General features: G+C 38.0%; 51 protein-coding genes (2 of these 51 cut by a window edge). 20 read left to right on the top strand and 31 right to left on the bottom strand.

Annotated features, from left to right (window positions below; genetic code table 11):
• From CH364_RS17895 to CH364_RS17885, 3 genes are all read right to left on the bottom strand, one after another.
• A protein-coding gene (locus tag CH364_RS17895; protein ID WP_125178696.1) for an acyl carrier protein crosses the window boundary here: on the bottom strand, nt 1-251 show its 5' portion. Its footprint begins 118 nt before the window's first position; only the first 251 of its 369 coding nucleotides appear in the window; its start codon is at nt 249-251; its stop codon lies beyond the left edge, outside the window.
• A gap of 192 nt (nt 252-443) precedes the next feature.
• Nucleotides 444-959 carry an SRPBCC family protein gene (locus CH364_RS17890; RefSeq protein WP_100744157.1) on the bottom strand — a complete coding sequence of 172 codons (516 nt, stop codon included), beginning with the start codon at nt 957-959 and terminating at the stop codon, nt 444-446.
• On the bottom strand, nt 956-1,300 hold the full coding sequence (locus CH364_RS17885) for an ArsR/SmtB family transcription factor (protein ID WP_100744762.1): 345 nt from the start codon (nt 1,298-1,300) through the stop codon (nt 956-958). The genes CH364_RS17890 and CH364_RS17885 overlap by 4 nt, the downstream gene beginning before the upstream one ends.
• A 218-nt stretch (nt 1,301-1,518) precedes the next feature.
• On the opposite strand from CH364_RS17885, the gene CH364_RS17880 reads away from it, so the two are divergent.
• Nucleotides 1,519-1,884: a DUF4180 domain-containing protein gene (locus CH364_RS17880; protein ID WP_100744156.1), complete on the top strand. Its 366-nt coding sequence runs from the start codon at nt 1,519-1,521 to the stop codon at nt 1,882-1,884.
• Between the two features lie 71 nt (nt 1,885-1,955).
• On the opposite strand, the gene CH364_RS17875 is transcribed toward CH364_RS17880, so the two are convergent.
• The 3 genes from CH364_RS17875 to CH364_RS17865 all read right to left on the bottom strand — a co-directional run bounded on the left by CH364_RS17875 (nt 1,956) and on the right by CH364_RS17865 (nt 5,297).
• Nucleotides 1,956-3,050, bottom strand: a complete 1,095-nt coding sequence (locus CH364_RS17875) for a GAF domain-containing protein (RefSeq protein WP_100744155.1) — start codon at nt 3,048-3,050, stop codon at nt 1,956-1,958.
• Between the two features lie 181 nt (nt 3,051-3,231).
• Nucleotides 3,232-4,137, bottom strand: a complete 906-nt coding sequence (locus CH364_RS17870) for an aldo/keto reductase (RefSeq protein ID WP_100744154.1) — start codon at nt 4,135-4,137, stop codon at nt 3,232-3,234.
• Nucleotides 4,134-5,297: an LLM class flavin-dependent oxidoreductase gene (locus CH364_RS17865; RefSeq protein WP_100744761.1), complete on the bottom strand. Its 1,164-nt coding sequence runs from the start codon at nt 5,295-5,297 to the stop codon at nt 4,134-4,136. The genes CH364_RS17870 and CH364_RS17865 overlap by 4 nt, the downstream gene beginning before the upstream one ends.
• Before the next feature lie 90 nt (nt 5,298-5,387).
• Here CH364_RS17865 and CH364_RS17860 point away from each other — a divergent pair, with 90 nt between their 5' ends.
• From CH364_RS17860 to CH364_RS17840, 5 genes are all read left to right on the top strand, one after another.
• The gene (locus CH364_RS17860) at nt 5,388-7,259 is read left to right on the top strand and encodes an SLC5 family protein (RefSeq protein ID WP_100744153.1); all 1,872 of its coding nucleotides are present in this window, start codon (nt 5,388-5,390) and stop codon (nt 7,257-7,259) included.
• Between the two features lie 40 nt (nt 7,260-7,299).
• Nucleotides 7,300-7,779 (top strand): putative immunity protein, encoded by a 480-nt coding sequence (locus CH364_RS17855; protein WP_100744152.1) that lies wholly within the window; start codon nt 7,300-7,302, stop codon nt 7,777-7,779.
• Entirely contained in the window at nt 7,728-8,534 is an 807-nt protein-coding gene (locus CH364_RS17850) for a rhomboid family intramembrane serine protease (RefSeq protein ID WP_243401373.1), read from the top strand. Before CH364_RS17855 ends, CH364_RS17850 begins: the two co-directional genes overlap by 52 nt.
• Before the next feature lie 125 nt (nt 8,535-8,659).
• On the top strand, nt 8,660-9,493 hold the full coding sequence (locus CH364_RS17845) for a hypothetical protein (RefSeq protein WP_100744150.1): 834 nt from the start codon (nt 8,660-8,662) through the stop codon (nt 9,491-9,493).
• Nucleotides 9,494-9,597: 104 nt separating this feature from the next.
• The gene (locus CH364_RS17840) at nt 9,598-10,317 is read left to right on the top strand and encodes a glycosyltransferase (protein ID WP_100744149.1); all 720 of its coding nucleotides are present in this window, start codon (nt 9,598-9,600) and stop codon (nt 10,315-10,317) included.
• Between the two features lie 13 nt (nt 10,318-10,330).
• On the opposite strand, the gene CH364_RS17835 is transcribed toward CH364_RS17840, so the two are convergent.
• The 3 genes from CH364_RS17835 to CH364_RS17825 all read right to left on the bottom strand — a co-directional run bounded on the left by CH364_RS17835 (nt 10,331) and on the right by CH364_RS17825 (nt 13,589).
• A complete protein-coding gene (locus tag CH364_RS17835; protein ID WP_100744148.1) occupies nt 10,331-11,581 on the bottom strand; it encodes an adenylate/guanylate cyclase domain-containing protein in 1,251 nt (416 codons plus the stop codon).
• A gap of 184 nt (nt 11,582-11,765) precedes the next feature.
• Nucleotides 11,766-12,977, bottom strand: coding sequence for an NADP-dependent isocitrate dehydrogenase (locus CH364_RS17830; RefSeq protein WP_100744147.1), 1,212 nt, complete (start codon nt 12,975-12,977; stop codon nt 11,766-11,768).
• Nucleotides 12,978-13,022: 45 nt separating this feature from the next.
• Nucleotides 13,023-13,589 (bottom strand): hypothetical protein, encoded by a 567-nt coding sequence (locus CH364_RS17825; RefSeq protein ID WP_207762291.1) that lies wholly within the window; start codon nt 13,587-13,589, stop codon nt 13,023-13,025.
• 78 nt (nt 13,590-13,667) lie between these two features.
• On the opposite strand from CH364_RS17825, the gene CH364_RS17820 reads away from it, so the two are divergent.
• Together CH364_RS17820 and CH364_RS17815 are read left to right on the top strand one after the other, a co-directional pair.
• Nucleotides 13,668-14,042, top strand: coding sequence for an LIC_13246 family protein (locus CH364_RS17820; protein ID WP_100744145.1), 375 nt, complete (start codon nt 13,668-13,670; stop codon nt 14,040-14,042).
• Nucleotides 14,043-14,098: 56 nt separating this feature from the next.
• Entirely contained in the window at nt 14,099-15,133 is a 1,035-nt protein-coding gene (locus CH364_RS17815; RefSeq protein ID WP_100744144.1) for a hypothetical protein, read from the top strand.
• A 61-nt stretch (nt 15,134-15,194) separates the two neighbouring features.
• Here CH364_RS17815 and CH364_RS17810 read toward each other — a convergent pair whose 3' ends face one another.
• Nucleotides 15,195-16,142, bottom strand: coding sequence for an MBL fold metallo-hydrolase (locus CH364_RS17810; protein ID WP_100744143.1), 948 nt, complete (start codon nt 16,140-16,142; stop codon nt 15,195-15,197).
• 48 nt (nt 16,143-16,190) lie between these two features.
• On the opposite strand from CH364_RS17810, the gene trmB reads away from it, so the two are divergent.
• Entirely contained in the window at nt 16,191-16,850 is a 660-nt protein-coding gene (gene trmB / locus CH364_RS17805) for a tRNA (guanine(46)-N(7))-methyltransferase TrmB (RefSeq protein WP_100744760.1), read from the top strand.
• Between the two features lie 48 nt (nt 16,851-16,898).
• Here trmB and CH364_RS17800 read toward each other — a convergent pair whose 3' ends face one another.
• From CH364_RS17800 to rsgA, 4 genes are all read right to left on the bottom strand, one after another.
• Nucleotides 16,899-20,492, bottom strand: a complete 3,594-nt coding sequence (locus CH364_RS17800; RefSeq protein WP_100744142.1) for a tetratricopeptide repeat protein — start codon at nt 20,490-20,492, stop codon at nt 16,899-16,901.
• Complete coding sequence (locus CH364_RS17795; RefSeq protein ID WP_100744141.1) at nt 20,489-22,102, bottom strand: LIC10124 family lipoprotein; 1,614 nt, start codon at nt 22,100-22,102, stop codon at nt 20,489-20,491. Before CH364_RS17795 ends, CH364_RS17800 begins: the two co-directional genes overlap by 4 nt.
• A complete protein-coding gene (locus CH364_RS17790; RefSeq protein WP_100744140.1) occupies nt 22,099-23,070 on the bottom strand; it encodes a FecR family protein in 972 nt (323 codons plus the stop codon). The genes CH364_RS17795 and CH364_RS17790 overlap by 4 nt, the downstream gene beginning before the upstream one ends.
• A gap of 65 nt (nt 23,071-23,135) precedes the next feature.
• A complete protein-coding gene (gene rsgA / locus CH364_RS17785; protein ID WP_100744139.1) occupies nt 23,136-24,089 on the bottom strand; it encodes a ribosome small subunit-dependent GTPase A in 954 nt (317 codons plus the stop codon).
• Nucleotides 24,090-24,138: 49 nt separating this feature from the next.
• Between rsgA and CH364_RS17780 the strand changes: the two genes are divergently transcribed.
• Nucleotides 24,139-25,965, top strand: a complete 1,827-nt coding sequence (locus CH364_RS17780) for a sensor histidine kinase (RefSeq protein WP_100744138.1) — start codon at nt 24,139-24,141, stop codon at nt 25,963-25,965.
• On the opposite strand, the gene CH364_RS17775 is transcribed toward CH364_RS17780, so the two are convergent.
• On the bottom strand, nt 25,962-27,059 hold the full coding sequence (locus tag CH364_RS17775) for an acyl-CoA desaturase (RefSeq protein ID WP_100744137.1): 1,098 nt from the start codon (nt 27,057-27,059) through the stop codon (nt 25,962-25,964). The genes CH364_RS17780 and CH364_RS17775 overlap by 4 nt on opposite strands.
• Nucleotides 27,060-27,117: 58 nt before the next feature.
• Here CH364_RS17775 and CH364_RS17770 point away from each other — a divergent pair, with 58 nt between their 5' ends.
• Nucleotides 27,118-28,251: an LBF_2804 family protein gene (locus CH364_RS17770; RefSeq protein WP_100744136.1), complete on the top strand. Its 1,134-nt coding sequence runs from the start codon at nt 27,118-27,120 to the stop codon at nt 28,249-28,251.
• Between the two features lie 36 nt (nt 28,252-28,287).
• Nucleotides 28,288-28,803 carry a thiol peroxidase gene (tpx, locus tag CH364_RS17765; protein WP_100744135.1) on the top strand — a complete coding sequence of 172 codons (516 nt, stop codon included), beginning with the start codon at nt 28,288-28,290 and terminating at the stop codon, nt 28,801-28,803.
• Here tpx and CH364_RS17760 read toward each other — a convergent pair.
• From CH364_RS17760 to CH364_RS17750, 3 genes are all read right to left on the bottom strand, one after another.
• Complete coding sequence (locus tag CH364_RS17760) at nt 28,787-31,096, bottom strand: ATP-binding protein (protein ID WP_100744134.1); 2,310 nt, start codon at nt 31,094-31,096, stop codon at nt 28,787-28,789. The two genes, tpx and CH364_RS17760, sit on opposite strands and share 17 nt — an antisense overlap.
• A complete protein-coding gene (locus tag CH364_RS17755) occupies nt 31,093-32,184 on the bottom strand; it encodes a metallophosphoesterase family protein (RefSeq protein WP_100744133.1) in 1,092 nt (363 codons plus the stop codon). The genes CH364_RS17760 and CH364_RS17755 overlap by 4 nt, the downstream gene beginning before the upstream one ends.
• A gap of 76 nt (nt 32,185-32,260) precedes the next feature.
• The gene (locus CH364_RS17750; RefSeq protein ID WP_100744132.1) at nt 32,261-33,454 is read right to left on the bottom strand and encodes a CaiB/BaiF CoA transferase family protein; all 1,194 of its coding nucleotides are present in this window, start codon (nt 33,452-33,454) and stop codon (nt 32,261-32,263) included.
• 78 nt (nt 33,455-33,532) lie between these two features.
• Between CH364_RS17750 and CH364_RS17745 the strand changes: the two genes are divergently transcribed.
• Nucleotides 33,533-37,792 (top strand): beta strand repeat-containing protein, encoded by a 4,260-nt coding sequence (locus CH364_RS17745; RefSeq protein WP_100744131.1) that lies wholly within the window; start codon nt 33,533-33,535, stop codon nt 37,790-37,792.
• A gap of 41 nt (nt 37,793-37,833) precedes the next feature.
• Here the strand turns inward: CH364_RS17745 and CH364_RS17740 are convergent, their stop codons facing one another.
• A complete protein-coding gene (locus CH364_RS17740) occupies nt 37,834-39,633 on the bottom strand; it encodes a sulfatase (RefSeq protein ID WP_100744130.1) in 1,800 nt (599 codons plus the stop codon).
• A complete protein-coding gene (locus CH364_RS17735) occupies nt 39,630-40,019 on the bottom strand; it encodes a DMT family transporter (RefSeq protein WP_100744129.1) in 390 nt (129 codons plus the stop codon). Before CH364_RS17735 ends, CH364_RS17740 begins: the two co-directional genes overlap by 4 nt.
• Between CH364_RS17735 and CH364_RS17730 the strand changes: the two genes are divergently transcribed.
• Nucleotides 40,014-40,913, top strand: coding sequence for an alpha/beta fold hydrolase (locus CH364_RS17730; RefSeq protein WP_100744128.1), 900 nt, complete (start codon nt 40,014-40,016; stop codon nt 40,911-40,913). The two genes, CH364_RS17735 and CH364_RS17730, sit on opposite strands and share 6 nt — an antisense overlap.
• Before the next feature lie 141 nt (nt 40,914-41,054).
• On the opposite strand, the gene CH364_RS17725 is transcribed toward CH364_RS17730, so the two are convergent.
• Genes CH364_RS17725 through CH364_RS17715 form a run of 3 tightly spaced genes read right to left on the bottom strand, consistent with a single transcriptional unit; the run spans nt 41,055 to nt 43,582 of the window.
• Complete coding sequence (locus CH364_RS17725; protein WP_243401372.1) at nt 41,055-41,357, bottom strand: hypothetical protein; 303 nt, start codon at nt 41,355-41,357, stop codon at nt 41,055-41,057.
• A gap of 13 nt (nt 41,358-41,370) precedes the next feature.
• A complete protein-coding gene (lpdA, locus tag CH364_RS17720) occupies nt 41,371-42,798 on the bottom strand; it encodes a dihydrolipoyl dehydrogenase (protein WP_100744127.1) in 1,428 nt (475 codons plus the stop codon).
• A gap of 43 nt (nt 42,799-42,841) precedes the next feature.
• Nucleotides 42,842-43,582, bottom strand: coding sequence for a class I SAM-dependent DNA methyltransferase (locus CH364_RS17715; protein WP_100720525.1), 741 nt, complete (start codon nt 43,580-43,582; stop codon nt 42,842-42,844).
• Nucleotides 43,583-43,659: 77 nt separating this feature from the next.
• On the opposite strand from CH364_RS17715, the gene CH364_RS17710 reads away from it, so the two are divergent.
• From CH364_RS17710 to CH364_RS17695, 4 genes are read left to right on the top strand one after another with little or no spacing between them, the layout of a single operon-like run.
• Entirely contained in the window at nt 43,660-44,793 is a 1,134-nt protein-coding gene (locus CH364_RS17710) for a hypothetical protein (RefSeq protein WP_100744126.1), read from the top strand.
• Complete coding sequence (locus CH364_RS17705) at nt 44,794-45,309, top strand: chemotaxis protein CheX (protein WP_100744125.1); 516 nt, start codon at nt 44,794-44,796, stop codon at nt 45,307-45,309.
• Between the two features lie 6 nt (nt 45,310-45,315).
• Nucleotides 45,316-46,353 carry an alpha/beta hydrolase gene (locus CH364_RS17700; protein ID WP_100744124.1) on the top strand — a complete coding sequence of 346 codons (1,038 nt, stop codon included), beginning with the start codon at nt 45,316-45,318 and terminating at the stop codon, nt 46,351-46,353.
• A gap of 44 nt (nt 46,354-46,397) precedes the next feature.
• Complete coding sequence (locus CH364_RS17695) at nt 46,398-47,879, top strand: DUF342 domain-containing protein (protein ID WP_100744758.1); 1,482 nt, start codon at nt 46,398-46,400, stop codon at nt 47,877-47,879.
• Nucleotides 47,880-47,890: 11 nt separating this feature from the next.
• On the opposite strand, the gene msrA is transcribed toward CH364_RS17695, so the two are convergent.
• Both msrA and mtnA read right to left on the bottom strand, forming a co-directional pair.
• Nucleotides 47,891-48,400, bottom strand: coding sequence for a peptide-methionine (S)-S-oxide reductase MsrA (gene msrA, locus CH364_RS17690; protein ID WP_100744123.1), 510 nt, complete (start codon nt 48,398-48,400; stop codon nt 47,891-47,893).
• Nucleotides 48,397-49,470: an S-methyl-5-thioribose-1-phosphate isomerase gene (gene mtnA, locus CH364_RS17685; RefSeq protein ID WP_100744757.1), complete on the bottom strand. Its 1,074-nt coding sequence runs from the start codon at nt 49,468-49,470 to the stop codon at nt 48,397-48,399. The genes msrA and mtnA overlap by 4 nt, the downstream gene beginning before the upstream one ends.
• A gap of 121 nt (nt 49,471-49,591) precedes the next feature.
• Here mtnA and CH364_RS17680 point away from each other — a divergent pair, with 121 nt between their 5' ends.
• A complete protein-coding gene (locus CH364_RS17680; RefSeq protein WP_035983335.1) occupies nt 49,592-49,858 on the top strand; it encodes a sigma-54 down-regulated protein in 267 nt (88 codons plus the stop codon).
• Nucleotides 49,859-49,874: 16 nt separating this feature from the next.
• Here CH364_RS17680 and CH364_RS17675 read toward each other — a convergent pair whose 3' ends face one another.
• From CH364_RS17675 to CH364_RS17660, 4 genes are read right to left on the bottom strand one after another with little or no spacing between them, the layout of a single operon-like run.
• Entirely contained in the window at nt 49,875-50,606 is a 732-nt protein-coding gene (locus CH364_RS17675; protein WP_100744122.1) for a hypothetical protein, read from the bottom strand.
• Nucleotides 50,603-52,420, bottom strand: coding sequence for a CHAT domain-containing protein (locus CH364_RS17670; protein WP_100744121.1), 1,818 nt, complete (start codon nt 52,418-52,420; stop codon nt 50,603-50,605). Before CH364_RS17670 ends, CH364_RS17675 begins: the two co-directional genes overlap by 4 nt.
• A 12-nt stretch (nt 52,421-52,432) precedes the next feature.
• A complete protein-coding gene (locus CH364_RS17665) occupies nt 52,433-53,143 on the bottom strand; it encodes a hypothetical protein (RefSeq protein WP_100744120.1) in 711 nt (236 codons plus the stop codon).
• Nucleotides 53,144-53,179: 36 nt separating this feature from the next.
• Nucleotides 53,180-54,097: a sigma-70 family RNA polymerase sigma factor gene (locus CH364_RS17660; protein ID WP_100744119.1), complete on the bottom strand. Its 918-nt coding sequence runs from the start codon at nt 54,095-54,097 to the stop codon at nt 53,180-53,182.
• Nucleotides 54,098-54,142: 45 nt separating this feature from the next.
• On the opposite strand from CH364_RS17660, the gene CH364_RS17655 reads away from it, so the two are divergent.
• Entirely contained in the window at nt 54,143-55,057 is a 915-nt protein-coding gene (locus CH364_RS17655) for a M23 family metallopeptidase (RefSeq protein ID WP_100744118.1), read from the top strand.
• 43 nt (nt 55,058-55,100) lie between these two features.
• Here the strand turns inward: CH364_RS17655 and CH364_RS17650 are convergent, their stop codons facing one another.
• Both CH364_RS17650 and CH364_RS17645 read right to left on the bottom strand, forming a co-directional pair.
• Nucleotides 55,101-56,999, bottom strand: a complete 1,899-nt coding sequence (locus CH364_RS17650; protein ID WP_100744117.1) for an AMP-dependent synthetase/ligase — start codon at nt 56,997-56,999, stop codon at nt 55,101-55,103.
• Nucleotides 57,000-57,088: 89 nt separating this feature from the next.
• Nucleotides 57,089-57,671 carry the 3' portion of a helix-turn-helix domain-containing protein gene (locus tag CH364_RS17645; protein WP_100744116.1) on the bottom strand. 518 nt of this gene lie beyond the right edge of the window, so the window shows 583 of its 1,101 coding nt (coding positions 519-1,101); its start codon lies off the right edge, out of view; it ends in the stop codon at nt 57,089-57,091.

The following is a 57,671-nucleotide window of genomic DNA, read 5'->3' as shown; positions in this document are numbered from 1 at the left end:
TCAATATCAGTAAATTCATCTGTATATTTCCATAAAAAATTTAGATTCCCTTTGAAAGAATCATCCGGATAAAGTTTACTTGTATCAAACGGCAACAATTCCTCCAAAATACTTAAAGTTTCAATCACTATAAATTCAGGAATTTTGTCATCGTAAAATGTTTGGAAAAATTGATTCTTAGTAAGTGTTACTCTTTCCTTAAAAACAAGATTAAATGAGGAATCATAGCGACGTTTCTTGAAAAGAAACATACCAATAAAGTAAAAAACTACAATTAGAATTGTTACATAAATTATCATTTTAATTTATAAACTTATTTTGTTTTTTAGTTATTTCATTTACTTTTAGAAAATAGTAGTTTTTGAATGATTGAAATATTTTTTTATGAAGAACGAAACAAGGTCTTGCAAACACCTTGTTTTTCGGTAACTAAACTCTGGTTCTTACCCAATCTTTCCGAGTAACTTATCTAACTCCAAATAACATTCTGCCATTCCATCTGCGGCACCGGATTCCACCATCATCTTACAAATATCAGGTGACGCATAACGGCAGAGATGAGTCATCAGTGTCCTAGCGCCTTCTTTTGTAAATGTTCGCGATTCGAATGTGGCATTAGGATCTTCAGGAGCCTTCGGGTCGAAGGTTGCCATTTCCATAATATAATTTTCGGTATTGGCTAACTTTTCAGGAACTACTACCTCTCGAAAGGTTCCGTATACACCTGATTTGTTTCCTTTTTGGTCCGAATAGAGATACAAATATTTGCCACCTACTTTCAAATCTTGTTCACAGGTTTCTAGCACCATACCTTCAGGCCCAATCAGCCACTTTTTCATTAACTCAGGTTTGGTATGACAGTCAAAAACCAATTCTCGTGGTGCGTCGAAGTATCGTGTAAACACAACCTCTGTTTCTCCTCGACGTTCTAACTTTACTTCATTTTTGTTTGTTGTCATTTTTTCTTATCTCCTTTGGTTTGTATTGTTTGTAATTCTAAAAGTAGTCCATCTAACGCTTGATATCTTTTTTCCCACATTTGCCGATATTTTTCGATCCAATCAATTGCCGTTTTTAACGGCGCTGTTTCCAACCTACGGGGCCTCTCTTGGGCTCGGATGGTCGTAGAAACAAGTCCTGCCTCTTCCAGAACTTTAAGGTGTTTGGAAATGGCGGGTTGGCTCATTCGAAAGGGTTTGGCAAGTTCCATGACCGTTAGATCACCTTTCGCGAGGCGCATGAGAATGGCCCTACGAGTGGGGTCAGCGAGGGCTGAAAATGTGGCATCAAGTGTTTGCATAACTAATTGGTTATATAAAAAACTAGCTATATATACAATAAAAGTCAAATCTATTTTTGAAAAGAAATCAAAAAGTACGGCCATACTAAGGTGTTTTTTTGGATTTCAGGATTACTGCGGTGAGGATTTGGTTGAAATCTAATTTCCAATCTGTCTAAAAAAAGAATTCTTATTAAATGAAATAAAAAAGTCTCGAATAATAACCGGCAAAGTAACCAATGAACGTTCGTAAATTTAATAAAAACAATATAGAAATCGCCATTGTTGATTCAGAAGAAACGCTGATCAAAGACGGTTCTTCAGCACTAGACTTTTTTGCCACCATCCAATATGATTCGGGATGTGATCGTTTTGTAATGAAACAATCACATTTTGTTTCGGACTTCTTTGAACTAAAAACAGGAATTGCTGGTGAAGTATTACAAAAAATAGTCAACTATCGGATGAAACTGGCAATCGTAGGTGATTTTTCTATCTATGCTAGCAAAAGCCTAAGTGATTTTATCTATGAAATGAATTCAGGGACAGATGTTTTTTTTCTGAATTCAGAAGAGGAAGCAATCGAACGTTTAGTCAATATTTAATAGGAATGAATTCTAACCAGGTTTTGTTTGATTGTCTTTTACCAAAACAAAACTGGGTTTTAAAACCAAATCTATGCTGTTGGATTTTCCTTTTCCAAAAAAACAATCTTCGATAATAAATCGATATTATGTTTTTCGATTGTATTGGAAAGACCTATCCCCATCAGTTCAAAAACTCTTTGGGTTAATTCTATTGATTCAATTTTTTGATCCTTAAATCCATAAAAACCCAAAACCCCGATGGTTTGGTTATGCACTATAAGCGGAAACTCCATAAGACAAGAAACACCGAGTTCCAGTAAATGATCTCTTACTCTTGGAACTGAATTCTCTGAAATTTCATTTTCAATTTTGGCCGAGCCAGAAAAGTTCTGGGCCGAGAATTGGGATTCTTCTTTGGAAAACCTTTGTCCCTCGAAAATCCCATGTACATTTCCTTCTACAAGGCTATATTCCCAATTTTCTCCAATTTTGGATGTTATGAGTCCCAGCGGTAACCCAAAAAGTTTAATTCCCGTTTGTAAATAATTTCGGCAAATTGTTGTTAGGTCACTAGATTTAGTAGAGAGAAGTCGAAACAATTCTGCCAATGAATGTTTCACAAAGGAAGCAGTATTTAGGGTTTGTGAAATCAAATTTTCATTTTTGAATCGAATCAATTCTTGGCTCAATTGGTCTGCAATCACATCAATGAGTTTTAGATTCTTAAATTTATGTTTGAACTTATCTTCTACTACCATTCCAATCACTCCAATCACAGTACCAATATCCGATCGAATGGGATATCCCAAATACATCGCAGATGTTTTCTCGGGAAGAGTTTCAATGAGAGGTCGAAAAAAAGATTCATCACCTACTAGATTCATTTCAAAAATCATATTGGAATCCGCGACATGATGGCAAGGAACAGAGTATTTAGAAACAAGATCAGGGATATAAAAGTCAGAATGACTGTGTAGAGCCAGCAAACGAAAGTTTTGTGATTCAGGAAGATATTCCAAAATCCATGTGGTTATGATTTCAGGAATCCTCGCAATAGTTTCTACGGTGCGGTTCCAGACATGTTCAGAAGGAAGGCCCGATCCAAAAGAATGTAAATCATCAGCCAGGTCTGCTGTTAAAGAAATTCCAGAAAAATAATCGTTGGGAGCCAATTCAGAAAGCATAACAAACCACCTCTCTCCTCCCATCCCACCAAAACCTCTAAGACAAGCGAGAACCTAAATCCGCTATACGGGATTTTTATCCAATATAGCGATCAATATCTTTCTCAATTCGTCAAATCACTTACAGAGGAAATCCTGTCATTTTAGAGGTTAGATTCGATTTCCATTCTTCATATATCCATCACGCGACTTCCTTACCACGGGCCACTTCTAAAATAGAAAACCATTCCACTCGTGAGAGAGGATAAGAAAAACATTCGGCTGCCGATTGGATTCGTCCTGGATCATTCGTTCCCAAAATGGGAACAAGTCCCGCAGGATGGTTGAGATACCATGAATAAAGGACTTGATCCAAACTACACCCATGTTCTTTTGCAATTTCTTTTAGTTTAGCCACTGTGACCACTTCCCTTTCCGACTTTGGTGAAAAGATCCGGCCCCCACCTGTTGGTGACCAAATCATCGGATGGGTTTTATGTTCTAAGGCCTGGTCAAAAGTCCCATCAAACAATGATTCTGTGTGAAACGGATGAAATTCTACTTGGTTTGTAAAAAGAGGTTTCTTGTAAGCAGTTTGTAACATTTGGAATTGGGAAGGAGTAAAATTCGAAACTCCAAAATGGTTTACCTTTCCTTCACTTATAAGTGATTCAAATATTTTCGCTAGTTCATAAGGATTCATTAAAGGATCAGGTCTGTGGACAAGAACCACATCCAAATGATCCACTTGCAACTTTCGTAACGAACGTTCGACGGAGTATCGGATATGTTCTTTGGAAGTATTATAATGTTTGGTGGAAAATTTAGATCCCGGAACTTGGATTCCGCACTTCGTAATGATTTTGATTTTTGATTTGATGGAAGTGTTTTGATTTAAGGCTCTACCAAACAATTCTTCATTTTCAAAACCACCGTAAATGTCTGCGTGATCAAAGGTATCAATCCCAAGACTGAGACAGGTTTCTATTTTTTTTAAAATTCTTTCTGGCGAGTTACCTTCTTTGTCTTCATGTAACCTCCAAATTCCATACACTAATCTTGAGATTGAAAATTTGTGTTTTGGAAATTCAATTTGGAAAACTTTCATTTTCTCTCTCCAGTTGTGAGTGGTGTGACAGGAATCCCTTTGGGTTTCCGATTTTGCGCTTCTGCAAAGTTGATCGTTTGTAAATTCGGAAGCACTGATTTTGCAAATAGTTTGGATTCTTCCATCAATGGATAACCAGAAAATACAAAAGCACGAATTCCCATTTTGATGTATCTTTGGATTTTTTCATACACTTGTTCTGGGGTTCCCACAATGGCCGATCCACATCCAGAACGAGCAAGACCAATCCCTGACCATACCAGTGGTTCGATAAATAAATCGGCATCGGCAGACTTTCGCAAGTCATCTTGACGAAGCACTCCCGCGGAATTAGAATCCAATGCTCGGTGTTTGATATCATTTGCTCTTTCTACGTCAATTTTTGATAACAATTGTTTTGCGGCATCTTTTGCTTCTTTTTCTGTATCTCTTACAATCAAATGGATACGAAGCCCAAAATCAATTTTCCTTCCGAAAGAAGCTGCACGAAGACTCAAATCATTCATTGTATCAGCCAATCTTTCTTCTGTTTCAGGCCACATTAAAAATACATCGCAGAACTCGGCACATAGTGCACGTGCATCGGGAGATATCCCGCCGAAATACAATAAAGGCCCACCGTTTTGTTGGTAGGACTTTACAGGATCTGATGGGAGATCAAACTGATAGTGTTTTCCTTCAAACTGGATTCGGTCCCTTGTCCAACCTTGTTGCAAAATTTGAATGACTTCTTTCGAAATTTCATATCTCGTTTTGGAATCCCTTTGGGTTCCTGGAAGGTCCGAAGAGATAATATTGATATTGAGTCTTCCCTTTAACATATGATCCAATGTGGACAATGTCCTTGCAAGCATGGGCGGATGGACTTCACCACACCGAATCGCAGTTAGGAGGGAAATTTTTTTTGTGAATTGTGATGCAGCCGCAGCAAAGGTCAAAGTATCTTGCCCAGTTTGGTAAGATGAGGGTAATAGAATGTTTTGGTACCCAAGTTCGTCCGCCAAACGAATGATATCCGAACAATGTTCGAAACTAGAGCGTAAGGAACCATCCGGTAATCCTAAATATTCATAATCTCCATTGCAAAGGTCACAAAACCAAGATACTTCTACGGCAGGATGTTCGGATCGAATGGTGGGTGCTTTCGGGATCGGATTCATTGTTTTTCTACTGGAAGATAAATCCCGGGCAAAGACAAGAGAGAATTCCCGAAAATCTATCGCTTGCCATAATTTCGGAAAATATCCAATATGGCGAATCAATTATCTGTTATGATAGCGGCGATCGACATCCTTTTTTTCGGGCTTACTTTTGTTCTCGTTTTGGGAGTGGGAATGTACGCTGGCCGAAAAGAATCTTCCTCTTCTGATTACTTTCTTGGTGGAAGGAGCCTTCCCTGGTGGGGGATTGCAGGATCCTTATTTGGAACCAATATTTCGGCCAACCATTTGGTTGGAATGCTTGGGATTGGATTTTCTGTTGGGTTTGCCCAAAGCCATTATGAATTTGGATCCATCCCGGCCATAGTTCTTTTGGCCTTTGTATTCCTTCCTCTGTTTCGAAGAAAAAAATTCTATACCCTCTCCCAATTTTTACAGAGCAAATTTGGTCTCGCTGCCGGACGGATTTATTCGGGAATCTCACTCATCTTAATCACCATCCAACTTACAGGGGCACTGTACATTGGTGCCCGTAGTTTTCTCCCTTTTATCAAAGATACGGGAATCCAAATTACTTATACAGAAGTTGTTATTTGGATTGCCTTTACATCAACCATCTATACATGGTTTGGTGGTCTGAAGTCAGTGGTTTACACCGACGTCATTCAAACTTTTCTAATTTTAGCCTCAGGATTACTCCTTGCTTACCTCTCCATCACTAGACCAGAAGTGGGAGGAATTTTTGAATTACTTGCAAAGGAAGAAAGTAGGACGGATGGACTGAGCAAAATGAATTTGTATCTGCCTCCGAACCACCCCACCCTTCCTTGGACTGGGGCTCTAAGTGGACTATTCCTATTACATATTTTTTATTGGAATACCAACCAATACGTCGTGCAGCGCACATTAGGTGGCAAATCATTGAGAGAAGCACGGCTTGGAATCCTAGTGGGTGGACTTCTCAAACTAACAGTTCCTTTTTTCTCTATCCTTACCGGAGTGGCTGCATATCAAATTTGGACAACTCTTGGAGAAACGGCAAACATCGCTCCAGACGAAGCCTTTTCCAAGTTAGTTGTATTTGTAGTTCCGTTTGGATATGGACTAATCGGTGTGATCCTTGCTGGACTCCTTGGTGCGATTTTTTCTAGTATTGACTCTATGTTACATTCTGCAGCCACTCTATTCACGATTGATTTTTATAAACCGTTTCAGCAAAGATTGGGTAAAAAACTGATCGATGAAGAAGAAATGAAGGCAGGCCGCATCTTTCTTCTAGTATTTTCCGTATTAGTTACGGTTCTTGCGATACTCTTTGTAGATCCGAATTCTAAGAAAAATTTCTTTATCGAACTTTCCAACCAAAGTTCTCATTTTACCCCTGCTTTGCTGGTTGTTTTTTTATTAGGAATTTTGAATTTCAAAATTAGTAGTCGAATGATTTGTATCACCATTCTTCTCACACCGATTTTTTCTTTTTTATCGCCAGTTCTTTATTCGCACTTCGCGCCTTTTTTCATAAAACAAACATTTGGTGAAGAACTCAATTTTCTACATAGAGTCTTTTTTAGTTTCCATTTTGCCATTGTAACTTTGAGTTTAGCGGCCTATCTCCAAAACAAAAAAAAGAACCATACTACGGATCAAAAAATAGAACGACTAGAGCCTTTAAAAATATCTGATGGGACTTTTACCCAACCAACTTTTCTGCAATCAAAAACTAAGTATTGGATTCTATTTTTCTTTCTATTTTTTGTCTTGATTGCCACAAGAATCCAAACTCCCGAATTCAAATTATATATATCGATTTCCGGATTTCTACTTTTTTTGATTTTTTCTATCGCTATTACGATTGGAAAAAGATCAATGAATCAAAATTTAACCACCTTGTTTCGAAAACGAGATGAATGGTTGTATGGAATCCTCCTAGGTTTTACATTTTTGTTTTACCTCTGGTTTTAAAATCGTTTTAAAAGACAGATCGATCGGATACGATGGGAACATGGCTAAAAAATCTAAATTTAGCATTGCAACTAAAGACAGTCGAATTATGGATTTACTCTCCAGGACTGACCACAAAACATCAGCTCGGTGGGCGCTAGATTGTGTGGAACGAGTGTTTTTCTATTTTGAGAATTCCGATTGCAAGGATCAGCATCCCAAAGAAGCCCTAAATGTATTAAAAGAATGGATCAAGACAGGGAAGTTTAGCATGGCCGTGGTGCGAAAGGCTGCTTTGGATTCCCATGCTACAGCAAGAAAGATCGAGATGGATCATCCAGAAAAGTCTGTGGCTCGGGCAGCCGGGCAAGCTGTCGCCACCGCCCATGTAAAAACCCATGCCATAGGTGCTGCTAATTATTCAGTGCAAGCCGTCTTTAGAGCAAACGAAAATCTAGATCCTGATCATTCTGTCCAAAAAGAAAGAGATTGGCAATACAATCATTTATTACAATTATTGGCAGAGTCCAAGGCCAGCTAACAATGTTTGTATTCGAAAAAGCAAATCATAATTTTAAAAAACCAATCCTAACCCTTGGGTTTATTTTGCTTACTATGTTGACTTTATTTTTTGATGATCCGGGGTCTTATGCATTCACACCAAAAAAAGAGTTTGGGTTCAGTTTATTTGTTTCCTTTTTCTTTAACTCTTCCTTTTCTGAATGGTTTACCAACGCAGTTTATCTATATATGTTTGCTGACAATATAGAAGATGTAGTCGGACATTTTTATTTTTTCCTTCTCTTTCTATTTTTTGGAATTCTAGCGAACCTAACTTATTTTATATTTCATGTGAACTCTATCATTCCAGTGATCGGAACTTCTGGGGTCATATCAGGAATCCTTGGGATGTACTTTGTTTTTTTTCCTAATGTAAAAAGTACGATGGTGTTTGAAAAAGCCACCTTCCGTGATATACCAATCTTTATCAGTCTCAGTATTTGGATTCTCATCCAATCCTATTTCTATATTGTTGAATTACACAACCAAGTGCGGAGTGTTTATGGCGGACAAGTAATCTCCTTTTTAATGGGAATTATCATCGCCCAAATCTTTATCCGATATAAATTTTTAGATCGACTGGAACATAACATTCGTCTATCGACTTTTATCAATAAAACTGTCCTTTGTCCTTCTTGCAGTAAACCAATCCCGGCCAAAAAATATGGTAGGTTGCACTGTTCGACTTGTAATACAAATTTCTTTTTCGATCGCCATGGAAAAAAATTTCTATAACTTTATCCTTTCGATTGATTTTAATTTCTAAAATCTTTTAAAAAAGATTCAGTCATTTAATTTCTCATCGACAATTCTTTTCTATTGATTAGATTCCTCCGATACCTAACGGTTGGAGAACGTAAATGCAAAGAATCTTGTTCCTTTTTCTTGTTTTGTCCCTCTGCATTCAGCCTATTTTTGGCGAAGTAAATCCAAATTCTCTCGGACTTCCCAAAGAAGGTTATTATATCATCACTTACAAAAACTATTCAGTCAATTTAGAAATCAGCGCAAACGGATACGATGTTCGAGACGGATCTTCCAATGATGATTCCTCTGGGCAAGCAGACATCAATTACTGGATCATCCCAGGAAAAAACAAAATCAAAATTCGGCTCACAGAAAGAAAAGGCAAAGAAAAAGAAGGTCTATCAAAAAAAGCAGAAGTCAAACTTATGTTAGGCCAAAAAGGACAATTCCCTGACGAAGGAATTCTTCTAAAACACTTTCAGTGGCCGGACCAAACACAAGCCAACTTAGGAGAATGGACTGAGTTAGAATTTGATCCACCTTTTGATCCACCAAGTAAGTTATGGAACCAAGCAGAATCTATTTCTCTCACAAAAGAAAAAGAATCTTCGGCACTTGAGTTTGCTTCCGAATTTACTAAAATTTTAAACACAAAGGATCCTAAAAAAATACTTTCAATGATCCAATTTCGTGCACAAGACACTTCAGAAGTTCGTTATTATCCGTATGTAGAAGCAGATGAACTCAAATCCATAAATGATATGACAAAAGCCATTGGGTCGAGTTGGAAATTTGATACTAAGAACATCAAATTTACCTTACTGTGTAACAACCAAATCCTAAGTGTCACGGATCATAAAGGCGAACCCATCATTACTTCCAAAAAAGGAACTTCCATCCCTCTTTATTTAAGTTGGATGAATGACAAATGGGTCATTGTTCGATAAAGAATTTAACTTAGAATTTATTGACTTAGTAATTTACTTGATTTCCCTTTATCCATATATTCCACTGCATGAAGGGAATCAGGAAATCCGTTCCAACTGTTCGCATGGCTAAAAATCATCTCAGTCTCGTCATCCCATGTTACCGTGAATCGGAGCGACTCCCAAAATTTTTAGAATCTCTTTTAAAAACATTTAAAGGTTCTAAGTCTGTAGATTTTTTGGTGGTAGATGATGGAACTCCGCTTGCTGAATTCGAAATTTTAAAACAGAAAATCAACCATCTACTTTCCAATCCTCAAATCCAATTATTACGATATGAAACCAATGTAGGAAAAGGTGGAGCCATCCAATTTGGACTAAAGGTTGCAAAAGGAAATTATTTTGGTTTTGTGGATGCCGATGGCGCCACTCCAGCCGAGGAAGTGTTCCGCACGTGGAATCATATAAACCTTCATCCTGAGATTGATTTACTTGCAGGTTCACGAATTATCATGATGGGAAGAAATGTAAAAAAGTCTTTTTATCGACACGTTACAAATCGAATTTTTTCGTTTTACTTTTCTTTTATCTTTCGAATTCAAATGTATGATCCGCAGTGTGGATGCAAAATTTTTAAAAAATCTGCATATTTACAAGTAATTCATAAAATTTCCGACTTACGCTGGTTATGGGACACTCAATTATTAGTTTTATTGATCAGAAACGGGTTTAAAATTGTTGAAATTCCTCTTGATTGGCAGGATATCCCTGGATCAAAGTTTAGTTTTTTAAAGGATTCCTTTCTAGTTGTATTTTCTGTTTGGAAGTATCGAAACATTCATTAAACAAATAAAAATTTTATATTTTTTTCTTCACACGTTCAGAAATCGCAAATATTTTTTTGGGATTACTAATTCCTTTTAATTTGTGTTCCCCTAATTCTTCCCAACGAACAGGAATTTGTTCTGCTAAACTTTCTGATGCCAAAACCGCTTTCCCCAGTTCCCCACACATACCAGCAATGCGACTCGTTAAGTTGACCGCCTCTCCAATGACTGTAAAATCCAATCGTTCTGTGGAACCAATGTTTCCATAAAGGATTTCCCCAGAATGCAAACCAACTCCATGATGTATGGGGAGTTTTTCTTCATTTTCTCTCAATTGATTGTGTTGTGATAAACGTTCACCTAACTTTCTAACAGCGAGAAGTACTTTTTTACCAACAAAAGTTTTATTGATTTCTGTATAGGGAAATACTGCCAAAATTCCATCTCCCAATAATTTTAGTACTTCTCCTCCATGAGCTTCGATGAGTGGGATTGCTAGTCCAAAATAATCATTTAATAACTGTATAATTTCCGAAGGTGATAATTTTTCACTCATACCTGAGTAATTCCTGATATCAGAAAACCAAATCACAGATTTGATTTTGTCAAGCTCACCCAAATAAATTTTTCCAGAGTACACAGTAGAGCCGGTTCGTTTACCTAAGTAGATACTTAGTAATGATTCCGTTAATTCATTTTGGATGAAGTTCATCCATTGTAAGGAGAGTATTTTTAATACCTGGTTTAAAAAAATTTGTTCTTCGTTAGACCAACCATTTGGTTTGTCAGTCACTAAACTTAAAAAAGCATAACTAACCCCTTTTTGCAATATGGGTACCGCAAAATAACCAGTAGCACCTAACGGTGCCAAATCGTCGAGGATTGGATAAGGACGTCTGTCTTCCTGATTTTCCGCAAAACCAAAGTAATAAGGCTTTTTTGTAGACATCACATACTGTACAGGACTTACCGCAAATTGAGAGGTCTGCAAAGATCCCAATCGAAATCGCACTTCACGAAGGTATCCATTTTCAGATTCTATAGTTGATCTTGAATGTAACAAAGGCGTTGTGGATTCATCAAAATATTGTAATTTTCCTTTAGGAACCCAAGTATAGGACAAAGATTCCACTTGCGGGTGGAGCGTACGTGTTCCCATATTGACTCTTACGATTTGAAACCCTTGATTTTGTAAATAACCAATCCCTTTATCAAAAAGTTCGACAGAAGATTTCAGTCCCGGTGATTCATTCGTATACCATTCTATAAATTCAGCGATCATTTTCCTATTTGACTTCCAAAGTTCACATATTGTCTTCTGTATTAAGAAGATTGAATATACAACCAACCTGAACAATTGCAAGGAAATATTTGAATTAAGAGATACGTGGAAAAAAGGGAAGGAAATAGAAAGATAGTGAAAACATCATACCCTGCCATAGGACAGGGTATGAATGATACAAAACTTATTTTAGTTTCGCATCTAAACGTTTTTGTACAGCTTCCATAAATTGGAAAGTATCCAATTCTTTTTTGGTAGCTGCTGTAGAAAGAGAAAGTAAGTCTTTTGTCATCTCACCACCTTCGATGGTTTCGATGATTGCTTCTTCCAATTTCACTGCAAAGTTTACAAGTTCTGGAGTTCCATCTAGTTCTCCACGTTTTGCAAGAGCTCCCGTCCAAGCAAAAATAGAAGCCACTGAGTTTGTAGAAGTGGTTTCTCCTTTTTGGTATTTACGGTAATGGCGAGTCACTGTTCCATGAGCTGCTTCATACTCGTATTTTCCGTCTGGAGATACGAGAACAGAAGTCATAAGACCAAGGGAACCAAAACCGGAAGCAACCATATCACTCATAACGTCACCGTCGTAGTTCATCATCGCCCAAAGTTGTCCACCTTCGTTTTTCATGATTTGCGCAACCGCATCATCAATGAGGTAGTAACTATAAGTAATACCAGCAGCTTTCATCGCAGCTTCTTGTTCTTTTGCCATTTGATCAAAGATATCACGGAAACGAGCATGGTATTTTTTAGAGATCGTATCTTTTGTTGCAAACCAGATGCTGATTTTTTCAGATATAGCGTAAGTGAAACATGCCTTCGCAAAAGACTTAATGGATTCATCTAAGTTGTGCATCGCAAGAGCAACACCAGGAGCTTTAAAATCGTTTACAAGTAATCTTTGTTTTTCTTTTCCAGAAGCATCAGTATAAACGAGTTCTACTTTTCCTGGGCCATCAACAAGGATTTCTACGTCACGGTAAATATCACCGTAAGCATGTCTTCCAATCGCAATTGGTTTTTTCCAAGAGTTAACAGCGGCTGGGATGTTTTTAATGATGATAGGTTTACGGAAAACAGTTCCATCAAGGATAGCACGAATGGTTCCGTTAGGTGATTTCCATTCTTGTTTTAGGTTGTATTCTTTCACACGGTCTGCGTTTGGAGTGATGGTTGCACATTTAACACCTACACCGTGTTTTTTGATCGCGTTAGCAGAATCTACAGTGACTTGGTCATCTGTTTTGTCGCGGTATTCAACACCTAAGTCATAGTATTCCAAAGTGATGTCTAAATAAGGGTAGATGAAACGATCTTTAATTTCTTTCCAGATAATTCTTGTCATTTCATCGCCGTCTAACTCAACAAGCGGTGTTTTTACTTTAATTTTTCCCATTGATTTCTCCTAAACTCATTCAATTTTTGATTCGCATAAAAACGTTTATGTTGGAATTACCATATGTAAATTCCACAGGTAGTGACAAAACTCAGTAGAATTATTGATCGCTCCTGAAATGGTATGAATTCCCGTAAGAGATGTATATCTTTTTCTATAAGCATCTCGTTCGGAAATGAGAGAAAGTTTTGCTTCCAATTGGACAAGAATCTCTTTCCAAGTTTCACATTGTTCTTTAACCAGTGGGTCTGTTGCTTTGATTTTAAGATCCGTTGCCTTTGTGATCTGTATTTCCCAGAAATGGGCTGGAAATGCCGGTGGTCTGTACCGGTCCCGAATGGCTTCTAAATCCTTTTCAATGTCTTGGTCCTTGAAGACAGTAAAAAAGAAAAAACCACTGATTCGTAATGAAAGAGGAAGGAAAAAACTAAAATTGCGATCGTAAGAAATCATCTGATGGAGAGTCCATTCCGCCGATTTCCCGCTGGTCCTTTTATCTACAAAGGTCTTCGCATCAAAGGAAGCCAATTCATCAAAACAGTATTGGGCAAACCGGAGTTTCTCTTTCCAGAATATTTCTAATATCTCTGTGACCATGCCTGTTTCGTTCATCTTGGATAGGGGAAAGTATTTTTCAAGTGAGAATCCTTTTTTAAGAACCAAAGTCAAAGTTCTTCCACCCCGAAAAGTATGAAAGAAACCGAAGTCCTGTGGCGTGAGCTTGTGACAAAAAAAGAAGAATTTTTACATATCTTAAGAATTCTGAATCATTATTATGAAATGCGAGGAGAAACGAAATCCAAACAATTTGCTTTTCGTCGCTCTCTGGCCGATTCCACACCTGAATCTGTACAAATCTTTTTTTCTAAACTTGGACCTTTTGAATACCAAGTGGCTTGTAGGATTTTGCCGGAAGAACAAATAGAAACCTGGATCCATATCGACGGAATTGCAGAAGAAAGAGAAAGGTTAAAACAAATAGGCAATACAGAACATCCCGTCTTTTCGCTCGTTTGTCTGAGTGATTTGTTTGCCTTAACACTCCCAAGTACCCTTATCATTTAAAGGAAATCCCCAAGAAAAATCTTGATTCTTTTCCAAACTCCCGTTAGGATTTGCCGGTGTTTCGGCAATTCTTTCGAATGGTTTGGATTGGCTTATTGATTGCCCTGCTTCCGACAGAAAATTCATTTGCTCAAGACTTTAAAACCCAACATTTCCCTGATGAAGGGTATCTACAGGCATGGAACTTTACTTTTCGAAATGAAAAATACAATCTTTTTGCCACCTTCCTTGTCAGTAATTTTGGACCGGGATCACATAACAACGGTATATCGCTTTTATTAAAACCAAAAGACCAACCAGTTTTTTATTCCACTCGAGAATTTGATTCTGATGAATATGAATTCAAAAAAGGCCAGTTCTACCAAAGGAGTGGGGAAAATTGGATGGAATATAAAAACGGAATTTATTCTTTCTATATGAACTATGGGGATTGGGAAATCAAATTAGATTATAAACCAAGACGTGGTTCTGTTCCCATTTCAAAAGGAAGGTATCCTTTGAAAGAAGAAGGAAAATTTGTCCAAGCAGACATCCCTTTTTCCTATTCCCAAGTCACGGGCACCATTCGGTACAAAGAAACCACAGAAGAAATCAAAGGAGTTGGTGGTTTGGAACATATCCTCTCCAATGAACCTGTTTACCAATACTCCAAAAAATGGGAACTGGTTCGTTCCATTACAAAAGACGGGTATAGAATTTTTACCGGTGGTTTTGTTGGGAATGCTGACTTTCCTGGTGCTTTTTTTCGCCGAGTCGCCGTTCTCGACAATTCTGGCCATCTTGTTTTAGAAGGAACAGTGGAACGTGCCGAAGTTTTGGATTGGGAAAAAGAACCTACTTCTGGTTATACGATCCCAAAAACAGAGGTTTTATATTTTAACGAAGGTAAATGTACCCTTCTTGTCAAACGAACTCGCGCCATTGCAGCGATGAGTGCTTTAGAAAATATTTCTTCGTTTTTACGATTTTTCATCCAACTATTCTTTGCCAAACCATACCAAATCCATTGGTATGCAGATCTGAAATTAGATTGTCCGGTTTGGTCCGGGGAAGCAAAAGGTTACCATTCCAATTATTTGATCAATGAATGAACTCTAAAAACGAATATAGACGAAATCTATGTATTAAAGATTATAATGTTCATTTAAACAATTAAAGAATGAACTTTTGTCCCTCATGAGCAATATGAACCTGCATTCCACCCGGTTTGATTAACCTTGCTTCATCTAAAATGATCCGGGCCACTTCATGGTCTGTGTGATCCGGTTCATGATGAGTGAGAACAACAGATCGAATTTCCATCATCTCCGCAAACTCCACTGCTTTACTAACAGCTGTGTGTCCCCAACCTAATTTTTTTTCTGCCTCCGCCGTGCTATACTGCGCATCAATGATGATGAGGTCAGCTCCAGCAATTTGAGGTTTCATTTTGAGTAAATGTTCACGATCTTCTTCCCGGTATTCTACATCGGTACAAAATAAGAAAATTTTATTTCCTTCACGAATCCTATATCCAGTGCATGATCCAGGATGGCGTAGCCCAAATGGAATGATCTTTAGACCACCTAACATATAGGACTCAAACTCTTTCCAAAGATGAAAATGTTTTTTGGATGCCATTTGTTGCAAAGTCACAGGAAAGTTTTCTGGGTGTTGTTGGCGAACTAGTCGTTCTTCCAAATTCTCAATACATGAGTAAAAGTGAATATTACAAGAAGGTGAATAACCAGGTTTAAAAAAAGGCCAACCTTGGATATGATCCCAATGTGTATGGGAAACTAAGATATGGATGTCCATATCTTCACCACTAAATGCCTGAGGAGCCATTTGGTTGCCGAGAACTCGAAGTCCCGTCCCCATATCTAAAATTACTTTTTCACCCCCATCCCCTTCGATGAATACACAAGTTGTGTTCCCTCCCAAATCTTGGGAAAGTGGGATGGGCAAATGGTTTAAAAACTCCTCTTCCGAAAAAGAAGTTGGATCCTTTTGCCACTCTTCTTTGGCCATTTGAAGAATCTTTAAAGTTTTCTCCCGTTGTTCCGGTTTAGAAATCGGTGTGGGGAGAGAACCTCGAACACCAAAAAGAGTTATTTTCATCTATTTCCTTTTAAAAATCCTGACAATACATCATCGGAAGGAATGCATTTGTTAGTTAGCCCAGAAATCCAAGAAAAACTTTGGAAGTTTACTACCAAAACTTCCTATCAATCAGACTACCTCCTGCAACCTAAAGAGCGGGGAAAAAAAATCGACCTAAAAAAATCTTTCCCGGATGAGATTCAAAACTTTGTTTTAGAGCTTGGTTCTGGATGGGGTGAAGTTGCCATCGAATTGGCAAAGAACGATCACCAAACAGGCTATTTGCTAATGGAAAAGAAGGTAAACCGAATCATCCACACCGAAAAACAACGACAAACGCTGGGTTTGGAGAATATCCGCTATATGACCGTTAACTTCCAGTGGTTTTTTGATGAATTGTTAGAGAAAGAAATTTTTGACAAAATCATCATCAACTTCCCTGATCCTTGGCCAAAGAAAAAACACCGAAAAAACAGACTCATGCAAGGCCACATGCTCGAACAAATTTACGATCTATTGAAACCAGGTGGTAAGTTGTCATTTGCGACCGATTACGGCCCGTATGCAAGACGAACGATTTCTTTATTTAGAAAATTTCCTAAATTTGTTTGGGACAATAAAGAATATGAATTCGAAAGACCCGGATTCCCGGTTTCCTTTTTCGAAGAAGAAAAAAGAAACGAAGGGAAACGAATCTATTATATAAATCGAACTAAAGTGAATTGAATATTCCAATTCACTTTAGATGCATTTGTTATATCGATTGGGTTGTTGTTAGTCGACAGTTACCGTACTGATACGAAGGCCATCTCGATCGCCTTTCCATGGAACAGGAGTTTGGTCCCTACCTTTGATAAGGAGCAGTTCCTTAGACCTTCCCTCCACTACAAGCCCATCCAATGGATAATAAAAATCTCCTTGGACAGGATAGGAATCTTTCCATTTTGAACCACCTTTCCAAAGATAGGTGGTGTTTTCAGTATTAACTAATAATGACTCCGGATTTTTGACAACAGAACGAATAGATTCAGTTGTTCCCAAAGAGTAAAGTTTTGCTTTTTCTGTTCCCTGATACATATGATTTCCCAATTGGATCAAACAAGAATCTTCCAAACAGCCGAGAATTTGTGCTGATTCTTTCGTATCTTTTTTAGCAATTGGGTTTGATACTTTTTTTTCTTTCTCTGTTTGTGAACCGATGACAAACACTTGAATTTGAAATTCTTTTTTCAAATCACGAAGAACAACGAGTTTTCCTTCCTCTGTGAATGAAAAACTTAAAAAATCGTTTCCATTCCACTCTTCTATAATCTCTAGATTCGGGTTTGTTTTTACAATTTTTCTGTCGGATCCTTTTTCCTTTTCTAAGAGAAGGAAAAAACCATTGGCATCAGCAGAACCTTGTTTCACCTTCCAACCAGCTAACACCTGTTTTTTAAAAGTCATTCTTCCAGATTCTGGGTAAATTTTGGTAGCAGTATCATTGGAAATCCCTACAAGTTCTTTTCCAGCTACAAGAAGTTGAAACGGAGTGGATGTATATTGTTTCCAGATAAGTTCCTTTGTGATTCGATCATATCCTACTAGTGCTGTTCCATAATTCACGATGATTCTGTTTGGATATACGATTGGAGTAGAAACCGGAGTTCCTGAAAGATTCAAATCAGTTACATGGAGTGGTTCATCATCTAAAGCATCAGAAGGAAGTAACCTTGCGTATTTAGTTTCCCCATATTCACGTAAAATTTTCTCTTTTACTTGGTTTCGTTTTGATTTAACCTTATCAGAAGGAGACTGTTTTTGTTTTGCATCCAAAATTCGAAACTGTGCAAACAAAGCCTCCGCAGACGGTTCTTCTTTGAGAACATGATCAATGATTTTTTCTGCTTCTTCTAATTTGTTTTCTTTATAATAAATATAAGCAAGTTGGATCTCACCATCCATAAAATCCGGATCGGATTTGCGAATTGATTCTAAAATGGATTTTGCTTCTTTGGTTAGGTCTTCGTTGAAATAAGCAATTGCCAAATTGTAAGAGGAAAGTCCAAACTCAGAATCCTTCTCTCTTGCTTTTTCAAATTCCCTTTTTGCGTTTTCCAGTTGGTTTATTTTATAAAATGCCAAACCTTTAGCAACGTTACTTGGTGCAAAATTTGGATTTACCAAAATAGAACGGTCAAAATCCCCCATGGCAGCTTCGTAATTTTTTCGTTTCATGGTCACGAGACCCAACATATAATATGCGTAATACGAATCTGGTTTTTCCTTTAAGATATCGTTAAAACCATCTTCTGCTTTCTTTAATTCCCCTTTTTTATAGTAAAAAGAGTAAATTCCCTCTTTAAAAGAAATCGCATTTTCTTTGTTTGAACGAACCGCATTTTCCAAAATGGAAAGGCCTTTTTCTTCCTCACCTTTCTCAATATAACATTCTGCAATTTTTACAAGAAGGGATGCCTTGGGAACCCGATCATATGCCTTTTGGTAAGGAGTGACTGCTTCCAAATATTTTTTACGGTTGAAGTATGAATTTCCTTCTTTTACAAAAGGAAGGATCTCCGCAAAACGAGAGTTCTCTGCTACCGTTTTCTCAGTTTCAATCAGTTCAGGAATGTCTTTAGTATATTTTTTGGATTTTTGAATGAACTCGTTTGCACGAGAATAATTTTCTTTAGCGTTTTCTTCTACGGCGCGTTTGTAATACAAACTTCCCAATCGGTAGTCTACTGCATCATTGTTCGGAAATTTTTTCTTTAGCCCCATATAAATGGATTCAGCTTCATCCCACTTGCTTGCGTCTTCCGCAATCCTACCTAAAGTGATGGCACTAAATGGATCTGTTGCCGAAAGGATTTCTAGTTTTTTAATGTATTCTTTTTCTTTTCTGGATTCTCCAGTTTTCGCATACACACGGGCTAATCCTTGTAAGGCGCCAGGATTGGTTGAATCCATTCGGTAAGCTTCTAAATAAGAACTTTCCGACTTTTTATATTCTCCAAAAGCAAAATAAGCACGACCAAAGGCATTTTGTGCAGCAGGATTTTCTGGATTCACACCCATAGCCCTTCCATATTCATCAAAGGCCTGTTTTCGTTTTCCTTGGCGTAGGAAAACATCACCACTAGCGATAAACTTTTGAGATTCTGCTAATACCTTTGCTTTACGAATCTCTTCTTTTTTTGCCTTAGGGTGTGATTCTGCTTTTTTTAATACATCCAAAGCTTCATCAAAACGACTAGAATCAATTAACACATATGCTAGGTTTAGTTTGGGTTCAAAAAAATTAGGATCCCAAGAAGCTGAGTCTTGGAAACTGAGAGTGGCTTTTTTAGTTTCTCCCCATTTCCATTCGCATATCCCTTGTTTGTTGCGAATTTCAGCATTTTTTGGAATTTTTATACCAGCTTGTTTGGAAGTTTTTAAACAATCAGAATAATTATGAGTTTGAATATAAACATTACACAATCCAACATATCCACTTGGATTTGTATCCGCAAAAGAAATAGCTTTTTTAAAACTATCTTCACTCTCTTTGAGTTTGCCACTTAGTAACTGAGCATTTCCAAGAAAGGACCATAAGGAACCATTTTGAGGTTGTAAATCTGTCGCTTTTTTAAATTCGGAAGTGGCTTCTGCATAATTCTTTTTGTTTAGGAAGTCATTACCGCGTTGGATGAGAGAAGCAATTTTAGTAGAAAGTTTCGCATCTTTGGCAGTTTTTAATTCCGGATTGAGTTTTTCCGCCTTTGCAAAGTAAGCTTCAGCTTCATCATATCGTTTTAATTCTAAACAGACATCTCCCAATTGGTTTAAAAGTTCGATTGGGTAAGGAAATTCTGGTTTTGTTTCCAAAGATTTTAGAACCACAAGGCTCTCTTGGTACCGACCTAGGTTTTTTAAAAGGATTCCCGTTTTGTATGTATAAATGGATTCTTCTGGTTTGAGTTGGCTTAAGGTTTGGTAAGTGGAAAGAGCTTCCTCGTTTTCTCCTAAAGTGGATTGAACTGTACCAAGCCCGATAAGGAGTTTTTCATTTTTGCGATCAATGTTTTTGCCTTTTTCGAAAGCAAGTTTTGCATTTTCATAATCTCCTAACTGATAGTAGGAGGAACCAAGTAATGAATAACCATCGATAAGTTCAAAAGTTTGAATGGAAGTTTTTGCCTTTTCCAATGCAGAATCGATGTTTCCCTTCTGGAATTCGTTACTTCCTTCTGCGACAAGAGCCCTAGCTTCTTCAATTTTTTGGCGATCCGACACATCGGATTTTTCGACAACCGGATCTTTTACAGTAACTGGTTTAAAATCTCTGGACTGACAACCAACAAATAGAACAAAGGTGATGTATAAAAAACTAAGTTGTCTCATTTTTGGAGCCTTTCCTCAAATTTAACCATGTCAGGATATCGTATTTTAACACCACGAAGAGGTGTGCCCGTAATGGGAGCGTTATGTGGTGTTAATACACCTATATTCCAAAAAGTTTCAAAATTCCAAGGAAGTTCTTCCACCGTTTTATTTCCTAATGACAAACGGATCATTTTCTTTTCGATATCAGTAGAAAGTTTAACAGTTCTTCCTTTTAATTCATCTTCTCTGTCCCAACGGTAAGAAGAACGAACAGGAGCCTCTTTTTCCTCTGAAGAAAACTTGATGATATGAAAATCTGTTTTGTCTATATAAACTAAAATTGTATTTTGGTTGTGATCAGTAAAAGACAAACCAACCGCACCATTTAGATCTTTTACAAGATCCAAAACAAGTTCAGCTTCCAAATAATCAGGTATTAGGTCTTCTGAATATACTCCATACCAGCCGTTGGGTAAGTCCTTGTTTTTTGCAAAGGTAAGTTTACCAGGAAATGTAGCAGAGAAATTCGGTGATGCCGATGTTAGGTTCCAAAATTCTTCGGACTCCCAACCTACACCATCCTCTAAAGAAATGGGCAATGCTATTGACGTAATTTGTTTGGGTCTAATTTTGATACCTGCCTTAGCATATTCAAAATTGGAACCATTTTGTGTGCGTATGAATTGTATCGGATAACTACCGTAAGGTACGCCTGATTCAGCGTATTGTGTTTTTCCTTTTTTCTGACCATCCACAACGATATCGAGGCCAGGAGGAAAACTGGAAATAACAATGGTTCCTTGGGATATATCATCGCTCCATTCTTGGAATACACGAGTTGTTTTTCCTGCACGAATTAAGATATTCCGTTTTACCGGATCTTTGCCAGGTTTTGCAAACGAAAGGATATGTTTTCCGTTGATGAGTTGGTAAGAAAGTAAAGGAGCTTTTCCCACTTCCACCCCATCCAAATAAATGGTAGTTCCCGGAGAGGTGGAAAATACTGAAACATTTCCACGTAGGGAAGCAGTAAAATAAGAGCGAAGTTCATCATCTGTAGGAGAAGATACTTCTGCGAAGTAAGAAGGGACAGTTCCCGTTAAAGGTTGGAGTTGTCTTTTCCCATGAAATACATCAAATGATTTTAATGATTTTACAACTGGTTCTTTTTCCTCTTGGTAAACAAAAACCGCCTTCCCAAAGTTTTGTGACAAAACAGGATCTTTGTATTGTACATCAATCGAAAGCCTATCGGCATTCTTCGTAAGCGAAAGTTCCAATAACAAATCTAAGTCGGAGGTTTCAGAAAATTTGGGGTCTGGATCTTTTGGAGATTTTTTATATAAACCCAGTTTGTTGTGAGGGAAGAGGACTTTCTCTTCTAATAACAGTAAATCGGATTTAGAAAACCCCTCTGGAATCTGTTTCCAGAGGAGGGAAAAATGAGGAGTGGATTTATTTACCAGTCGTTCTTTGTAATCTCTACCCGAAGGAAGGGGTTCTGATTCACCCGGTTCAGGGGTAACGAACTTAGGTTTTGTAAAACTTCGATTTAGTGTTTCGATCTTTGTGACCGAAGAACAATAACCGACTAAAAAACAAAGGACCGGTAAATAAACATATCTCATTTCGTCTTATCAAAACTCTCTTTGGGAGCTAATTTTAGGGAATCTTTTTGTACATCTTTTTTGATGTATTTTGAATCTTCAATGGACTTGGCTGTTTTGATTACTTCGTCAGATTTTGATTTTGTAATCTCACGAGATCTTGCAGCTTTTTCTAATTCTTCTGCAGAAGATCCAATGTTTAATTTTTGAAGTTCTTCGTTGTTGGTCCTTAGTTCGTTAGCAAGAGACTCAAACTGCAACATCTTAGTATTTTCAAAAGCCAACATTTCTTTCATCTCTGTTAGAGATTGTTTGTCCATTGGTTTAATCATCTTATCAGAAAGTTTAGTATCATTTCCGACTTCAGCTGTTTTCTGTTTGTCGACAACGATTTCGTTTTCTGAATTAGATTTGCGAATGGCAACAGCTCCGTCAAGAACCGTATACTTTACAACACAATTTCCAGATCCACAAGCAACGTTTCCACCTTTTGCTGATGGATTTTCAACATTGGTAAGAAAAATTGTACCACGAACACCCGCAATGGATGTAGGAGTTACGATATTGAATGATTCTGTTTTTCTTTCTTTGCGAAGAACAGTCACAAGTTTTCCATATTGCATATTCACTTCTGTTTCGCGTGAACCATCGTTTGCAGCAAACGCTTGGCTTACACTCAGTGAAGTATTTTTGTTTAACTTAAGTACTCCGTCTTCACCCACAAGGATTTCCACAGAACCGTTTTGTCCAGTTACAATGGTATCTTTGGAAGTTAAAACATCACCTAAGTTTGGTTTGATTTGTCCACTTTCACGGATCACGACTACATCACCTTTTACAAAGGCAACCACTACGTTACTTTCCTGCGCAGACTTATCTGTAACATTGGTTACAGATTCCTTAGAATCTTTTTGGCAAGCAGTAAAAAATATGGCGAAAATTGCCACAAATCCTATTGCTGTCAACCGATTGATCATTGTACGTTTCATATTCCTTCCTCCGGAAATGTCATTCTAAGAATAGATAACAACTGAGTGCTTGGCAACTCTTTTCCCTAATACCTTTTTGTGACAGCCTTTGTCCAATGGTCCCTTCTTGTCACGCGGTAGGGGTTTTCTAGGCTCTCAATCATGGATTCTAAGCTTTTTTTCCTGGTTTCATCCATGGATTCATTTAGGTGTTTTCGCATTGGACATTCAGAACCCAGTTCACAGCAATAAATTTCCTGACATGTTTCTTTAATCTTTCGCAATTCGGGAAAACTTTCCCAAAGTTCAACAGGTGTCAGGTGTAGGATTCCCCACTCTTTGACTCCAGGTGAATCAATGAGAACCGTATTTTCTTCCAAAAACAAAGCGAAAGAATTAGTTGTGGTATGTTTTCCTTTTTTTGTGGAACCACTGACTAAGTTCGTTCGTTGGACTGTCTTCTTATGGAGATGATTCATTAGAGTGGACTTTCCCACTCCTGAATTCCCACAAAGGAAGGTTCGTTTCCCGCGAATCCTTTCCCATAAAGGTTGGATGGATTCCTCCGAAAGAAGAGAGACACTCATCACTTCATAACCTAACTCTTTATAATAAACTTCTCGTTCTTCGATTTCCTCTTCAGAAATTAAATCTTTTTTTGTAAAAATAATCAGTGGAGGGATATCAGTTTGATACGATGCGGCAAGAAGTCGGTCGATGAAACCCGGTTTGGTTTCTGGGTCCTTACAGGAAGCAAGGATCGCCACTTGGTCCAGGTTGGCGCATAACACATGACTGTCGCCACGGTCACTCTTTCTGGACAGGAAGTTTTTCCTCTCCATTCGTTCCGAGATGACCCACTCTTCTCCCGAGGATTTTTCTGCCAAAACCATGTCTCCCACAACAAAGGGATGGCGTTCGTTCGAATTCTTTAGTCGTAATTTACCCTTAAGGACTGCGAGGGCATAGGTAGTTTCTTCCGAATAAATTTCATAATAAGCTCCGAAGATACGAGCGATTGTAAATAGTTCTTTACCCAAGTAGAATCTGCACCAAAATAATCTAGTTCTTACATTCTATACAGATGACATGCAAACACAAGTTTTCTTTCCATTTGGAATTATAATCCTTTCGGCTTTTGGTTGGTTTGTATTTGCTTATACCTTAAGCAACACTGATTCCGCAAATACCCATTCCCTAATTGCTACTTTTTTTGGGCTTCTAACTCTCAGCATTTTGTTCTTTTTACGCAAAAAATCCAAATCACAAGAAATGGAAAAACCCAAAAAACGGGATGAACTTGTCCAAAACCTATTTGCCTTAGAAAAGTTCAAAGAGGAACTAATTTCTTTTAACGACCCGGACCAAATCAGCGAAACCATTAGCCAGTTCCTTGCTTCGAAAATCCCTGCAGATTTTGTCCAAGTTTACACTTGGGATGAAAGAGAAGGACAGTTCCGTCCTAGGCCATTTTTAGAATCACGAGACCAGAAGTTTTCCAACCTACCTTCACTTCCTGTATTCAATCCATTTTTACTTTGGCTTTCTGAACGTGAAGGGATCCATATTAAAGAAAACTTCATTCAATACGCATCTCCTAACCACGAAAAAATAGCCGAACAAGCATTAAACTTTTTCACAGATACCAAATCAGAGTTAGTTGCAACTCTTTCCATCAAATCGAGTTTAGTTGGATTTATTTTACTCGGAAAACACAAAGAAGGAAAAATTTATGATATAGAAGAAATCGAAATCATTTTGGAAATCCTATCTGTTTCTCTTATGTCTTTATCCAACTCTATGATTTACCAACAGTTATTAAACTTAACAGAAACGTTGGAGGCAAAGGTAAGAGAACGAACTAAAGAATTGGAAGAAACCCAAGCACATTTGGTGCAGTCAGAGAAAATGGCTTCTCTTGGGGTGATGGTCGCAGGCATTGCTCACGAAATCAACACTCCTGCCGCAGTGATCAATGGTTCTGCTGACAACTTGGATGCCAATTTAGTTTTTGTTTTATCGCATTTAGGGGACATTTCTCAACTCATTCAGAATCCTGATTTTCGTTCTATATATTTGGACATTCTCTTTAGTTTTGTAAAAGAAGATCCAAAGGCAAAAATTGATCCTAAAGACAAATTCAAACTTAAAAAAGAAACCAAGTTTCGATTTGTCCAAGATGGGATTCCAGAAAATGATGCTACTGATTTGGCTACCTTTATCATCGACCACCAACTTTTGCATATGCAGGAAGAACTCATTCGTATCTGGAAAGCTGGCGGAAAAGAGACTTTCGAGATGTTAAAGAATACTTTAAGCCTGCAAAGAAATATCAAAAACATCAAATATGCCATTCGTAATATAGTTCGGATTGTCAAAGCACTAAAGTATTACTCTCACCTAGGACAAGCATCGTATGCGGAGTCTGACCTTCATGAAGGCTTAGAAAATACACTCGTGATCATGCAAAACCAAATCAAACACGGTGTAGAAATTGAAAGAGCTTATGGGACCATACCACCAGTCCGATGTAATATCGACGAATTGAACCAAGTTTGGACTAACCTGATCACCAATGCCATCCATGCGATGAAAAAAATAGAACATCCTAAACTCATTATTTCTTCTAAAATGGTTGGAGAAGATTTTGTTTTAATTAGTTTCGAAGACAATGGATCAGGAATTCCAACGGAGATAAAAGATAAAATTTGGGATCCATTTTTTACGACCAAAGACCAAGGAGAAGGTACGGGTTTAGGACTTGGTATAGTGAAAGGTATTATCGAAAAACACAAAGGAAGGATTGAAGTGGAATCCACTCCAGGAAAAACTCGGTTCCTAGTTTATCTACCGTTAGTTGGTCCTGGAGATGTTCCAAGTATCCCGAAAGAGATCTTCCGGGAAATTCGTGGTTAAGAAAAAAGAGGTTTGCCTGCTTGGGTTAAGAGTTTTTCCCAACTATCTTTGGTTTGTTCAAATTTTTTACGAAGGATCCCCACTTCCTTTTCACTGGAAGATTGTTTTGCTTGTTTCCAAGTTTGGAATTCTTGTATCGCAGTTTCTCTAAGACTGGTTAGTTGTTCTTCCCAATGACGAAGTTTCGATTCTTCCAAATTTGCAAATTGGTTCAGAGTTTCTTTTTCTTTCAGATACATTGTTTTCTGAAGGATTTTTTCCTCAGAAACTTTTTTTAAATTATAAGTAAGACCTAAATAAGAGAGAGCTTTGATCATCCATTTGGATGGATCATAATCAAACCAACGAATCCCATTTCGATAATCCGATTGAAATTCATGGTGGAAGTTATGAAACCCTTCACCGAATGTAAAGAAGGCGATGATCCAATTATCTCTTGCCGTTTGTTCTTTGGAAAAAGTTCGTTCTCCCCAAACATGGCATGCACTGTTGATAAAAAAAGTAAATTGATGAACAACAAAAAGGCGAAGAAAACCCGCGACAAAAAATCCTTCTAAAAAAGAACCCCAGAGCATTGTGATAAGTCCAGGAAGGATAAAACACATAAAGATAGAAATGGAATAAAAATGTTTATGTTGCCAAACCACCAGAGGGTCATTTACCAAATCTTGTACCCCTTGTTGGACATACTTTCGTTTGCGAAATAACCAACCAATGTGAGCAAACCAAAATCCCTTTTTGATTGAATAAGGATCTTTGTCAGTATCTACAAAACGATGGTGAATGCGGTGGTCTTCGCTCCATTCCAAAGCTGTGGATTGAAATGCCGCGGCACCAAAAAGAAGTAACCAAAGTTTGACGGGAGTTTTTGCCTCATAGGCTTTATGTGAAAAAAGTCTGTGATAACCTACGGTGATCCCCATTCCCGTGGCAAAGAAGTAAAATACAAATAAAGCCCATGTACCCATATGAATGGTATCATACAGATAAATATAAAGAGATCCGAAGATTCCGACCAATGGGGAAGTCAGTAAAAATATAGTAGTCACCCAATCGATAGGGGTTTGGGTTTTGATTTCAGCTTGTGTCGTCATAGAGAATACCTGTTTCATGGAGTGGGAGTCCTAAACAAGGATTCTGGTTGCAAAAAAAATGAGTACAGAACGTTACAAACCGGGGTTTTTGGAACAGTGGGGACGAAAGGTCCTGGTTTCGATCCATTCACTTTCGAGAAAACCCGAGGATTCTGGCAAAAGTTTTTCCTACCATTCGAAATGTATTCTTTTTTGGGGAGTGTTCCTGTCCTTTTGGATTGGGTTTTTGCCTTCGGTTGCCTTTGTGTATCTCGCAACCTACCTTCCCCCTCTAAACTTTTGGCCTTTGGAAACTCTTTCCGTTGTGGCCCTTTCCAAATTTGTTTTTCTATTAGCTCTTGTCACTTTAGTCGAATTTTACCTCCTCTTTCGATTAGGGTTTTATCTTTCCTATCGAATGGCACAGTATGCAGACATTGAACTTGCCGAAGAACCGGAACTCATCACGCCGATTCCCGGTATGATGGCACGTTTGGTTTTAGAAATACCCGATCCAAGGATTCGTTTGTACGGAATTGATCCTTATAAAAATTTAAATGAACGTGCACTATTCTTTCGAACTGTTTTATACAAAAGTAAAGTTTTCCTTTCCAATATATTCGCCAAACTTCTATTAAAGGTTTTTTTAGGAAGGACAGGTCTTCGATTTTTAATTGAGTATATATCAGGTCCTATCACTGGAATTTGGGATAGTGTAACAACGTATTTGATTTTATTTGAATTACGCAAAAGAATCATCACAAGGAAACTTTCGGATGCGATGTTACTAAAAATTAAGGCAAAACATGGATCGGAAGGATTCATCGAAGCAACTTTACGTGCTGTCGCAATTTCCATTGTGTTCACAAAAACATTTCATCCGAATTTTGAATATTTACTCTTTGGATTGATTCGTTATTTGCCAAACAAAGACAAACTGAGAAACTTAGATGATTGGAGCGAATTTGTAAATTTATTCCAAAAATTGACAAAAGAAGAAAGAAATTGGTCTATCTCTGTTTTTGCACTTTGTTCCACATTTGATGGATCCTTAAATAAAGAAGAATTGAATGCGTTTCAAGAAATTACTGATATTTCACCTGTTTGGCTTTTGGACAGAGTTCGTCATTTGGGTGAAACCATAGACAAAGGCGAATTGGCAGAATCTTTGCTTTGGATGGAAAAAATCCTTCCCGAAGAATCCATTCAATGAAAGGCTAGAATTAGTCTAAATACAAAGGAGACAATCATGGCACAAGTAACACTCAAAGGAAATCCAGTTCCACTCGAAGGATCTATTCCTAAACCAGGGGATAAGGCTCCCGACTTTAAGGTCGCCAAACAAGACCTAGGTGAACTAACTTTAAAAGATCTCGCAGGTAAGGTAAAAATCCTAGTAGCTGTTCCCAGTTTAGATACTGCAGTTTGTGCCATAGAAACAAAAAAGTTTAATGAAAAAGTAGCAAAAGAAAACGGTATCACTACTCTGATTATTTCGGGGGACCTTCCTTTTGCAATGAAACGATTTTGTTCTACAGAAGGAATCGATTCTGAAAACTTAATCACTGGATCACAATTTAAGGACTTTTCATTTTCCAAAAATTACGGAACTCATATAGCAGCTGGTCCGCTTGCCGGTCTATCAGCACGAGCCGTTTTTGTTGTTGATAAAGATGATATCATTCGTTATACGGAACTTGTACCTGAAATTGGTAGTGAACCCAATTACGATACAGTGTTTTCCGAAGCTAAGAAACTAGTTTAGTCAATTCATGAACTTGGCAAGGGAGACTGTATTCCTTTGCCAAATCTTTTATTTTTGAAACCAATTCTTCATCAAAACTAAAAAATACCACTTTCCAATCTTCTTCCGCATTAGCGATACATTGTAGAGTATAATCAAGCGCAGCATCACGTCGCATTACGTCCATATGCCGAAACGGCTCATCTAGTAACAAAAAAGGTAAATTGAATTGTTTTCCAATCCGAAACGCATATTCCAATCGAAGGACATAAGAAATTTGTTCTTTGGTTCCAGTAGATAAATTTGTAAATCCTTGGTTTGTATTAGATGAATCGGTGCTGATCTGAATTTCTTCAGAAAATCCATTCCATTGAATTTGTTTTGTTGGAAGAGATCCTTTTAAGGCATCCATTCTTAATTGTAAAGATTTGACAAGTGAGGACATTTTGTCAGTACTATCCAATTGAATTTCATTAAAAACTTCAGCTAACACTTCCAAGGCATTGAAATTTTTTTCTAATTCATTTTTTCTTTTTTCTTTTGTTTCTAAATCACGTTTATTTTGCTCCCATTCTTTTTGAGCAGGAACCATTCGAGATTCTAAAACAGCTTTGCCTGTATCCAATTTTTTTTCTAATTCAACCAGGATTCTTTCTATATCACGAATTTTATTAGATATTGATTGAATTTCATTTTCTAATTTTTGTTTGGTGGTCCTATTTCCTGAGGTAAAGGTTTTTGAAATTCCTTTTTTTTCTAGGTCAATTCGTTTATCTTTCAATTGGAGTTTTAAATCTACTAAATCACTAACTCCCCATTTTTTGGATTCGGATATTAAGGATTCTTCCAAAGTTCGCAACTTATCTTTCCTCAATCGAATTTGGACATACAACTCTGAAAGTTCAGAAAGAGAATGAACTCCTGATTCTCTTAAAATAACAGCTAATTCTTTTTCCTTTTCTAAAAGTTGATCTTTTCCTTTTTTTTCTTCCAGACGAAACTGATTGATTTCTTCTTCCAAGACAGTGATGTTTGCCTGAAAACTATCTCTTTCTAGTTTTTGTTTTGTGTATTCGCGATCAAACCTTTGGAAAATTAAGTTGATTGATTCCATACTCAAGGAATCAGGTTTCCATTCTCCTAAAGTTTTTGTTTCCATTTCTGAATAAATTTTTCGAATCATTTCGTTCCACTTTGGTTCGTCGCGTTCCACCTTGATTTCTTTTGCACGAAAAACAAAATACAATGAGGAACCCAAAAAAAGAATTGGAAGAGTGTAGACCCAGATCCCAAAATCAGTAAACAAGGATAGAATTAAAGAAAAAATACCAAATATACCTAGCCCACCCGCCAAACTTCTGTATAATGGATTCCAAATTATTTTTTGTACTACTGGAGATTCTTCTTGGAATTTTCGAATGTTTTGTTTCCAAGATTCAAAAAAATCAAAATAAGATTCTAGTTTTTTTGATTTTTGTTCCGATTGTGTTTTTTGACTAAAAGAGGATTCTAGTTTCTTTTCTAATTGTAAAAATCTCTCTTTTGAAATAGTTATTTTTTGTTCAATTGATTGGATTTCTCCATCTATCTCTTTTGATTTTTGATCCCAATTAGATTTGAGTATTCGTTCATCTTGCTTTGATTGGGTTTCCAATGTTTCCCATTGCAAAAGTTGGCCATAAACTCTTTCGACTTCCGCAAATTCTTCAGATTCTTTTAATTCTTCTAATAGTTTTTGTTGTTTTGATTGTTCCGCTAAAGAAATAGATAACTCTTCTTTTCTTTTTTGGCGCTCAATTTCCCAGGTAGGTAATTCTGCAAATTGAGATGCAATTTTATTCAAATTAACTTCCGCTTCATCAAACTTTTGTTTGGCAGTCGTAAGTTCCAGTAAAGTTTGGTTCCATTCTTTTGCGGACTTTCTTGTCCCTGTTTTAGCTGAAAGTTGTTCTACTTGTTCGATGAGTTTAGCGGGATTATATCCACTATCGAATATTGTTTGTTCAATTGTGCTGATCAGTTCTTTTTCTGATCCTACATCCATATTCCCTTCTCTAATGACAAGAGAGTTCAAATATAAATTTTGAGAAAGGGAGAGTTTTGGAATTCCTAAATCGGAATTTCTTTCTGTTTGGTATCGAACATTGAGAAGGGAACCATACTTTGTACTTCCCACCACTTTGACAAGTGCTGATACAAATGCATCCAAGATCGTTGTTTTACCTGATTCATTGGGCCCCGTAAACACAGTCACTTTTTGAATAGGAAATTCTTTTTTGGAAAAAATACCGAAGTTTTCAATTTTTAATTTCATCGATTTTTTTTACCTTCTAAAATCAACCGAATTCCTGTGACACGAGTGTGTCGCCAAAGGGAAGGATCCATTTGTTCTTTTCTTGCATTCATCTTATCTAAAAACTGTTTCACAAATTCATTTTCAGAAAGATGTTGGATGACTGTGATTTGTGATTCATCGGGATCAAATTCCAAAATTCGAAATTTAGATTTCCAAATACGTTGTACTTCTTCCTGGAATTTTTGTTTTTCCGACATTGAGTCTACATACCCGACAAACCGAAATACAATCCAATCATTCGGATTTGTACCTTCGAGATAAGTTTCTATGCTCTCTTCTGGTTTTCCATCGGTATCCAAAGAAACGACAATTTCTCTATATTCACCAGCGGAATTCCAAAAAACAGATTCCGTACGAATTGTACTTCCATCTACATAAATAAAAATCCCACCTCTTTTCCCTGATTCTCCTTTTCGCCAAACTCGAGATGATCCCGCATAACCCACATTACACTTACCGACCGTTCCCATTCGGGCCTTATGAAGATGACCAATGGCCAGATAATCCAAATCTAAACTCTGAATTAAATTGGGATCTAAATAAGAGCCACCTTCTTCTTCTTCCTCACTTAGGCCGGTAAAACTCATTCCCGAAACAGTTCCATGTGCAAGTCCAATTCGAAGTTTTGTTTGTTTTGCTTGCGGAGGAGAGAGTAACAATTCAGAATAATTTTCTTGGTGAGGGATGGATAAAAATTCAATGCCGTTGTCTTCAAATAAAAAGAAAGGAGTTTTATCTAAAACTTTTACTTTGGATGTCCAATCATAATCCGCATAACGATTGTCATTACCTTTTTTCTCCAAAATTTCATGGTTGCCTGGAAGGAAATATACTATTCCCGAATACGAAGATATTTCTTTTAGAAAATCCGAACGTAAGCTTTCTAAGTCGGGAAATGTATTAAATAGATCTCCACAAAATAGAATACGAGCACACTTCGTTGATTCAGCGGTTTGAAATATTTCTCGTAATACAGAGAGAGAATAATTCTGCTCATCTGGTGAATTTTTGGAAAGGTGGAGGTCGGATACTTGTAATAACTTCATTTTGTATGGTTAGGGGTGAGTTTAACTCCCCCCTGGGACAAAATAAAGAAATTACGAAAAAAAAGCAAGGGAGCTGTTAAATCACCCTGTCTTTTTTAAACTCCGCAATTTGATCCTTTGGAAACCCCAAACTGGACAAAATTTCTTCTGTATGCTCCCCATGTTCTGGCGGGTCATTTCTGTAAGCAAAGGGAGTTTCTGAAAAATGAAACGGAGATCCAAATTGTAAAATCGGACCGTATTTAGGATGGTTTCTTTCGATGACCATGCCACGGTCCTTCATATGTTGGTCTTCCGAAACTTCTTTCATATTGAGAATGGGTGATAAACAAGCATCTGTATTATCAAAGATTGGTTGCAAATCGGAATATGTTTTGGATTTAAAATAATCGGTTAACTCTTGTTTAATGATTGGAATATTTGCTTCGTTCATTGGATGGTCTTTGGTTAAATTTTCCATTCCGGCAGCTCGTAAAAAAGTTTGGAAGAACATATCTTCTAAGGCACCAAGAGCCACATACCTTCCTTCTTTTGTTTCATAAACATTATAATTTGGTAATTTACCAGATAAGATATCATTCCCCGCTTCTGGTGATTTTTCAGACGAAGATAAAATTCCACCGTATAACGAAAGAAATTGGAGAGAAGCATCCGTCATAGAGATATCGATGCGTTGGCCTTTTCCAGTTTTTTCTCTATAATAAAGAGCAGCAAGGATCGCAGAAAGAGCAGTGAGTGTTCCACCTCCCACATCTGCCAATTGGAAACCAGCAGGTCTTGGTGGATTTCCGGTTTGGTCAAGCACACCAGAGATGGCTAAATAGTTTAGATCATGTCCTGCAAAGTCTACGTATTTTCCCGAGATTCCGTAGCCAGAAATTCCACAATAAATCAATCGTGGAAATTTTTCTTTTAATACATCATAACCAATTCCCATCTTATCCATTCCATCTGGTCGAAAACCTTCGAGTAAAATGTCTGCATCTTCTAAAAGTTTAAAAAGAATTTCTTTGGCCTGTTCTCGTTTTAAATTCAGCGTGATCGCTTTTTTATTTCGATTCAACATCATGTATAAGGCAGGATATCCCGTTTTACCTTTGAACATTGCACGAGATCCATCATAGGCTCTTGGATTTTCAATCTTGATGACTTCTGCTCCCATGTCTGCTAAATGTTGCGAACATAAAGGGCCTGGAAGAAGTAAAGATAAGTCGACAACTTTCACACCAGCAAGTGGTCCATTAGATGATTGGTTTTTGTTTTGGCTCATTTGGTTTTATTGCATTTCCTGGAAATTTTTTATTAATTTAAGCTATTTTTTCTCGTAATATAAAGAGGGAGAACCCTAATGGGTGCCATACGAGGACAAAAGGGAATCATGTTCAGAGTCTGTATTTCCGTTATTGTCCTCGCCTTCTCTACCCTAACCTTTTCCTGCCAATCCATCACACCTCTGAATTTACAGATGTTATTCGGTTCTTTTTTTGTATCCACAACCGGGCAAGGGTATGTCATTTACGAAGCTCCGAATTTTTTATTTACGAGTGAAAATGGAAGACAAGCAGAATTCACAATTCGTTTGAACATAGAGCCTAACAGTTCAGTAAGAATTGGCCCGATCACCGTCTCTGATCCCACGGAAGGTGTACTTTTATCCGCAACTTTTCTAGACTTTACAGAAGATAATTGGGACATACCACAAAGCATTCGTTTGGCGGGTGTTGATGATTTAATTGCAGATGGAAATCAAAGTTACAGAGTCCAACTAGGAACAACTTTGACTTCTGATATTCGATTTTCAGCACAAGGACTTCCTGTACTACTCGTTGTGAATACAGATGATGAAACGTCTGGAGTGGCAGCAAGTCCCACACTGGGACTCATCACATCCGAAACAGGAGAAACCGGAACCATTGCCTATGTATTACAAACAAGACCGATGCAAGATGTTACCATTCGGAATTTTGTTTCGAATGATACAACAGAAGCAACTGTCGCTGCAGTAGAACTAGTATTCACACCTAATAATTGGAATGTTCCTCAAACGGTTACTGTCACTGGTGTGGATGATTTCAGTGTAGATGATAGTACATTTCAAATTTCAGCTGACCCGACTGTTTCCAATGATCCAGCCTATATGGGAAAACCAATTCCCGTCATTACCGGTACCAATGTGGATGATGATGTGGCAGGATTTACCGTAGTCAATTTATCAGGACTCACTACCACAGAAGCAGGTGGGGCAGTGAGTTTTGCGGTTGTCATGAATACTTTGCCAACAAACTCAGTTACCATTCCATCAATTGTGGCCTCTCCGAGTTCAGAAGGTACAGCCTCACCATCCTCTCTTACCTTTGCACCTGGCGAATGGTTTACTCCAAAAATAGTCACAGTAACCGGAGTGAATGATTTTATCGTAGATGGTTCAAAAACAGTAACGATTGTTGTAGGTGCTGCGACTTCCGCAGATACAGATTACAATGGTTTGGCGGGGCCGGTATTTCCTTCTGTGACCAATACTGATGATGATATTCCGGGTTTTGTTCTTACTTCACCTGGTAGTTTGACCATTTCTGAAAATGGGGGGAATCTTTCCTTTGCCATACATCTTTTGTCCCAACCACCTCCAGGATTTACTGTAACCCTCAATGGAATTTCAGAAAACAATGCCATCACAAATAGTAGCACCGCAAACTTAGTTTTTACAAATGCCAATTGGAATGTAGACCAATACGTCAACATTACTACAAATAACAATGCCATAGATGAAGACACAAGGACTGTCACCTTACAGTTTGGTTCTGTGGATACTGGTGGGTCAGCTGATCCCGTTTATAATTCAGTATCTCCACCGACATCCGTTACCATTTTGGTAACAGATGATGACACTGCAGGATTTACAGTCACTCCCGTTGGTGGACTTTTGGTTCATGAAAATGGAACGCCATCCACAGAAACCTTTACCGTAGTCTTAAACTCACAACCCACAAACTCGGTAAGTATTCCAAGTATCACATCCAGCAATACTTCTGAAATTACGGTGTCTCCAGCATCTTTAAGTTTTACTACTGGGAATTGGAATACACCGCAAACTGTCACCATCACATCTGTGTTAGATGGAGTTGATGATGGAGACCAAAATGTGAATATCTCTTTTGGAAATTCTGTATCAACAGATACAAAATACAGTTCTATTTCTATACCGGCGGTAACAGCGATCAATACAGATAGCAACGAACCATTGGTACGCATCCAAAATTTATCCGCATCATCAATGTTAGAAAACGGAACTTCAACCATTACATTTGAAATCAGACTTTCCTTAAAACCCAATGCGAATGTAACCATCGGACCCATCACTTCCTCCGATGGAACAGAAGCGGTATTACTCAATAGTTCCGCAGGGGTTGCGGCTTCTCGTACACTCACTTTTACACCGACGAATGGCCAAGCCGCTAGTTATTCCGGGAATACAAGCGATAGTGGTTGGGATGTGGCCCAAGTGATTACAATCCGATCCGTTTCCGATTCTTTTGATGATGGGAATATTCCTGTTACTGTTCACATTCCACAAGCGAGTGGATCTTATTTTACAGGACTTTATCCTACTGGAACCCTTCCGGGTTATACAGAAGCTAGCGGTGATTTGGTGATTACTATCACGGACAATGATACTGTCGGTTTTACAATTTCATCAACAACACTCAATCTAACCGAAGGGGGGAGTGACGGAACGTTTACAGTTCGTTTGAACGCAGCACCTTGCGACACTCCCGCAAATTTATCTGCTTGTGCCACGGGATCGGTTACCATTCCGATCTCAGGAGAAACCTTTAACTTACCTGACAGCGTGCAGTATACTTTTTCACCAACAAGTTTGACCTTCAATCAAACCAATTTTTCTACAACACAAACTGTGACTGTGGTTGTAATCAATGATTCAATCAATGAAATTAATACAAGAACCCATACACTTACTCTCGGTGCCATCTCAGGATCAGGAACAGATTATGAAGGTATGAATCCATCCGACATTACGATCAACATTACTGATGATGACAATCCTTCACCGAGCATTCTTTTCACTCTCAATGCGGGGCAACCTTATTTCACCACCGAATCCGGACAATCGGCGATGTATAGCCTGAGACTCGGCAGTCGACCCATTCCTGGAAACCAAGTCACAGTTACATTGGCCACTTCTGATTCCACAGAAGGAATGATCAATGATGGAGGAACACCCGTTAGCTCCAAACAATATATCTTTGATGAAACAAATTGGAGTACATCCGTTCCTGTGGAAATCCAAGGTGTTCCCGATGCCTTAAGTGACGGGAATGTGAGTTATTCGGTGACTGTCAATGGAACAGAAACTGGATCAATGCCTTCTTGGTATGTAAGTTTTGTGGGAAGCACAGGAGATACCGCAACACTTGTCAACTATAGCATATCGGAAAATCCGGTGACAGTGGTCACACCAATTAGTATGACCAGGGCAGAAAACTCGGCAGCCTTCCCTATTTATATTCTCCTTAGCCAAGCACCGACAGACGACGTCACCGTTCCCGTTTCGGTAACAACTACCTTTCCTTGCCAGTTGATTGTGGCACCAAGTGTCCCCCAATTTTCTCTCTCGACAAGTTCTCTCACCATCACGAGCGCCAATTGGAATACCATTGGAGTACATAACACAATCATTGTGACACCTAACGACGATGCTGTGGATGATGGAAATGTATCTTGTCCAATAGTTGTTGGTGTCCTTTCCTCGACCGATGGATTTTACAACGGAGTGAATCCTTATCCATCTTCCAATTATCCGATGCTCACATTGGACGATAATGACAGTGCAGGAATCACAAGTTCTGGATTCACACCGGCGACAGTCGTCACTTCCCAATCGGGTGCTTCTTCTGAATTCTATATCCATTTGGATTCACAACCAACAGCGAACATCACTGTAAACTTTAATACAACTCCAGGTGGACTTGTGAGTTTTCCGACGGCTCCTCTTACCTTCACACCAAGTAATTTTGGTTCAGCCCAACTTGTCACTGTGACAGGCCTTGATACGGCCGCTGTTGGCGATGTAAGTTACACAATAACTTCAGTCGCCACATCAGGGGAAACCGGCACAGGATTCACACCTTCGGCGATTTATAGTGCGCTCACCCCTATTTCCATCTCTGCCACTCATATCAATTTTATATATGATATTGTTCCTTGCACCGATCCAAATCCAATGAATGCTTGCGGGACATCCGCGAATAGTTCCGGAGGATTTGTCACATCACCTAACTTAATCACTACGGAAATTGGCGGCCAATCGCGATTCCAAGTTCGGTTGCGTGCAAGACCCATCTCCAATGTTACCATTCCCGTATCCAGTTCGAATGTTGCTGAAGGAACCAGTTCCGTTTCTAGTTTGGTTTTTACAACAAGCGATTGGAATACTTACCAAAACGTGGTCCTCACGGGAGTGGACGACTTCCTTGTGGATGGAAATATGGCTTATTCGGTTTTATTTGGATCCCTCAGCGGTGGAGGGAGTGGGTTCAACGGAGAATCTTTACCGAATGTTTCTATCACCAATCAAGACAACGATTGATTCGAATCATACAAATTAAATAGACCAAACAATTGATCCAACTACTGCACGTAACCTTGTTTTTTTAAAATCTCTAAGGCATCGGTTCCCAATTCTTGTTTGGATGAATAAGATTTTTTTTGGCCACCCTCTTTCCAAAAATAAACTTTTGTTTTGGGAGTGATCACTGGTTTTTTTGTGCCTGACTCGTATAACAAATCACAGTTGGTCTGACAAGATGCCAAACTCACACCAAAATACCCTGTCAAAATTTCAGATTTGGGGATTTGTTTTTTAGAAAACCAAACAGTAAATTCTGGAAAACTGACATCGGGATACACTTCAAAACTAATTTCAAAAGGTTCTTTTCGTTTGGTTTGGATTTGTACCAACTTACCTGATTCTTTCAAAATAACATCCTCCGGGTAAGAGGCCATCCGAATGGTTCCACTTGGGACACGAATCTGAATTTCTGTATCCTTTGATTCCGGCTGGATCGATAGATGATACAAAGGGAGTTTCGGTTCCATCGAACGAATTTGTTTCCAAAACCTGAGAATTTTTTTTTCCAAATCAGGTTGTAATTTCATATCCCTTATGGCAGCAATGTTTGTGATTCTTAATGGATTTTCTTGGTTCGGATCTTTTTTGGAATCCGAATACAAATAAAACTCACTCCCCACGGAACCTTGCCAAAATTTTCCGAGTTCATGGAAACGGTAAGACCTTTGCAAAAGAAACTCATTTCCTTCTCCATACCCTTGCGTAAACCTAGTCTCCCCATAGTACGTTCGTTTTGTGGTTTCTGTATTTTCAATGAGTGATCGAAGTGATTTCCCTTGCACCGACCTAGGAATGTTTAACCCAGTATAATCCAAAATGGTTGGGTATAAATCAATCGACCTTGTCATAGCAGAAATCGATTGTTTCTGAGATTTACCCGGCAATTTAATTAATAGGGGAACATGGATGTTCTCCAAAAACAAATCTTGCCCATGGCCATAGTATGTATTGGTTCCCGTAAAAGGAGAAATCGCATGGGCCACATTCATCACCTCACCGTGGTCAGCTGTGATGAGGACAAGAGTCTTCTCCCAAAGATTTTTGTTTTTTAGTTCTAAAAAAACTTTCCCAAGTTCCTCATCCACAAAAGCAACTTCACCCAAATAATTCCTTTTTCGTTCATCCAAAATTTCTTTGGTTTGGATCCGATTGGTAAATCCTTCTGGTGGAGTGTAAGGTTTGTGCGGGTCGTTATAATTTAAAAACAAAAAAAACGGTTTTTGATCTACAGAAACTTCTTCTAATACTTCAAATGTTTTTTTAGTAATTTTTTTTGTGTCTTCGTTATAATTGGAAAAGTCGTATAACTGGTCAAAGCCGACGTCCACCCCCAATCCAAATTTATCTGTTAAAAATGGATTGTTCCCCACCATATAAGTCACAAAGGAATGGTCTTTCAAAAGTTTTGGCAGTGGACTTTTTTCTGTCCGATAAAATGCCTCTACCTCTGCTTTTGTGGTAGGATAATCCCAAAAATTAACAGGATTGGCTGACGCATACTTGCCTGTAAAAAACACCAAAGTGGAAGGCCTTGTCCAGGCTGCGTTCACTAAATGGTAATCGAAGGAAATCGCCTCTTTCTTCAACAAATCCAAGTTAGGTGTCACGCCGTAATGACCAATGATATCCCCTCTTAGGGAATCAATCACAATCCAAATGACATTCGGACGAGTTTGTTTAGAAATGGGACCAGATCCAGAACTAAGCCCTGAATCTGTTTTTTTACAAAGAATAAAGAAAAGAAAGAATATAAAAAAAGTGAGAAATTTAAAAGTTTGAAAAAAGTATTTAGATTTCAAGATTTAACATCAAACATCTGCAAGGCGGTAAGCCAAACACCAATCAAGATAAAAGCAATTCCAATCCACTGCGTCAAATTCAACCTTTCTTTAAAAAAGAGAGATGATGCAATGAGTACAATGATAAATCCACTAGAAGTAAACACAGGATAGGCGAGTGAGAGTTTCAAACCTTTCCCTAAAACATATCTGTATCCAAGGAGAGCCAAACCAAAACTTGCGAGCCCGCCAATAAAGTATGGATTAAAAACAGTAAAGATTGTATCCCAAAGACCACCTGACAACGTTTTGTGTTGGTCTTGTAAGGAAGATGATTTGATTAAAATATTAGCCAATGCGTTGAAGAATACGGCTATACAGAAGAAGAGGATGACCTGGAATTGCATGGGATAGAGACAAAATCCGATCTAAATCGGGAAGGGTCAAATAGAAAAATGAAACAAAAATCCTTTAGGTTCAGAAACTGGGAATGTGCTTACTTAGATTCGGAAACCCCGGGTCCCGTTCTCGTTTTCTGTCATGCCAATGGTTATAGTGCCGGCTGTTACAATTATTACTTTCAATTATTATCAAAACACTACCGAGTCATCGCTCCTGATTTTTTAGGACATGGACGCTCCGAGTTTAGTTTAAAATTTAATAATTGGAATGTGTTTCGAGACCAAATCCTCGCACTTCTCGACCATGAATCCATATCCAAAACAAATATCATTGGCCACTCACTCGGCGGTGCTTCCTCGTTACTTGCAGCAGCAAAAGAACCAGATCGTTTTGATAAAGTTTTAGCGATGGATCCCGTCATCTTAGGTTGGAAACTCATTTTTCTTTCTAAGTTTTTAGAAAACCCTTTGGCAAAAGGTGCCAAAAAAAGACGAACTCATTTCAAATCTATAGAGCTTGTTAGGCGGTCATTTCGAAAGTTCCCGGCCTTTGCCAACTTCGAACCATCCATCTTCGAAGATTATCTAAACTCTTGTTTTGAGAGTACTGGCCACGACGCAGAAGTCAAACTATGTTGTGATCCAAGAGTCGAAGCAAGGATCTTTAGCCACGCCCACTTCCATGTCTTCAAAAACTTTTATGGAATCAAAACAGAAAACCATATCGCCATCCCAGAAAAATTCGAAGTCTGTAGCCCGAAGTATGCCTACCTCCTAACAAAAAAACATCCCAAGTCCGATGTCACGATCTTCCCCGGCTTCACACATTTTTTTCCTTTCGAAAGACCAAAAGAAACTTGGGACTGGATGAAACGATGTTTGGAGATAAAGGAAAACTAAGATAGTTTTGGATAAGATTAAAGAATGGGGCGCCTCGAATTGGTTAGGTGAATTCAATACCAAACTGAAACGACCGCGCTTTCCGCTCCAATCTTTTGCATTCGCAAAAGGATTTCCGCTGCAATCGCTGGCGCGGGGGATTTATTTTTTATCTTCTTGTAAACAAAGGATTTGGTTACACTCAGCAATACAACCTTGCCTAGCCGATCCCGCGTTGCGATACTTTTCGGTAAATACAAACACAGCACTTGTACAGTTCGACATACACTGCTGTTTCTCTTTGCAATTCAAGTTTCCATTTTGACCAAACTTATCGTAAAATGGATGTACAGGTTTTTCTTTAGAAAAATCAATTTGGTCTTTCATCATTTTGCTTTCGGGAAATAAATCCAGACTTAATAGAGAGATGAGAAATACTGTCAGAATTAACGATCGTTTCAACATTCCCCCCCACCCCCTAAATATTAATCGCTTCCCCAAGCACCGCTGCGGCACTTTCCATAATTCCTTCCGATAACGTTGGATGTGCATGAATGGTGTTAGCAAGTTCTCGAACTGTGATTTCCATATTGGCACCTAGTGTCAGTTCTGCGATCATTTCAGTGGCGCCACTTCCTATAATATGGGCTCCTAGAATTTCCCCGTGTTTTTTATCAGAGACAATTTTTACCATTCCTGTTGTATCCCCTTGGGCCTGTGCTCGACCACTCGCGGTGAAAGGAAATTTACCAACAGTGATTTCATATCCCATGGCTTTTGCTTTTTCTTCCGTAAGGCCCACACTTGCCACTTCTGGATGGCAATACGTACATCCTGGAATATAAGAATAGTTGAGTTTGGAAATTTGTAGATGATGGGGGTTACCGACTCGCACAGAGATATCTTCTGCCGCACGAATCCCTTCGGCACTGGCCACATGAGCAAGAGCCGGGGTAGCAATACAATCCCCAATGGCATAAATATGATCCACCGTCGAACGGTAGTTTCCGACAAAATCCACAAATCCATTTTTTAGTTTGATTCCAATTTCATCTAAACCAATATTACTAGTATTAGGCGATATTCCCACCCCAACTATCACCTTATCAAAGTTTAACTTTTCTTTTTTTGCCGATTTACGATCTAACAAAATAAGTTCCACTCCCGCATCGGTGACGGAAGCCGTTTCCACTCCATGGCTTAGATACTGTTCAATCCCTCGTTTTTTAAAACTTCTTTCTAAAACACCAGAAATTTCCAAATCTTCATTGGGAAGTAAATGGTCTTGGAATTCAATGACGGTTACCTTAGAACCCATACTCGCATAAAAATCGGCGAACTCCACTCCAATGGCACCTGCTCCAATGATGGCAAGGTTTGGAATCACCTTTGGTTCAATCATGGCATCTCTTGCAGATAACACACGTTTGCCGTCAAAAGGCAAAAAAGGGAGGGCTTTGTTTTTGGCACCCACAGCTAAAATGTAAAAATCGGAAGTATATGTGGAAACTTCTCCGGAACTCGGCTTCACTTGGATAGTTTTAGAATTAAGAAAACTAGCCTCACCACTGACCACGGTGATTTTGTTTTTCTTCATGAGAAACTCAACACCCTTGGCCATTTGGTCTGCCACAGACCGAGAACGTTTGATGACAGCATCAAAATCGGCTTTGATATTGTCGCAGGACAAGCCGAAACTGGCTGCATGTTTTAAATGTTCTAATACATGTGCACTTTCTAACAGGGCTTTGGTGGGAATACAACCCCAGTTCAAACACACTCCACCGAGTTTTTCGCGTTCCACAATACAAGTTTGTAAACCTAATTGTGCGGCACGGATGGCAGCGACATAACCGCCGGGCCCTCCTCCAATGACGATGACTTGGAAATGGTTTGGACTAGACATAGGTTCTCCCGATAGATTGGGATACCGTACGAAAAAAAGAAAGTCAAGACCTCTTTTTAGCTACGATGAGCATCCTTGCGCCGGTTTTTATATATTTTTCACCGTCGTAGTTGCTATAAACATGGAGAACATCAAACTTATTATCGTCTAAGAAATTTCGAACTTGTGGAAAATGAAACACACGCATAGTATGTTTGTCTTTTAAATCTTTCTGGTTTAGATTATATACATAGTTCACTTCTACAATGGCCACGTCATCTGCTCTTGTTAGTCGAAATCCTCGATTCCTACGAATGGATGTTGCCCCTTGGCGCACATTACTCACAGTGGTGATGGGTTTTCGTTTGATTCTGTGTATTGGATCAGCATTCCAAATCTCTAAAACCAAAAGACCTGCCTGTTTTAAGTTTTTATGACAATTCCGCAAAAAATTTTGAACTAAATCATCGTTGATGAGATAATTAAAGGTTCCATATAAACAAATGACGGCGTCAACTGGTTGTTTGGCGACATATGCTTCCATTTTACCCAATTCAAATTGGCAATGAGGAAATCGGACTTTGGCAATTTCCAACATCCGTGGCGAACCATCTACACCGAGTGGTTTAAAACCCATTCCCTGTAGTTCTTTGATATGTTCCCCTGTCCCACAACCGATGTCTAATACTGTGTGTATTTTATGTCGCTTAAATGTATCCCGAAGGAAGAGGATCTCTTCCGAAAACTTGCGGCTTGCTTCTTCGATGGTAAAATAGTATTCGGCCAATTCGGAATAGAGTTTCATTTGCCCCTAGCGGAAAGGGAAAATCAGTTCAGCGAATCCCCATTTTACCCGTTATAGTAAGTAACGGCTAAGTAACCATGAAACGATATACAATTCCTACAATTTTTTTTATCATTGGTGTCATCCTTCAATATACATTTTATTTTTCCTGGGTGAGTTTTACTCTCCTCACGGTTTCTTGTTTGTTACTCACTTTGTTTTTATATAGTTTGGATTTCCAAAAACCAGAATCGGTTTTTTCCCAATCTAGTCGTAATGCAGATCCAAACTATTCATTAGATCCAACACCAAAACCAGATATCGTATTTGATACAGATTCCTCTTTACCAATCGAAGCATCCAATGCAGAACCAAAACCAAAAGAAATTCTTTGGAAAAAGGATCCAGTTTTGCTTGCAAGAGAATCTATCCATTCAGAAACAAGGGCAGTGTTTTGTGAAACAGTCAAAGAGTTTCCATTTCCATTTTTAACTGAAAAACTTACCTCCATCCAATATTTTTATTTTGATGGAAACGAATTTAAAGAATGTTATTGGCAAAAAGCGGGAATGATGGTGGAGACCGATGACAATCCTGTGGAATGGGAAGAATACGAAGAAGGAAGAATCAAAGAGCTTCTTCCTGCCATTTCATTCGATAAACGAAAGTTATACATTCCTCTAACAATGAATGCACATTTATTTGGATTTTTATGTTTTTCAACTAAAGAATCTTGGAAGGAATCGGATATACAATCCTACTGGGAAAAGTCAACTATCATTTCTGAAAAGATTATGACCAAAAGAGAATATGCAAAAGTAACGAAACATCCTATTTCAAAACTTTTTAATGTATCTCACTTTTACGGGATGGCTAAATCAACATATGAATCAAAAGAAAAAGTTACTCTAATTCTTTTTAAATTCATTGATACCAACTTCCAATCAGAAATTGCCATTGGCCTAAATTTACTCGGAAAACAAAATGCAGTCCTTGGTTTAGGTTTGTACCAATTAGAAGATAACTTATATGCAAGTATCATTTCCAATGACAAACTTGATGATTTTTCTGATTTTTTCAAACAGTTCATTGAAGAACTCGATAGTCTGGGATATCCATCAGAGGTGGCTCTCGGTTTCTCTAACTTATCCAATACCGAAATCAAATTTGATATTTGGATCAAAGTCGCATACAAATCATTAGAAGAGAGTATCCTCTACCACGCAGCCTAAATGGATCCATTAATTGACGAAAAGTTTATCCTGACAGTTTCGCAAGTATTACCGGAACATTTTCAAAAAACGCTTTTGGTTTATGCAGAAAGAGAAGCGTATGGTCCTTCCAAAAATGAAGGTTTATGTTTTGAAAATTGTACTCTTGTTGAATTTGTGGGTGATATCAATGGAAAAGTTTATCTTGCATTGGATGGATATACAAAACTAAAACTCCTACCAAAAATTGCCAAAGCATTTCAAATCGATCCAACATCCCGATCTCATTCCGCTTCCATCATGATGGAATTTGCAAACCAAATCGCTGGAAAATTAATTACAGAAATGAGACTGGGGCGTTACGAAATCGATATCTTACCACCTGAAAACTTAAATCATAAACTCGTTCCTATATCCTTAGAACATTTTCGCCAATACATACTTATCTTTAATCTTAAAGAAAGAAGAGGCGAAGAGTATATGGGTAGGTTGTATTTGATTTTATTGTTGGAAAAATTCCCTACTCCCCAAAAGTAAAGTCGAATGAAACCTTATGTTTTGGCAATCCCACTCGTCTTGAGTTATGCAGGATTGAAACAAAAAAAAGCATTAGAACTTAAAGAACTTCGTTTGCCGGACACGGGCCGAAGGATCTTTCATTTTTATCCAGTAGGCAAAAATCCAGAATCTTTACCGGGTGTATACATCCAACATGGAATGAGTGCCATGGGCATTGATGATCCAAGAATTGTAGAACTTGCTGAAAACATTGCTAGTTCCAATCACAGTGTCATTTTGCCAGAACTTCCCGAAGTAAAGGGTTTAAAAATCGAAGAAAAAACAATTTCCAACATTCAAAGTTTAATGATGGAAATATACTCCACCAAACAATTATTTGATGGAGAAAAATTAGGATATTTATCTGCGAGTTTTTCTGCGGGAATGGGTCTCATTGCAGCTTCCAAATCCAATACAAAAAACAAAATTAAATCTTCCATGGCCATTGGAGCCTATTGTGATTTTTTAGATACAGTACCTTTCGTATTTTCTAACTACGAAATTGATCCGTACGCTGTGTACGTCATTCTCTACAATTTTATTCATTGTTTTGAACCAACACTGGCCGAAGAATTACAACCAGTGTATTACGAAGCTGCCTTAGACAATGGACTCAAACGAATAGGAAAGGATGCCCTAACAGAAACTTTGCTCAGTCGTAATTCTCCCCGTGCCAAAGAATTTTTTTTCCAAGTAGGAGCGGATAGAAAATTTCGTAAGGAGCTTGCGAAACGAGTCCTGGACACTGTTCCTAAAAACCTTCCCGAAAATCTTTCTCCATTTTACCAATTGGAGTCCTTGGATGGCCCGGTCTCCCTCTTACATGGAAAAACGGATCCTGTGATTTCACCCACCGAATCTAAAAAACTCACCCTTCTCTTTCAAAAAAAACAGATACCTTATGTCTACCGCACTTCCACTGCCCTCACCCACGGGGACAGCCTCCCTCTCCATTCGCAAATTTTTGGAGTCCCGGCCCTACTCCAGACTTTCGGAAGTTTTCTATATTGGCTCGACCGATAGAAATTCTCGTTTCTACTAAAAAATATGCCGATACTTTTAACAGAATGGACGTTAAAAATGCACCGGACTTCAATCCGGAAAGGGGACTGAAAATCCAAATCTCCGAGGATCGACTTACAGCAACTTTGGTGGCAAAACCAATTTGGTTGTTAGGCGGTTCTATGAGCAATATATTGATTTATGAAGCTCTAGACAATGCGTCCATTCATAGGGATCGAATTTTGATGAAAGAGGTAGATAAAGCCGCTCTCGAAATCGATAAAATTCTCAAAGATCCCACAAAAGTAAAAGACGATTTTGAATTTATTGTAGCACAAGGAAATCCCGCCAAACAAGGTGAAAGTGGTTGGATCAAGTTTTATTTCCCAAGAGCACAACGAGTTGTTTTAAAAGACGATGGTTCTGCTGATTATAGAAATATTAATAAATATGTTCACGTAAAAGAAGGCGAAAGACTTGCCACCTTGTTTGAAGGAATTGCCGGCGAACAAGGAATTGATGTTTTAGGAAATCCAATTTATCCCAATCCTATCGATAGACCAAGACTCACCTTGGGAAAAAACGTTCTCCCAAAAACAGTAGAAGATCCTGAAAAACCAGGGAGACAACTCAAAGAATATTTTGCTTCTTTAAGTGGGGTTGTATTTTCCACAGACACTTCTCTCACTGTATCTCCAGAATTAAATATTGAAAGTAATATTGGACTCGGAACTGGAAACATCAACTTCGAAGGAACCATTCGTGTGAAGGGAACTATTGAAGAAGGTGCCATTGTCAATTGCCAAGGTTCTTTGTACCTAGATGGAAACGTAGAATCTTCAGACGTTGTTGTGGGTGAAGACCTAGAAGTCAAAGGTGGAGTGAAAGCCAAAGGCAAAGGTGTCATTCGAATCAAAGGGGACTTACGTACTAAGTTCATTGAAAATGCAAATCTCGAAATTGATGGCGATTGTATTGTTGAGAATTTTATTTTAGGAAGTAAAATCCTTTGTTTAGGAAACGTAATCCTTACAGGTGAATCTTCTTCTATCATTGGATCTGATATCATTTCTTACCAAGGAATTACAGTGTCATCATTGGGTTCCACTGCCCAAATGGATACAGTTGTCGAAGTGGGATTTCACTTTAGAAACGATAGATTATTGACCGAAGGTAGTGCTCGACTTGCCGAATTTGAAAGAGAGTTAGAAGCACTGGTTCCTGAAATTCAAAAAATTAAAGAAGTAGTGCAAAGATCTCGCGGCAAATTAGATGATGCGAGAAAAGAAAAGTTCAAAGAAATCTTTGATGCTTATCAGAAAAAAAGTAAAACGGTTGAATTATTAAAGTCAAAAATTGAAGAACTAAAAGGTGCGCGTTATAACCAAGACAATGTGAAAGTTGTTGTCCGTAACACAGCTCATATTGGTGCAGTTATCAAATACCGACGACAAGTGGAAAAAATCACAAAAGCACAAACTGCATTTGTGATGAACTTTTTCCCAAATCAAGAAAAAGCTATGTTAACTGCTTTCAAAGGAAAATAACCTAATAGCGATTACAGCTTTAATCCCAATTTTTTTAACTTGGGAAAAATCACATAGTGGCAGTATGGATTCTGCGGATTCAGCGTGAAATAATCTTGGTGATAATCTTCAGCAGGATAAAATTCTGGTGCTGGTGTAATTTCTGTCACAATGGGATCAGGAAAAAGAAATGCATGTTTTCGTTTCGACTCTACTGCTAATTCTTTTTGATTTTCATTCAAATAAAATATAACGGACCTATACTGTGTACCCACATCATTCCCTTGGCGATTGAGTGTTGTAGGATCGTGAGAGGCCCAAAAAACTTCTAAAATTTTTGAGTAGGATATAATCTCTGGGTCAAATTCTATTTCTATGACCTCTGCATGACCCGTAGTTCCCGTACAAATTTCTTTATAGGTTGGATTGGGAGTCGACCCACCGGCGTATCCAGATCTTACAGAAATTACTCCGGGAATCCTAAGATACACCGCTTCTGTACACCAAAAACACCCACCACCTAAAATTACTTTTTCCGTCATACAGTCTTTAGACGAACCGAAATCTCCTCTGGTACAAAACATCCAAATTCTGTGATGAAGTTTTTGATTAAGTGAGCTTTTGTTACATCAAAAGAAGGATTGAGGGCCCTTGCACCGATCGGTGAAGTTTTCCCTTCAGGAAATAAATACTTTCCATCCTCAGTTTTTAAAAAATCAAATTGTGTCACTTCTGTTTCTTTTCGCATTTCGATGGGAATTTCATCCCCTGTTTTCAAATTCAAATCAAAACTATCTTTTGTGGCACAGACATAAAAAGGGACTCCATGTTCCTTTGCGACTATCCCTAAATTGTATGTTCCGATTTTGTTTGCTGTGTCTCCATTGGCAGCGACACGGTCACAACCAACAATTACTGCATCGATTTTTCTATGATTCATAAGCCAACCAGACATTCCGTCAGTAATGATATAACATTCGATGCCTTCTTCCATCATTTCAAATGCGGTGAGTCTAGAACCTTGTAAAAAAGGCCTTGTTTCATCTGCATATACAACAACCTTTTTCCCTGCATCCCGTAAACTTCGAATGACCCCAAGAGCAGTACCATGGCCTGCGGTTGCTAATGCTCCCGTATTACAATGAGTGATGATGTGAAATTCAGTTTGGTTTTGATTAAAAAGAGAAAGTCCATTTCCACCTAACGCTTTATTGGCGGCTAAATCAAGCTCCACCATCTCTTCCGCATATGATTCCCATGTTTCTGATATTAAACCCCAATCATTGATTCCCTGAACGCGATTTTTTGCTTCACGAATTGCATAACTCAAATTGACTGCAGTAGGGCGAGATTCCAAAACAGAAGACAGTAAGGTTTCAATTTCTTTTGTGGTTGCCATTCCCGACCGCGACTTCGCCCCTAAGGTAAGACCAAAAACTCCTGTGATGGCAATGGCAGGTGCTCCCCTAACAGCCATTTCACGAATGGCCGAAATGGTTTCTTCTACAGACACTATTTTTAAAAATTCTTTTTTTCCAGGTAAGATTCGTTGGTCGAGAAGTTCCAAATGGGTGGATTTCCATTGGATCGGTAAAAATTCCGGATGAGTCATCGATCCATTTTTTTGGTGCGATGCAGAAAAAAAATACAAAAACAGGTTGACAGATTCCTGTGCAGCGCACAAAAAGGAGTGGTGCAATGCACAAAACAATACCGAAAAAAGGAAAATGAAAATGGAACAACAAGTAAAAGACGGATTAAACTTCATCCTAGGCGCAGTGAACACAGCAAAAGTAGAGGCTGAAAAAGCTTTCTCTAACATCAACACTGGATTTCAATCTTTAGCTGCAAAAGGTGCACAAGACCAAAGCGAAGTTTCTGTAAATCTTAGAAAATACCTTCAAGAAGGAATTTCTCAAGTTGAAACAATCATCGGAAAAGCAAACACTGTTGTTGCTGAAACTAAAGCGAAAGTAGCAACTGTTACATCTAAAGCTTAATCAAAATTCATTTTAATTAAAACCCGGATACTTTACCTCTATCCGGGATTTTTTTTATGAATATTTCTTTCCATTCTTTCCAATACTCACCCAATTCATTTACAAAATAAATTTCCAAAGCGTTTAAGTCGGAAAAACTTTCATAATTGATTTCAAACGAAGTGAAATTTTTCGCTGCTGAAGTTAAAAGTTTTGTTCGGAATATATCAACCAACTCCAAACGGAATTCCTGAAACATTCGATCCATACTGATTTCAAAATGAGTAAAGAGTTTTTCTAGGGCGTTAACAAATATATGATCTGCGGCTAAAAAGGAAAACTCCACAGAATCTTTTGCAATTTCTACAAAGAGAGTTTCCCATAAATCTGCCAATACACTTTCTTTGTTTTTACAATCATAAGCTTGGCAAATGGAAGCACCATAAAAAGAAAAATTTTGGCTTTTGGGATCCCCTGTAAAAATCGGATGGATCATACAACCAATTCGTTGTTTGGTGGCATCAACATATCCCAAAAAAGGACAGTTATAAGTCATCTCATCTTTTTTAGGAATCTGTGTTTCTTTAGTTTCTCTATCTTTACGATAAATAGGAAAACTATGCCTAACTTCAAAATTGACTGTGGACTGAAATTCTGAAGTTCGTTCAGTTAATAAAGATTTAAATTCTTTAGGAGATAATTTTAAATTAAATAAGCCACAACAGGCACCGCATGATACGTTACCTAAATCTGGATGGCATAAACTCAACTCTGCTTAGCTCCTGGAGCAAAAGGAATGAGACCATTAAACACCAACTCTAAATCTCCCGTTTCTTTGCGTTCCTTAAAATATGTTGGAAAAGGAATTACAATCTTACGATTTTCATGAACTAACACAAGATTTCCTTTGTGTTTCGATAGTTGTTCTTGTAATTTATCTTTTGAACCTGGAGAAGACGGATATAAATAGGCAGGTTTGATCCCTTTAAAATAAAAATGTGGATTATGATTTTCAGATACCAAAAGAACACTCACTTTCTCCAATTCTGAAAATTCGAGTAACATGTTTTCCAAAAAGAACTGCATAATGATTTGGTAAGATTCTATTTCTTCTTCTTTCACCTCATCCTGTTCCCAAGATTCCATCCATCCAACCATTTTAAAAATGGTTTCTTTTTGTTCGTGTAAAACAGGTAAAGCAGCTTCTAATATACTTGAAATTTTAAGTTTTTGAAAATCCCAAACACATCCATATACTAGTTCCCACCACTTACGAAGTGATACCGCATCATCCGGGTTATTCGGGATTGATTTGTTCATTGCATGAGCTGCATGATCACTGAAAACCATCATTCCAACAACTTGACTGATTGCTTCAAACAATTTAATCAAATTGATTAAATTACTTTTGTCGATGGATTTTGCCTTGTTGGATTTGATTAACTTTGAATAAGCAACTGCAATAGGAGTGGGGTAAAATTCGATTACTGAAGTTGGATTTAGAATTTTTGCAGAATGAAAATTTCTTCTATCTTTTACAAATAATGAAAAATCAGGATTTCCATATAATGAATAGTTTGCCCAAGTTAAGTCATTAGCATGATAATTTCGTCTTGCAAACTCTTTGGATAAGTATAACGACTCACCCACAGATTTATCAGAAAATAAAAAAGTATAAAATCGAACTGTAAAATCAATTGTTCTTTCGTTGTCTAAAATTTCCCAATTGGTTCCAACAAAAGTTTTGATTCCTGCAGTCAAAAAGGCGCCTGCATACTGATTTAAAATATTTGGATTTAATTTTTTACCAGCAGCCTTAGCTGACATACAAGAATTAGAAAATACAAGATCTGTATCAATTCCCGTTGATTTGATTTCGCGGGCTTTTAGTACCTTTCCATCTGACAACAACCAACCATTTTCCAATGAATCATCAGAAAAGTGAAGATGTCCTGAATAATGTATGATATGTTTGTCTTTAATTAGAGATAGTAACTTTAGTTTGGTGACTTGTTTGCCACCAATAAATTCAAGTTCCAACAAATGAGTGGGAACCTTTTGGCTAAGAACGGAAAATAAAACCTCACCTTCTTTTTGGGCATGTGGAAGATCTTCTGTAGGATCTGCAATGATGAGCATCTTGATCTTACGATTTTCCTGGTGTGTGGGACGATGTAATCCTCCCCGAATTGTTTTTCCTATTCTGAATTTATCAGAAAGAAAACTAGCCCCATCATGTAATAGTTCCCAAGGAATGAGAGCAAGAGCTGGATCAATATTAAAATGAATGCTATGTTTCGTTGTATTTTTTAATTTTTCAATAATGGAAGAAGGAAAAAACTGTTGGTAAAAAGTTTCACCGAGAACTTTTAAATCTTGAAGGATGTCAGCATTGAGAATTTGGTTTGGATTGGAAAGAACCGATTGAGAAACATGGACTAACCTTTCCACCTCTCCCAAATATTCAAAAATTAAATCATCATCTAACGTAGATTGGATATGGGATTCCTCTACTGGAAGATTATCCTCCAAGACATTGAAGATATTTACGTTACCAACTCTATCAATGATTAGGGAGAGCATGCTCCCATGAAGTTATCCAACAAGGATAGACAAGTCAAACGATTTTGATTGGCCGGGGCCTACAAACTCAATGGTGTAACTACCAGGGACTAGCCCGGAAAAACTAGCACTGCCTTCTAAATTGATTTTACTAGAAAGAATGAACCGGCCGTCCCGACGTAAGTTGACTTGTTGGAAGGCAGGAGTCCCCTCTGCTTTGACAGAAAGATAAACTTCTCCCTGGTTTTCTTTTACAATTTGGTAGTAGAACTTTTGGTTTTCGCTGGTGGTTTCCTCAAAGATAACAGAGTTCGCTTCGCCAGAACGAACCTCGGCAGATGCCGAACGCATGGAAGGTGCAAATTCAAAACTCTCTTTGATTTGTAAACTTTCAACAAGACTATCGATCACTCGAACTCCTGTTTGTGTGAGGCGAACAATGAGACTGTCTTTTTTTTCAGGAAGGATAAGGTTATTGCGAGTGTATTCTTTTAAAAATTCGGGAAGTGGAAGAGCAGCTTTTCCCATTGTCAGATCAGCTTTGGCAAGGTCCCAAGACTCTGCGAACGGGTGGTTTTCCACTAATTCTTGGCGCATACTAGCAAAGAATGCCTCTTCGCAAAACCAGAATGCGTCGAGTAAATCAGGATGATTTTGCAACTCACCCTCACTCGGGAATTCTCCTCGGATAAATAATTCCCTAGCTTGTTCCAGTACTTCTGCGTTAAAACCCTGATCTTCCATGTCAAACTCCACTCTCTTAAAGTATGACGAAGGAAATTAGCCCTCTCCAGCCATCGAATGCATTTTTTTTTGCATTTTTTCGAGAACTCTTAGCAAGGTCACACTGACTCCACCTTCGGAAATCCCTAAGATTCTGGCAATCTCTCTATAGGGCGTCCGGACGAGAAAGTGGCCTTTTTGTTTTTTCTCGATTAGTTTTTTCCTCTGTTCGTACTTTTTCGCAAGAGCATGGTCCAAACGTTCTTTATAATATTGTGCTTCGACAGAGTCCCCTTGGGCCTTTGATTTTTTCTGTTCTTTCAAATCCAGAATATTCAAATACAGGGATGTGATCTTATCTTCCATTTTTAAGTTTTCTTCTTCGCGACCAGAAAGTTCTTCACGGAGATGCAAAATCTCAACACGGATCTCCTCTTCGGAACGATTGGTTTTTTCAGCAACAAACCGAACCTCTTCTGGATCTAGGTGGAGGTAATAAACAAAGGACAATTTGAATACTACCCGGTTTTCAATTTTTATTGTGGATAGTACGGAATGAAATTGGTCAGAAACATCGATTGCCAATGCCAAGGCTTCCGATCTTTTATCCGGTTCGTCTTCGATGGTACTGTATTCTTTCCCTTCTTTATTGACTTTCGAAATGGTTTGGGTTTTGACTTCCCGTTTCGTGCGTTGCCAATCAATCAGTAAGTTTCTAAGTACTGAGAAAAACCAAGTTTTGAAACTAGACTTACCCACAAAACTTTTGAAACGTTTTCCGGTTTTTAACCTTTCAAATGCATAAATATAATAGTCGGAGGCATCATCTTCACTTAAGTGAAAGACACGAATTGGAAAATTGTAAATGTCTTGAGAATAAATATCAAAAAACGTCTGGAGAGACTTTTCGTCTCCAGCACCACAGGCTTTGACAATCTCTAAAATTTCTTCATTGGTATAAGAAGTCTGTTTCATTATCTACTTTCCTAAAAAGGAACCTGCCAGGAGACTTCTCTAAACATGAGAAGTATTGTTGTAGTATTGAGTCTCTTGGCAAGTTTTATTTTAGCAGATGAACCGGTCTCCGCGATAAAACCCGAATTTGTTTGGCCCATCCAAGGTTTGGAATTGCCTGGTCTCATCACAAGTACCTTTGGAGAGTCGCGAAAAGACCATTTTCACAATGGATTAGACATATCTTCCGTTTTGCAACCTGTCAAAAGTATGAGCCAGGGATTCATCCTATACTCCCGTTATGCGGAGGACGACCCTTTTGAAGACGAACGTGGGTCGGGTAATATTGTCTGGATTGCACATAAAAACGGTTATGTGAGCGGCTACTACCATTTGGGAGGAACAAGGAATGAGACAGTTCGGTCTGGCAAACAGGTCTCCGCAGGTGATACCATTGGAATCTCAGGGAATACAGGGCATTCTACCGGGGGCCACCTACACTTTGTTTTAGGAAAGGATTATGGGAAAACTCTTCTTGATCCCCTCGCTTACCTTCCTCCTGTGGAAGACACTATGCCACCTCAAATTGCCAATCTTTTCATCCATGTAGGTGAAAATTACACCAACCTCAATGACGGAGACAATATCAATGTGTCCAAAGCATTCCCACTCACAGTCAGTATTCTTGATGGTGGAATCAAAAATAGCCAAAGGAGAGGAATCAAAGAAGTAAAATTCCTTTTTAACGGCGAAACTTACAAACAAGCAAACTTCGAATCCTTACGATTTGAAGAGGGGAAATGGAAAACAAAAGAGGGACATAATTTTGATGAATTGTTTTTCAAAGATAGGTATTTGGTAGGAATTCTCAATCTTAAGGCCGGTGAGAATATAATCAAAGTCCAAACAAAAGACTTTAGCGGTCAAAACGCCGAAAGAAGTTTCAGCATCAACATAACGAGAATTAGTGGAGGGAATTAAGCCCTCCACCAAATGGAAAACTAACAATTTAGATTTATTTGGATTAGTTGTTGGAATACAACGCAGCAATTTCTGATTTGTATTTATCTGTGATCACATGTCTTTTTAATGAAAGTTTTGCAGTCAGTTCATCGCCTACTTCAAATGGTTTTGGTAAAATCACAAGACCCACTACTCTCTCAAATGATTTAAATCCAGTTTGTGAATTCACCTTTGCTTTGATTTCAGTTTCAATTTTCTGAATCACTTCTTTTTGTTTCCAAAATTCCTCAGATAGAGGTTCCTCAAACCGATTGGTATTCGGATATACAAGAACACTCAAATACTTTTGGTCTTGCCCTACAACCATACATTGGTCAATCCATTCTGATTCTAAAATTTTTGATTCGATAGGGACAGGTTCCACATTCTCACCACCTAACAAAACAATAGTTTCTTTAGAACGTCCCACAATTCGTAAGTTATGGTTGGCAGTGAAAATTCCCAAATCTCCAGTATTTAGCCATCCATCGTTCAAAACCTTATTTGTGGCTTCCGGATTTTTATAATAACCTGCCATTACCTGGTTGCCCTTCACATGGATTTCACCTTTTCTTCCAAATACAAATTTCCCAACTTCTGTATCTAAAAAAATCTCTCCCGTATGAAGATCCACTAATCTTAAATTAGTTTTTGGAAAAATCTTTCCTACAGAACCTGGAATGATTTCTTCAAAGGTTCGCATAGCAAGTACAGGTGCCGTTTCTGTCATTCCATACCCTTCCAAAACTGGAATGCCAATGGTATTAAAAAATTCATCCACATGGTATGGAAGCGCTCCCCCACCAGAACAAGAACCACGAAGTTCTCCACCAGTTGCCTTTCGAATTTTAGATAAAACTAAAAAATCAAAAATGAAATGTGGTACACTCACTAGAAAAAACCGGTAGAGGTGATAAAGAAAACGAATGGATTGTTTCCAAAAAACTACTGGATGGATGTCCAAAACATTTCCGGTAATCACTTGTCTCGAAATAAAAAATCTTTTCGCAAAGAACATAGCAATGTGAAACATTTTTTGTTTTACTGGAGATGATTTAGCGAGGGTTCCTAAAATTCCTGAATAAATACTTTCCCAAAGTCTTGGGGCTGAAGCCATAAAATGAGGTTTTACAAAACGTAAATCTTCTTTCAAAGTACGAACACTGCTATAATAAGTGCAGGCTCCATAATACAAACTAAAGATTTCAAAAATTCTTTCGAAGATATGCCAAATTGGTAAAATTGATAAAGTTCTGTCTCCTTTTTGCAAACGAATCGGGAGATTCTGTAGTTGGAAAAGAATATTTTTCTGTGTTAACATAACACCTTTTGGTGTACCGGTAGTACCCGAAGTGTAAATCATAGTAAACAAATCAGATACTTTGATTGTTGAATTTAGAAAAACTGAATCAGATGGATCAACTTTACGAAGTTCTTTCCCTTTGGCAACTAGCTCCTGCAAGGTGGATATTTTCATTTTTCTTGAGCTCATTTCTTTATTTCCCTCTTTGGGAGGATAAATGATTACAATTTCTTTTAAAAATTCCAATTCAGCTTCCAACCGAATCACCTTTTTAAAGACAGCATCGTTTTCGACAAAAAGTATCTTCGATTCAGAATGGTTTAGAATGTACAAAATATCATGATCAGTAACATCGGAAGCTCTGGGAACATCCACAGCTCCGAGCAGTGTAACTGCGATACTTGTTTGTATCCATTCGTATGCATTGTCTGCAAAAATAGCGACTTTATCTCTTTCGGATAAACTACCTTTCAAACCAAATGCCAAATCCTTTGCATCGTTTAGAAGGTGATTATAAGTTTTAAACTGATAAACACCGGTACCCATCCGAGTTGCAAAAGCATTTTTGTTACCGAATTTTACCGGAAGGTTTAAATAAAAATCTATCATGGTCCGCATGGAATTTCCTCTTTAAGAAGACCATTTTAATTGAGATTTTTAGTTTTGTCGTCTTGGGGAATTCTTTGAGACTTTGAAAATAAATAGTTTTAGTTTGGTTTTGATTGTTTACGATACTCTGTCGGTGTGAACCCAACAGATTCTAAAAATACACGATTGAATGTTGATTTTGAATTGAAACCAACAGCATCAGCAATCGAAAGGATCGATCTCTCTTCCGATTCCAATAATAAACGTTTTGCTTCATCGATCCTATATTGATTGATGTATTGATAAAATCCAAACCCATACCGCTTATGAAAATATTCAGAAAGTTGGCCAGGTTTGACTTCTGCCATCTCTGCCAGTTTAGAAAGACTTAGGTCTTCATCACAGAATACTTTTTCTCGCATTAGTTCATACAAACTTTGATCGATGGTTTCTAATTGAACCGAAACCAATTTAGATTTTTCATATTTGTTCCTTTGGATACTATCACGAACATCTGAAACAAACGGTGCCCAAAGTTCTCGAGTGAAAAAATAAAAGTACATTAGGACAGGCAAAAGATAGGCACTGAGTTTACGAAAAAAAGGAATTTGAAATGTAAATCCAATACTTCCAAGTAATAAATCAACCCAAATCAAAAGAATGAAGATAAGAGAATAAATTGCTTTTTTTGTAAAAAAAACA

This window comes from Leptospira harrisiae (assembly GCF_002811945.1).
Lineage (GTDB): Bacteria > Spirochaetota > Leptospiria > Leptospirales > Leptospiraceae > Leptospira_A > Leptospira_A harrisiae.
The sequence above is the reverse complement of the archived record's forward strand: the minus strand, read 5'-3'. Positions and strand labels throughout refer to the sequence as shown.

Bases quoted from the DNA above. Each gene is read 5' to 3' on its own strand.
- CH364_RS17890 (WP_100744157.1), bottom strand. From the start codon at position 959: ATGACAACAAACAAAAATGAAGTAAAGTTAGAACGTCGAGGAGAAACA.
- CH364_RS17885 (WP_100744762.1), bottom strand. From the start codon at position 1,300: ATGCAAACACTTGATGCCACATTTTCAGCCCTCGCTGACCCCACTCGT.
- CH364_RS17880 (WP_100744156.1), top strand. From the start codon at position 1,519: ATGAACGTTCGTAAATTTAATAAAAACAATATAGAAATCGCCATTGTT.
- CH364_RS17875 (WP_100744155.1), bottom strand. From the start codon at position 3,050: ATGCTTTCTGAATTGGCTCCCAACGATTATTTTTCTGGAATTTCTTTA.
- CH364_RS17870 (WP_100744154.1), bottom strand. From the start codon at position 4,137: ATGAAAGTTTTCCAAATTGAATTTCCAAAACACAAATTTTCAATCTCA.
- CH364_RS17865 (WP_100744761.1), bottom strand. From the start codon at position 5,297: ATGAATCCGATCCCGAAAGCACCCACCATTCGATCCGAACATCCTGCC.
- CH364_RS17860 (WP_100744153.1), top strand. From the start codon at position 5,388: ATGGCGAATCAATTATCTGTTATGATAGCGGCGATCGACATCCTTTTT.
- CH364_RS17855 (WP_100744152.1), top strand. From the start codon at position 7,300: ATGGCTAAAAAATCTAAATTTAGCATTGCAACTAAAGACAGTCGAATT.
- CH364_RS17845 (WP_100744150.1), top strand. From the start codon at position 8,660: ATGCAAAGAATCTTGTTCCTTTTTCTTGTTTTGTCCCTCTGCATTCAG.
- CH364_RS17840 (WP_100744149.1), top strand. From the start codon at position 9,598: ATGGCTAAAAATCATCTCAGTCTCGTCATCCCATGTTACCGTGAATCG.
- CH364_RS17835 (WP_100744148.1), bottom strand. From the start codon at position 11,581: ATGATCGCTGAATTTATAGAATGGTATACGAATGAATCACCGGGACTG.
- CH364_RS17830 (WP_100744147.1), bottom strand. From the start codon at position 12,977: ATGGGAAAAATTAAAGTAAAAACACCGCTTGTTGAGTTAGACGGCGAT.
- CH364_RS17825 (WP_207762291.1), bottom strand. From the start codon at position 13,589: ATGAACGAAACAGGCATGGTCACAGAGATATTAGAAATATTCTGGAAA.
- CH364_RS17820 (WP_100744145.1), top strand. From the start codon at position 13,668: ATGAAAGAAACCGAAGTCCTGTGGCGTGAGCTTGTGACAAAAAAAGAA.
- CH364_RS17810 (WP_100744143.1), bottom strand. From the start codon at position 16,142: ATGAAAATAACTCTTTTTGGTGTTCGAGGTTCTCTCCCCACACCGATT.
- CH364_RS17800 (WP_100744142.1), bottom strand. From the start codon at position 20,492: ATGAGACAACTTAGTTTTTTATACATCACCTTTGTTCTATTTGTTGGT.
- CH364_RS17795 (WP_100744141.1), bottom strand. From the start codon at position 22,102: ATGAGATATGTTTATTTACCGGTCCTTTGTTTTTTAGTCGGTTATTGT.
- CH364_RS17790 (WP_100744140.1), bottom strand. From the start codon at position 23,070: ATGAAACGTACAATGATCAATCGGTTGACAGCAATAGGATTTGTGGCA.
- CH364_RS17780 (WP_100744138.1), top strand. From the start codon at position 24,139: ATGCAAACACAAGTTTTCTTTCCATTTGGAATTATAATCCTTTCGGCT.
- CH364_RS17775 (WP_100744137.1), bottom strand. From the start codon at position 27,059: ATGACGACACAAGCTGAAATCAAAACCCAAACCCCTATCGATTGGGTG.
- CH364_RS17770 (WP_100744136.1), top strand. From the start codon at position 27,118: ATGAGTACAGAACGTTACAAACCGGGGTTTTTGGAACAGTGGGGACGA.
- tpx (WP_100744135.1), top strand. From the start codon at position 28,288: ATGGCACAAGTAACACTCAAAGGAAATCCAGTTCCACTCGAAGGATCT.
- CH364_RS17760 (WP_100744134.1), bottom strand. From the start codon at position 31,096: ATGAAATTAAAAATTGAAAACTTCGGTATTTTTTCCAAAAAAGAATTT.
- CH364_RS17755 (WP_100744133.1), bottom strand. From the start codon at position 32,184: ATGAAGTTATTACAAGTATCCGACCTCCACCTTTCCAAAAATTCACCA.
- CH364_RS17750 (WP_100744132.1), bottom strand. From the start codon at position 33,454: ATGAGCCAAAACAAAAACCAATCATCTAATGGACCACTTGCTGGTGTG.
- CH364_RS17745 (WP_100744131.1), top strand. From the start codon at position 33,533: ATGGGTGCCATACGAGGACAAAAGGGAATCATGTTCAGAGTCTGTATT.
- CH364_RS17735 (WP_100744129.1), bottom strand. From the start codon at position 40,019: ATGCAATTCCAGGTCATCCTCTTCTTCTGTATAGCCGTATTCTTCAAC.
- CH364_RS17725 (WP_243401372.1), bottom strand. From the start codon at position 41,357: ATGTTGAAACGATCGTTAATTCTGACAGTATTTCTCATCTCTCTATTA.
- lpdA (WP_100744127.1), bottom strand. From the start codon at position 42,798: ATGTCTAGTCCAAACCATTTCCAAGTCATCGTCATTGGAGGAGGGCCC.
- CH364_RS17715 (WP_100720525.1), bottom strand. From the start codon at position 43,582: ATGAAACTCTATTCCGAATTGGCCGAATACTATTTTACCATCGAAGAA.
- CH364_RS17710 (WP_100744126.1), top strand. From the start codon at position 43,660: ATGAAACGATATACAATTCCTACAATTTTTTTTATCATTGGTGTCATC.
- CH364_RS17705 (WP_100744125.1), top strand. From the start codon at position 44,794: ATGGATCCATTAATTGACGAAAAGTTTATCCTGACAGTTTCGCAAGTA.
- CH364_RS17700 (WP_100744124.1), top strand. From the start codon at position 45,316: ATGAAACCTTATGTTTTGGCAATCCCACTCGTCTTGAGTTATGCAGGA.
- CH364_RS17695 (WP_100744758.1), top strand. From the start codon at position 46,398: ATGGACGTTAAAAATGCACCGGACTTCAATCCGGAAAGGGGACTGAAA.
- msrA (WP_100744123.1), bottom strand. From the start codon at position 48,400: ATGACGGAAAAAGTAATTTTAGGTGGTGGGTGTTTTTGGTGTACAGAA.
- mtnA (WP_100744757.1), bottom strand. From the start codon at position 49,470: ATGACTCATCCGGAATTTTTACCGATCCAATGGAAATCCACCCATTTG.
- CH364_RS17680 (WP_035983335.1), top strand. From the start codon at position 49,592: ATGGAACAACAAGTAAAAGACGGATTAAACTTCATCCTAGGCGCAGTG.
- CH364_RS17670 (WP_100744121.1), bottom strand. From the start codon at position 52,420: ATGCTCTCCCTAATCATTGATAGAGTTGGTAACGTAAATATCTTCAAT.
- CH364_RS17665 (WP_100744120.1), bottom strand. From the start codon at position 53,143: ATGGAAGATCAGGGTTTTAACGCAGAAGTACTGGAACAAGCTAGGGAA.
- CH364_RS17660 (WP_100744119.1), bottom strand. From the start codon at position 54,097: ATGAAACAGACTTCTTATACCAATGAAGAAATTTTAGAGATTGTCAAA.
- CH364_RS17655 (WP_100744118.1), top strand. From the start codon at position 54,143: ATGAGAAGTATTGTTGTAGTATTGAGTCTCTTGGCAAGTTTTATTTTA.
- CH364_RS17650 (WP_100744117.1), bottom strand. From the start codon at position 56,999: ATGCGGACCATGATAGATTTTTATTTAAACCTTCCGGTAAAATTCGGT.